The sequence below is a fragment of the Prevotella sp. oral taxon 376 genome (genome assembly GCF_003043945.1).
In the GTDB taxonomy this organism is placed as follows: domain Bacteria; phylum Bacteroidota; class Bacteroidia; order Bacteroidales; family Bacteroidaceae; genus Prevotella.
The window spans coordinates 1-57,671 of the sequence record NZ_PYXG01000001.1; the positions used below are offsets into that span (position 1 = coordinate 1).

47 protein-coding genes and 2 pseudogenes (1 of these 49 running past the window's edge) are annotated in these 57,671 nt (G+C 54.7%); 13 read left to right on the forward strand and 36 right to left on the reverse strand.

Features of this window, described 5'->3' with window-relative positions; all coding sequences use genetic code 11:
• The 7 genes and pseudogenes from C7120_RS14300 to C7120_RS00030 all read right to left on the reverse strand — a co-directional run.
• A pseudogene (locus C7120_RS14300) lies at nucleotides 1-962 on the reverse strand (DNA methylase); the annotation flags it as partial.
• Between the two features lie 53 nt (nucleotides 963-1,015).
• Nucleotides 1,016-2,395, reverse strand: a pseudogene (locus C7120_RS14305) (N-6 DNA methylase); the annotation flags it as partial.
• A complete protein-coding gene (locus tag C7120_RS00010) occupies nucleotides 2,293-2,874 on the reverse strand; it encodes a DUF1896 family protein (RefSeq protein ID WP_158267328.1) in 582 nt (193 codons plus the stop codon). The pseudogene C7120_RS14305 and the gene C7120_RS00010, both read right to left, overlap by 103 nt.
• Before the next feature lie 165 nt (nucleotides 2,875-3,039).
• Nucleotides 3,040-5,130, reverse strand: a complete 2,091-nt coding sequence (locus tag C7120_RS00015) for a type IA DNA topoisomerase (protein ID WP_004371701.1) — start codon at nucleotides 5,128-5,130, stop codon at nucleotides 3,040-3,042.
• Between the two features lie 60 nt (nucleotides 5,131-5,190).
• Nucleotides 5,191-6,750 carry a DUF3945 domain-containing protein gene (locus tag C7120_RS00020; protein WP_004371700.1) on the reverse strand — a complete coding sequence of 520 codons (1,560 nt, stop codon included), beginning with the start codon at nucleotides 6,748-6,750 and terminating at the stop codon, nucleotides 5,191-5,193.
• Nucleotides 6,751-6,770: 20 nt separating this feature from the next.
• Complete coding sequence (locus tag C7120_RS00025) at nucleotides 6,771-7,121, reverse strand: helix-turn-helix domain-containing protein (RefSeq protein ID WP_004291454.1); 351 nt, start codon at nucleotides 7,119-7,121, stop codon at nucleotides 6,771-6,773.
• A 3-nt stretch (nucleotides 7,122-7,124) separates the two neighbouring features.
• Nucleotides 7,125-7,481, reverse strand: a complete 357-nt coding sequence (locus tag C7120_RS00030) for a helix-turn-helix domain-containing protein (RefSeq protein WP_025072716.1) — start codon at nucleotides 7,479-7,481, stop codon at nucleotides 7,125-7,127.
• Nucleotides 7,482-7,683: 202 nt separating this feature from the next.
• On the opposite strand from C7120_RS00030, the gene C7120_RS00040 reads away from it, so the two are divergent.
• The gene (locus C7120_RS00040; RefSeq protein ID WP_004371698.1) at nucleotides 7,684-7,983 is read left to right on the forward strand and encodes a helix-turn-helix domain-containing protein; all 300 of its coding nucleotides are present in this window, start codon (nucleotides 7,684-7,686) and stop codon (nucleotides 7,981-7,983) included.
• A 31-nt stretch (nucleotides 7,984-8,014) separates the two neighbouring features.
• Nucleotides 8,015-8,320, forward strand: a complete 306-nt coding sequence (locus C7120_RS00045) for a helix-turn-helix domain-containing protein (RefSeq protein ID WP_025072717.1) — start codon at nucleotides 8,015-8,017, stop codon at nucleotides 8,318-8,320.
• 74 nt (nucleotides 8,321-8,394) lie between these two features.
• Here the strand turns inward: C7120_RS00045 and C7120_RS00050 are convergent, their stop codons facing one another.
• Together C7120_RS00050 and C7120_RS00055 are read right to left on the reverse strand one after the other, a co-directional pair.
• Nucleotides 8,395-8,757, reverse strand: coding sequence for a hypothetical protein (locus C7120_RS00050; protein ID WP_004371696.1), 363 nt, complete (start codon nucleotides 8,755-8,757; stop codon nucleotides 8,395-8,397).
• 12 nt (nucleotides 8,758-8,769) lie between these two features.
• Complete coding sequence (locus C7120_RS00055; protein WP_004371695.1) at nucleotides 8,770-10,005, reverse strand: site-specific integrase; 1,236 nt, start codon at nucleotides 10,003-10,005, stop codon at nucleotides 8,770-8,772.
• Between the two features lie 384 nt (nucleotides 10,006-10,389).
• On the opposite strand from C7120_RS00055, the gene C7120_RS00060 reads away from it, so the two are divergent.
• The 3 genes from C7120_RS00060 to cysK all read left to right on the forward strand — a co-directional run bounded on the left by C7120_RS00060 (nucleotide 10,390) and on the right by cysK (nucleotide 14,991).
• Nucleotides 10,390-13,221 carry an ATP-binding protein gene (locus C7120_RS00060; protein WP_107619817.1) on the forward strand — a complete coding sequence of 944 codons (2,832 nt, stop codon included), beginning with the start codon at nucleotides 10,390-10,392 and terminating at the stop codon, nucleotides 13,219-13,221.
• Nucleotides 13,218-13,856, forward strand: coding sequence for a YiiX/YebB-like N1pC/P60 family cysteine hydrolase (locus C7120_RS00065; RefSeq protein ID WP_107619818.1), 639 nt, complete (start codon nucleotides 13,218-13,220; stop codon nucleotides 13,854-13,856). The genes C7120_RS00060 and C7120_RS00065 overlap by 4 nt, the downstream gene beginning before the upstream one ends.
• Nucleotides 13,857-14,043: 187 nt before the next feature.
• On the forward strand, nucleotides 14,044-14,991 hold the full coding sequence (cysK, locus tag C7120_RS00070) for a cysteine synthase A (RefSeq protein ID WP_107621318.1): 948 nt from the start codon (nucleotides 14,044-14,046) through the stop codon (nucleotides 14,989-14,991).
• 67 nt (nucleotides 14,992-15,058) lie between these two features.
• On the opposite strand, the gene C7120_RS00075 is transcribed toward cysK, so the two are convergent.
• Nucleotides 15,059-15,943: a serine O-acetyltransferase gene (locus tag C7120_RS00075; protein ID WP_107619819.1), complete on the reverse strand. Its 885-nt coding sequence runs from the start codon at nucleotides 15,941-15,943 to the stop codon at nucleotides 15,059-15,061.
• Between the two features lie 180 nt (nucleotides 15,944-16,123).
• Nucleotides 16,124-17,686, reverse strand: coding sequence for a DASS family sodium-coupled anion symporter (locus tag C7120_RS00080; protein ID WP_107619820.1), 1,563 nt, complete (start codon nucleotides 17,684-17,686; stop codon nucleotides 16,124-16,126).
• A 277-nt stretch (nucleotides 17,687-17,963) separates the two neighbouring features.
• Here C7120_RS00080 and C7120_RS00085 point away from each other — a divergent pair, with 277 nt between their 5' ends.
• Nucleotides 17,964-18,251 carry a type III effector protein gene (locus tag C7120_RS00085; protein WP_107619821.1) on the forward strand — a complete coding sequence of 96 codons (288 nt, stop codon included), beginning with the start codon at nucleotides 17,964-17,966 and terminating at the stop codon, nucleotides 18,249-18,251.
• Nucleotides 18,252-18,685: 434 nt separating this feature from the next.
• Here C7120_RS00085 and dnaA read toward each other — a convergent pair whose 3' ends face one another.
• From dnaA to C7120_RS00110, 5 genes are all read right to left on the reverse strand, one after another.
• Nucleotides 18,686-20,095, reverse strand: a complete 1,410-nt coding sequence (dnaA, locus tag C7120_RS00090) for a chromosomal replication initiator protein DnaA (RefSeq protein WP_107619822.1) — start codon at nucleotides 20,093-20,095, stop codon at nucleotides 18,686-18,688.
• Nucleotides 20,096-20,519: 424 nt separating this feature from the next.
• Nucleotides 20,520-21,416, reverse strand: coding sequence for an MlaD family protein (locus C7120_RS00095; protein WP_107619823.1), 897 nt, complete (start codon nucleotides 21,414-21,416; stop codon nucleotides 20,520-20,522).
• A gap of 6 nt (nucleotides 21,417-21,422) precedes the next feature.
• Nucleotides 21,423-22,721, reverse strand: a complete 1,299-nt coding sequence (locus C7120_RS00100) for an N-acetylmuramoyl-L-alanine amidase (RefSeq protein ID WP_107619824.1) — start codon at nucleotides 22,719-22,721, stop codon at nucleotides 21,423-21,425.
• Between the two features lie 132 nt (nucleotides 22,722-22,853).
• A complete protein-coding gene (folB, locus tag C7120_RS00105; protein WP_107619825.1) occupies nucleotides 22,854-23,234 on the reverse strand; it encodes a dihydroneopterin aldolase in 381 nt (126 codons plus the stop codon).
• Between the two features lie 63 nt (nucleotides 23,235-23,297).
• Complete coding sequence (locus C7120_RS00110; RefSeq protein ID WP_107619826.1) at nucleotides 23,298-25,883, reverse strand: adenosylcobalamin-dependent ribonucleoside-diphosphate reductase; 2,586 nt, start codon at nucleotides 25,881-25,883, stop codon at nucleotides 23,298-23,300.
• Between the two features lie 429 nt (nucleotides 25,884-26,312).
• On the opposite strand from C7120_RS00110, the gene C7120_RS00115 reads away from it, so the two are divergent.
• A complete protein-coding gene (locus C7120_RS00115) occupies nucleotides 26,313-27,050 on the forward strand; it encodes a nitroreductase family protein (RefSeq protein ID WP_107619827.1) in 738 nt (245 codons plus the stop codon).
• 229 nt (nucleotides 27,051-27,279) lie between these two features.
• A complete protein-coding gene (locus tag C7120_RS00120; RefSeq protein ID WP_107619828.1) occupies nucleotides 27,280-28,014 on the forward strand; it encodes a hypothetical protein in 735 nt (244 codons plus the stop codon).
• 199 nt (nucleotides 28,015-28,213) lie between these two features.
• On the opposite strand, the gene crcB is transcribed toward C7120_RS00120, so the two are convergent.
• The 8 genes from crcB to C7120_RS00160 form a co-directional block, all read right to left on the reverse strand.
• The gene (gene crcB / locus C7120_RS00125) at nucleotides 28,214-28,591 is read right to left on the reverse strand and encodes a fluoride efflux transporter CrcB (RefSeq protein WP_107619829.1); all 378 of its coding nucleotides are present in this window, start codon (nucleotides 28,589-28,591) and stop codon (nucleotides 28,214-28,216) included.
• Between the two features lie 15 nt (nucleotides 28,592-28,606).
• On the reverse strand, nucleotides 28,607-30,079 hold the full coding sequence (locus C7120_RS00130) for an MFS transporter (protein WP_233246983.1): 1,473 nt from the start codon (nucleotides 30,077-30,079) through the stop codon (nucleotides 28,607-28,609).
• A gap of 82 nt (nucleotides 30,080-30,161) precedes the next feature.
• Nucleotides 30,162-32,639, reverse strand: a complete 2,478-nt coding sequence (locus tag C7120_RS00135; RefSeq protein ID WP_107619830.1) for a bifunctional UDP-N-acetylmuramoyl-tripeptide:D-alanyl-D-alanine ligase/alanine racemase — start codon at nucleotides 32,637-32,639, stop codon at nucleotides 30,162-30,164.
• An 18-nt stretch (nucleotides 32,640-32,657) separates the two neighbouring features.
• Complete coding sequence (locus C7120_RS00140; protein WP_107619831.1) at nucleotides 32,658-33,482, reverse strand: GSCFA domain-containing protein; 825 nt, start codon at nucleotides 33,480-33,482, stop codon at nucleotides 32,658-32,660.
• Nucleotides 33,461-33,898, reverse strand: coding sequence for an NUDIX hydrolase (locus tag C7120_RS00145; RefSeq protein WP_107619832.1), 438 nt, complete (start codon nucleotides 33,896-33,898; stop codon nucleotides 33,461-33,463). Before C7120_RS00145 ends, C7120_RS00140 begins: the two co-directional genes overlap by 22 nt.
• A gap of 5 nt (nucleotides 33,899-33,903) precedes the next feature.
• Nucleotides 33,904-36,744 carry a bifunctional fucokinase/fucose-1-phosphate guanylyltransferase gene (locus tag C7120_RS00150; protein WP_107619833.1) on the reverse strand — a complete coding sequence of 947 codons (2,841 nt, stop codon included), beginning with the start codon at nucleotides 36,742-36,744 and terminating at the stop codon, nucleotides 33,904-33,906.
• Nucleotides 36,741-39,236 (reverse strand): YfhO family protein, encoded by a 2,496-nt coding sequence (locus tag C7120_RS00155; RefSeq protein WP_107619834.1) that lies wholly within the window; start codon nucleotides 39,234-39,236, stop codon nucleotides 36,741-36,743. Before C7120_RS00155 ends, C7120_RS00150 begins: the two co-directional genes overlap by 4 nt.
• Nucleotides 39,237-39,318: 82 nt before the next feature.
• Entirely contained in the window at nucleotides 39,319-39,789 is a 471-nt protein-coding gene (locus C7120_RS00160) for a hypothetical protein (protein WP_107619835.1), read from the reverse strand.
• A gap of 340 nt (nucleotides 39,790-40,129) precedes the next feature.
• On the opposite strand from C7120_RS00160, the gene C7120_RS00165 reads away from it, so the two are divergent.
• Together C7120_RS00165 and C7120_RS00170 are read left to right on the forward strand one after the other, a co-directional pair.
• Entirely contained in the window at nucleotides 40,130-40,816 is a 687-nt protein-coding gene (locus tag C7120_RS00165) for a 5'-methylthioadenosine/adenosylhomocysteine nucleosidase (protein ID WP_107619836.1), read from the forward strand.
• A 34-nt stretch (nucleotides 40,817-40,850) separates the two neighbouring features.
• Nucleotides 40,851-41,330, forward strand: coding sequence for an S-ribosylhomocysteine lyase (locus C7120_RS00170; RefSeq protein ID WP_107619837.1), 480 nt, complete (start codon nucleotides 40,851-40,853; stop codon nucleotides 41,328-41,330).
• 127 nt (nucleotides 41,331-41,457) lie between these two features.
• On the opposite strand, the gene C7120_RS00175 is transcribed toward C7120_RS00170, so the two are convergent.
• From C7120_RS00175 to typA, 3 genes are all read right to left on the reverse strand, one after another.
• Nucleotides 41,458-42,555 carry an ROK family protein gene (locus tag C7120_RS00175; protein ID WP_107621320.1) on the reverse strand — a complete coding sequence of 366 codons (1,098 nt, stop codon included), beginning with the start codon at nucleotides 42,553-42,555 and terminating at the stop codon, nucleotides 41,458-41,460.
• Nucleotides 42,556-42,642: 87 nt separating this feature from the next.
• The gene (locus tag C7120_RS00180) at nucleotides 42,643-43,341 is read right to left on the reverse strand and encodes a porin family protein (protein WP_107619838.1); all 699 of its coding nucleotides are present in this window, start codon (nucleotides 43,339-43,341) and stop codon (nucleotides 42,643-42,645) included.
• Between the two features lie 26 nt (nucleotides 43,342-43,367).
• On the reverse strand, nucleotides 43,368-45,170 hold the full coding sequence (typA, locus tag C7120_RS00185; RefSeq protein WP_107619839.1) for a translational GTPase TypA: 1,803 nt from the start codon (nucleotides 45,168-45,170) through the stop codon (nucleotides 43,368-43,370).
• A gap of 193 nt (nucleotides 45,171-45,363) precedes the next feature.
• On the opposite strand from typA, the gene rpsO reads away from it, so the two are divergent.
• Nucleotides 45,364-45,633, forward strand: a complete 270-nt coding sequence (gene rpsO, locus C7120_RS00190; protein ID WP_107619840.1) for a 30S ribosomal protein S15 — start codon at nucleotides 45,364-45,366, stop codon at nucleotides 45,631-45,633.
• A gap of 336 nt (nucleotides 45,634-45,969) precedes the next feature.
• Nucleotides 45,970-47,313: a C10 family peptidase gene (locus tag C7120_RS00195; protein WP_107619841.1), complete on the forward strand. Its 1,344-nt coding sequence runs from the start codon at nucleotides 45,970-45,972 to the stop codon at nucleotides 47,311-47,313.
• A gap of 170 nt (nucleotides 47,314-47,483) precedes the next feature.
• On the opposite strand, the gene folK is transcribed toward C7120_RS00195, so the two are convergent.
• The 6 genes from folK to C7120_RS00225 are packed head-to-tail and all read right to left on the reverse strand — an operon-like array spanning nucleotide 47,484 to nucleotide 51,728.
• Nucleotides 47,484-47,912 carry a 2-amino-4-hydroxy-6-hydroxymethyldihydropteridine diphosphokinase gene (gene folK / locus C7120_RS00200; RefSeq protein ID WP_107619842.1) on the reverse strand — a complete coding sequence of 143 codons (429 nt, stop codon included), beginning with the start codon at nucleotides 47,910-47,912 and terminating at the stop codon, nucleotides 47,484-47,486.
• On the reverse strand, nucleotides 47,905-49,071 hold the full coding sequence (queA, locus tag C7120_RS00205) for a tRNA preQ1(34) S-adenosylmethionine ribosyltransferase-isomerase QueA (protein ID WP_107619843.1): 1,167 nt from the start codon (nucleotides 49,069-49,071) through the stop codon (nucleotides 47,905-47,907). The genes folK and queA overlap by 8 nt, the downstream gene beginning before the upstream one ends.
• Before the next feature lie 3 nt (nucleotides 49,072-49,074).
• Complete coding sequence (gene truB, locus C7120_RS00210) at nucleotides 49,075-49,779, reverse strand: tRNA pseudouridine(55) synthase TruB (protein WP_107619844.1); 705 nt, start codon at nucleotides 49,777-49,779, stop codon at nucleotides 49,075-49,077.
• Nucleotides 49,780-50,580: an undecaprenyl-diphosphate phosphatase gene (locus tag C7120_RS00215; protein ID WP_107619845.1), complete on the reverse strand. Its 801-nt coding sequence runs from the start codon at nucleotides 50,578-50,580 to the stop codon at nucleotides 49,780-49,782.
• Nucleotides 50,581-50,817 (reverse strand): DUF3098 domain-containing protein, encoded by a 237-nt coding sequence (locus C7120_RS00220; protein ID WP_107619846.1) that lies wholly within the window; start codon nucleotides 50,815-50,817, stop codon nucleotides 50,581-50,583.
• A 29-nt stretch (nucleotides 50,818-50,846) separates the two neighbouring features.
• On the reverse strand, nucleotides 50,847-51,728 hold the full coding sequence (locus C7120_RS00225; protein ID WP_107619847.1) for an ABC transporter permease: 882 nt from the start codon (nucleotides 51,726-51,728) through the stop codon (nucleotides 50,847-50,849).
• Between the two features lie 161 nt (nucleotides 51,729-51,889).
• Between C7120_RS00225 and C7120_RS00230 the strand changes: the two genes are divergently transcribed.
• Nucleotides 51,890-52,669 carry a radical SAM protein gene (locus tag C7120_RS00230; protein WP_107619848.1) on the forward strand — a complete coding sequence of 260 codons (780 nt, stop codon included), beginning with the start codon at nucleotides 51,890-51,892 and terminating at the stop codon, nucleotides 52,667-52,669.
• A gap of 331 nt (nucleotides 52,670-53,000) precedes the next feature.
• Here the strand turns inward: C7120_RS00230 and lpxA are convergent, their stop codons facing one another.
• The 3 genes in view from lpxA to C7120_RS00245 are tightly spaced (at most 30 nt apart) and all read right to left on the reverse strand, a layout consistent with a single transcriptional unit that may run on beyond the window.
• Nucleotides 53,001-53,783, reverse strand: a complete 783-nt coding sequence (lpxA, locus tag C7120_RS00235; RefSeq protein ID WP_107619849.1) for an acyl-ACP--UDP-N-acetylglucosamine O-acyltransferase — start codon at nucleotides 53,781-53,783, stop codon at nucleotides 53,001-53,003.
• 30 nt (nucleotides 53,784-53,813) lie between these two features.
• Entirely contained in the window at nucleotides 53,814-55,211 is a 1,398-nt protein-coding gene (locus C7120_RS00240; RefSeq protein WP_199220661.1) for an efflux transporter outer membrane subunit, read from the reverse strand.
• Nucleotides 55,198-57,671, reverse strand: partial view of an efflux RND transporter permease subunit gene (locus tag C7120_RS00245; protein ID WP_107619850.1) — the 3' portion only. Its footprint extends 811 nt past the window's final position; the window shows 2,474 of its 3,285 coding nt (coding positions 812-3,285); the start codon falls outside the window, past its right edge; it ends in the stop codon at nucleotides 55,198-55,200. Before C7120_RS00245 ends, C7120_RS00240 begins: the two co-directional genes overlap by 14 nt.

Below are 57,671 nucleotides of genomic sequence, written 5' to 3' on the forward strand. Positions count from 1 at the left end.
AATCTCGTAACCGGTTACGAGCGGATTGTAATAGATACGTTCTTGCAGGGCTGTGAGCAACTCCTCCGCCGTGCTGTCGGTTATCTCCCGCATATAGTCGAGATTGACCGTGCCATATTTGTTGAGCGACGCGGACAAGGCTTCTTCGGGAGAGCCTACGTTGGCATGGCTCTCCACGGAGAAGGAAACAGGACGATCGAAGATGTCCGCCTTGACAAACTTCCCGTTCTCCGCCCGTTCCAGCGAAAGGATGTCACGCCCTCCCGCGTCCATCATCACCAGCTTCACGTTCTGCTTGGCGTTGAGGTTGCCGTAACGCATGACGAACTCATCGTAACAGGTGTTCAGATGCTCACGCCACTGGACATTTGCTTCGTGTAGGTTCGATTCATAGCGGTACAGCCGCTCGTAGGCGTCACGGAGTAAAACATACTGTAACGCCTTCTCCTTCTGGTAGCCTTTCAGGTCGAGCGGCTGGAATGTGGCCCGTAAGGCGTGATGTCCTTCAGATAGCCGATGTTGCGGCGCGCCCTGTCAGCCACCAGCGAGCCTTCGCGCAGGTGCATCTCCGGCGTGCGGTGGTAGGCACGCGGAGAAAGGTCCACGACTTCCTCCTTCGGCTTTTCCGCTTCGATGTCGGGGAAAAGTGAAGTCGCCACCGCTTCCACTTGAGCATCGGTAGCAGCAGGCGTGGCGGCAACTTTCGGCTGTGTTTCCTCCTGTCGTGGTTGCTCTCGGGAAGTTTCCGGCACAGCTTTCACTTCCGTCTTTTCCGCCGCCACTTGTTTCTCGTTATGCTGTCTTGCCAGCTCCCGAAGTTCCTTCCTGCGTTCCGGCGTCAAACCCATCATCATTTCATAGAAGCCGTTGATGGGAGGATTGGTATCCCAGTCCAACGTGGCATAGATGTCGTCAGGGTCGGCAGGCTTGGCGGCATTGTCCGTTTTCGCCTCCTTGTTTTCCGTAACATTCTGTGTGGTCTGCGGCTTGGACGGAATGCGCCTTGTCGGGCTTTCCTTTTTCGCCGCCTTTTTCTTTTTGGCGGTTTTCGGTTGTTGACTGACTTCTTCCGTCATCCCCCAGAGGTCGAGCAAGGATAGCTGCACACCGTCAGAATATTTCGGACGTGGCTCTATCTCCGGTTTTTCCTCAACGGGTTGCGGTTTTTCTGTCGGAGTTTCCACCGTCTGCGCCGAAGATACCGTTTCCAATTTTATAGCAGGACGCTCTACTCCTTTTGAACGGTAACTTTTTTTCCGTTCCCGACTGCCGGATTGTTCCCGAATACAGACGCATGGCGAGCCTGTAATGGAAATCCTCGTCAAGCATACGGCGCAAGTCCCCGGATATGCCTGCGGTCTTGCCCTCGTGCAGATAGACCATAGCGGGTTTCCCGTAGGGGTCGGTGTCAAGTTTCGCCGTCGTATGCACGATGCGTTCCGGGTGGTGGATGAAATAGGCGTTGTCCGTCAGGTCGGTTTTCGTATCCGTCTGTATCACGGTCATCAGCCGTTCGTCCTGCGACATTTCCTTCTTGTTCAGGTGCTTTTGCAGGACAATCAGGTCGCTGCCCACCTCCGTGCCCGCGTTGTCCGTGAACAGGTTGTTGGGCAGGCGTACCGCGGATACCAGATTAGCCTGCCGGAAAAGTTCGTTACGCACGGAGGTCTTGGTGCTGTTCAATACCCCTGCGAGGTGATAAACGCCACGATACCGCCGTCACGCACGGTATCAAGCCCTTTGAGGAAAAAATAGTTGTGTATGGCGTTCTGGGCGGAGCGTCTGCCGAAGGAATCGCTACGCTGAAACTCCGCGTCGAACACGGCGATGTCACCGAACGGGATGTTAGATACCGCCAAGTCGAAATAATTGTTGAAAGGCTTTTCAATTTTCTCAAAACCGCAGGTGCGCATTTTATGGTCTGGATATAGATGCCGCAGGATTGTCCCCGTGAGCAGATCCTTCTCGAAAGCCATCACATCCGCATCGGGGCTGTGCCGCAGCACGGAATCCACGAACACGCCTACACCTGCCGACGGTTCGAGCATACGGGCGGGGCGGACGCTGTAATCCGCCAGCATGTCCGCGAGGTGTCAGTTATCTCTTTTGGGGTGTAGAAAGCGGTCAGCACGGATGCTTTCAGCGAATCCACAAACCGCTTGTATTCCGTTTCGTCCTTGCTGTTCTCACGGATGAGCCTGTGCAACTCCACCGTCGGGGCGAACAGTTCGAGGTCGGATTTCGCCCACCGGACGGCATCCGTCAGTTCCTTGGCAGGGTTCAGGATACATTTCAGACCGCCGAAACCGCAGTACCTTTGAAGTATGGCACGCTCTTCGGTTGTCGCCGCTCTCTGTTCCCTGTCAAGGATGAATGCCGTCCGTATCGCCTCGATGTTGTCCCGTAGTTTCTGTTTGCGGTTAAACGCCATATTCCCCGATGTAAAGGACGGTTGCCCCCCGTCAGCTCCGTATAGAGCAGGTCGTAATCGGAAGACAGGGCGAAGTTGTCGTCCGAAAGGTCATAGACGGAGAACACGTTGCCGACAAGCGGCAGGAGTTTATGGATAAAGGCTTCTTGTTTCTCTTCCGGCACTTCGTTGGGCAAACTCGTTCTCCACGACTTCGTGGAGCATGGCGTACCGGAATAGTGCAACCCGCGCAGCAGTGTTTCCATCGCCAGTTCCTGCGCACCGTCGGTGGGATAGCCTTCAATCCGCGCCTTTTCATACGTTTCGGCGGCACGATCGGCGCGTTCCCGTATGAAAGCGGTGTCGGTAGCCTGTTCAAACTTGTTCGTGCGGAGGTAGTCCATCAGGTACAGACCGTAATAGGAAAAGTCGGACTGCCCTTCGTTGTTCTTCTTGTTGTTCATTACTTTGGAGTTTAGTGGATTGATATTTAAACGGGATAATCGGTTGGAAAAAAGGAAGAAAAAGGCACTCGGTATCCCTCCGAGTGCCGCCACTAAATCCAAAGTATGAGTGTAATCCGGTAATCGAAAACAATTCATTACTCTGAACAAGTGGCAAAGTTAATACTATTTCTTCCGTCCTGAAAATTTCTTGCCCTTTTTAGCCTCCGGGAACACGAACGTCGTGTTATATTCCCCGTCAAAGGCGACGACGGCATCGAAGCTCTTGCCCTGTTTGCTCTTGAAGCCTTTGAGCAGCTGGGTATGCCCTTCGGTGAGCAGGTCTTTGATTTCATCGTCGGACAGGGTGCGTCCCGCTTTCAGCCGGAACACGGGAAGCCCGCACTCCGTGTTGTCGCAGCGTACCACCTTGCCGTAGAACCGCATCCTGCCCGTGCCGCACTTGGGACACGCGCAACCGGAATCGCGGCTGCCGAAGAGTTTGTCGCATGAGAGCAGTTCGGAGGTAATCTCCCGCGTGTACGCCTCTATCTTTTTGCGGAAGGTATCGGCGGACAGCTCCCCACGCTCGATGCGTGCCAGTTCCTTCTCCCATTCGCCTGTCATGGCGACATCGGCGATGCGCATCGTCTTCACCACGGAATTGAGTGCAAGCCCCTTTTCGGTGGGGACAAGCAATTTCTTGCAGCGTTCCATGTAACCGCGCTTGAAGAGCGTTTCGATGATGGAGGCGCGTGTGGCGGGAGTACCGATGCCGCAGTCCTTCATCGCCTGCCGCAGTGCGTCATCCTCGATTTCCTTGCCCGCCGTTTCCATTGCGGACAGCAGGGTGGCTTCGGTATGTAGCGGCTTGGGCTTGGTCTTCCCTTCTGTGATGGAAGAGGCTTTCAGTGTCAGCGTGTCGCCTTCCTGCCAGCCGGGAATGGTGGTTTCCTCCTTGTTTTCCTCGCCATAGACAGCACGCCATCCGGCTTGCCTGATGACGCTGCCTTTCACGGTAAACTCCACTCCGGCACATTCCGCCATGACAGCGGTCACGTCCTTGACGCATTTTTCAGAGAATGCCTCGACCATGCGCCCGGCAATCATCTGATAGATGGTATTGTCCTCTTTGGAGAGGAAGAGCGGTTTCTCACCCGTGACGAGTAGGGCATGGTGGTCTGTCACCTTGCCGCCGTCTACGCTGCGGCGTGTCGGGATGGCTTTTGCCCGCACCTTGTCTTTCCATTCGTGCTGTGTGCCGATGAAAGCGAGCAGTTTGGGAATTTCGGCAAACACGTCTTCGGGGATGTAGCGGCTACCCGTTCTCGGATAGGTTATCAGCTTCTTCTCGTAGAGCTTCTGCGCGATTTCAAGCGTCTGCTCCGCCGTGAAGCCGTGCTTGGCGTTGGCTTCTTTCTGAAGCGTGGTCAGGTCGTACAGCAACGGGGTATCCTCCGTTTTCTCCTTGCGCTCGGCTTTCGTTACCGTTGCGAAGCCTGCCGCCTTTACCTTATTATATAGCTCCGTTGCCGGTTCTTTCGACTTCCATTTTTCAGAGGATGAGAATTTCACGACCTTGCCGTCGCAACCGTCCGTTGCGATATGGAGTTGCCAGAAGGCTTCGGGCGTGAAGCGGCGGTTCTCCCAGTAGCGTTCACATACCATAGCCAACGTTGGTGTCTGCACCCGCCCCACGGAGTATGTGCCGTGTCCGGCGGCGATGGAGAGAGCCTGCGTGCCGTTGATGCCCACGAGCCAGTCGGATTCGCTTCGCGCTTTGGCGGCGAGGTATAGGTTGTCATACTTGCCGCCGTCTTCGAGGTTGCGCAATCCCTCGCGGATAGCCTTGTCGGTGAGCGAGCTTATCCACAGGCGCACGAAAGGAGTGGTACTGCCCGTGTAGTGGTAGAGGTAGCGGAAGATAAGTTCACCCTCGCGTCCGGCATCGGTTGCCACGATGATTTGGTCGCTGGTGCCGAACAGCCTTTTGATTGTTTTTATCTGCGACACCACGCCGCTATCGGGCTTGTAGCCTTTCTCCGTCCTGACCTGACGGGGGACGAGCGTGAAGGTGTCGGGGATAATCGGGAGGTTGTCACGGACGAAACCGCGCACGCCGTAGCCATCGGGCATGGCGAGCTGGACAAGGTGTCCGAATGCCCATGTCACGGCATAGCCGCCTCCCTCGAAATATCCTTCCTCTCTCTTTGTCGCGCCCACGATGCGGGCGATTTCACGTGCCACGGAGGGCTTTTCTGCAATGATTGTCTTCATGTCTTCTTCTTTTTTGTTGATACTTTGGATTTTATTTTGGATTCAGTGGCGGACATCGGTCTATACTTTCATGCCCTTGCCCGTTTTCTTCTGCGGCTTGTCCTGCTGCTGTTGCTGGCGGGCGTCCTTCGGAGTGGTCTGACCTTTCTGCAAAGGCTCTTTCAGGTTCTTTGTCGCCTCGTTGGTCTTGCCCTCGTTGTTCACCGCCACCTGCGTGCGGCTCTCGTTGGACGGGGCGACCTGCTGCCCGATGTCGGGATTTGTTTCGTAGCGGTACGGGCGACCCTTCTCCGGGTTGAACTTGATATACATCGTGGCATGGAAGCCCTGCTTGTCGGTCACGTTCTCCAGTTTCACGGCTTTGCCCGCCACATAGTCGGCTTTCTGCTGTTCGGTGAAGTTCACGTCGCTCCATTTGCTGATGGGGCGGATGCTGCCGTCCTCGTTCGTCCACGTGTTGCGGCGTTGCTCCTTCTTGGTCTGTGTGGCATTTTCCCCGCCTTGCGCCTGACTTTTCGACGTGTCGCCTTTGGTTTCCTGCGTCTGTACGGTACGGGGCGACCTTCCGGTTCCCGGCACGAACTCCACGCCGCGCTGCTCCACGTTCACTTGCAGAGTGGTGACGAACTTCCTGCCGTCGTTGCGCTCGATGAGCTTGTCGCGCACGGGCAGTCCGGCGCGGAGCATATCCTGCTCCTGCTTGGTGATTTCCGTCTTGCCGATGCGCTCCGGGATGCGTACCTTGCTCGCCGGAATGTCCGTGATCTCATTCGTCTTGCGGTCGATGCTGATGTAGGAGGGGATAATCTCGCCCGTTTCCTTCTCCACGATGTCCACGACCCTGCCGAGGTTGCCCGTCTCGCGCAGGTTCTTCCGGTCGTCGTCGGAGAATTTGTGTTCCTTGTATTCATCCAGTTTCTGCTCCTTGCGGATGAAGTGCGGCACGAGGCTGATGTTTCCCTCGCCGTCCTTCTTGAAGGAAAGGCGGGCGTCCAGCTCGAATGCTTCGCCGCCGAAGGTGGGCTTGACCTTCACCAAGTCGGACTTGCCGTAGTGGAGCATCTTCGTAAGGTCGCCGGACTTTTCAAGGTCGTCACGCTTCACGCCCCATCTGTCCTCCAGCTCCTGCCAGTTGATTTTGCTCTCGTCGATGGGCTGGTAGCCCCGTTTGCCCTGCGTCTGTTCGGGATCTTCCTGTTGTTCTTTTTGTTGCTCCATGTTTTCCTGTTTTTGAGGTTCTTGTTTTTCGGTTGCCAGTTCTTCCTGCACCTTTTTCTCGTAGTCGGAGGTGTCCACCTTGTGAGGGGCAAGCAGCTCCTTGTTCGCTTCGGGGTCTTTCAGCAGTTGCTTCATCACCTCCAAGAGATTTTCGGCTTGGTCTGCCGCGATGCGGTAAAAACCGAAGCGGCTGGGTTCCTTGCACTGCCGGAAGAAGTTCTTGAAGAAGTTGTCCAGCACGTCGCCGTGTCGGTCGAATTGCAGGAAACTCTGCGCGTTTTCCGCTTTCGCGGGGGTGCGCTTGGGTGTGCCGTCCGCGTTCAGCCCGGCAACCACGCTGATCTCGCCCGTCTTCTCGTCACGGACCACCAGCACGTCCTTTTCGTCTTTTTTCTTTGCCATCTGAAAAATGTTTTAATGGGTTATTTATGAAAGAAATTATGGATACGAGCCTTGTAGAAGGCTATATCTTCCTTTTTGAAGTCCTTGATATGGTTGGAAAGGAATGTCAGCACGTCCTCCTCGCTGTAATAGGTTTTCTTGCCCAGTGTCTTGTAGGGCAATGCGCCGACACTGCGGTAGCGTTGCAGGGTGCGCTTGCTTATCTGAAGCAGCATGCACAAGTCCTGATTGTCGAAAAGGCGGATGCTTTCCGTGATAGTAGGCTGTTTCCCCTCAGCCTTCATCGCCAGCAGCAGTTCGTCCTGACGGTCGAGCCGTTCCATCAACTTCTGCATCCAGCCTTCGAAGTTGTTTCGTGTGAGCAGTTCCATGACCTATGTCCTCCTTCCTTTGGGGTTGCCGCCCGTGCGCAACGTGTGGTTGCGTTTCAGTTCCTGCGGTGTCGCCGCGTCCTCGTTGACGGTACTCTCATCAAGCAGGCGGTCGATTTCCGACTGCCGGTAGCGGCATTTGCCGCGAAGCACGACATAGCCGATGCGTTGCTCGCTGCGCATACGCTGGAGGGTGCGGGTACTCACGTTAAGCAGGTGCGCCGCCTCGCGTGTGGTGAGCAACCTGTCGGGCGATGCCGCTCTCTTGTCACCGGAGACGGCACGGACGTGTGCCGCAATCTCCGCTATCTGTTCCGTCAATGACCGGAAGACGGAACTTTCCATTGTTATCACTTTCATATTCAGTCCTTTCTTTTTGTATCTGCGGCAAAATTCGGCAATAAACAAAAGGGGCTTTAACAACTCACTACGTGACTCACGTAAGATTTTTACGGAAGATGGCTCCGTAACCCGGTCAAACGGCGCAACAGGCAGCCTTTCAGTGGAAAACGGCACGTGTCCGGGAGTGTATCGTTACCTTTGCGGGCAAACCGATAATTGCATGAATATGGAAATAGTATCAATTGAGAAAAAGACTTTCGAGATGATGGTGGCGACATTCGGCGCACTCTCGGAGAAGGTCGCCGCACTGAGGCGCAAAAGCGACACGGGGCGCATGGAAAGATGGCTCACGGGCGAGGAGGTCTGCGGGCAGTTGAGAATAAGCCCGCGTACGTTGCAGACGCTGCGTGACAGGCGGCTTATCGGCTACTCGCAGATAAACCGCAGGTTTTATTACAAGCCGGAGGAGGTAAAGCGGTTGATACCGCTTATCGGTACACTCTATCCGCACGGCAGATGATTTGATTTATTTACCCACTGAATCCGAAGTTATGATAAACGAGAACAACGATGTTTTTACGATGGAAGACGAGCCGATAGCCTCTGTGATGCAGGATATGCGCAAAGGCTCAAAATGGCTGTCCGCATTTCTGGAGAATTACCGTCCTCCGCTGGACGGGGAGCGTTACCTGACGGACGGCGAGGTGGCGGAACTGCTCCGTGTAAGCCGACGCACCTTGCAGGAATACCGCAACAACCGCGTGTTGCCCTTCATACTTTTGGGAGGGAAGGTGCTTTACCCGGAAACGGGGTTGCGCGAGGTACTGGAAGCGAACTACCGCAAGCCGCTGGAGTGACGCTGGCATGAAAAAGGAAACGGGCGACACCTTTTGTGGTGCTGCCCGTTTCTTGTCTTATGGGGTATGCGCAATCAGCAATACCCAGTTTTTCCGTTCTGTATGAACATCACGTATGCCTGCCGTTTCTCTTGTGAGAGTGCCTTTCCCACCAGCCATGTGCGAAACAGGTGGGTGTTGTAGGTGTTCAGCCGGAAGGCGACGGGTATGATGATTTCAAGCGCGTACACGTCCGCGTACAGCCCGTTTTCAAGTTGCATGTAACGGCATACCTTGTAGTCGTTCAGCACGTCCGACTTGCGGACAGCTTTGATGGCGGCGTTCACTGCCGGGACGGTCGTATGGAACAGTCCGGCGATTTCGGTGGCGGCCATCCATACGTCGTTACCGGTTACGCTGACCGCCTTGTTATCTATGATGATTATGTCACGTTTCATGGCTCCTCTTTTTTAGATGGTGCAACCTGCAAATTCCTCAATGCCGCTCAATCTTGCCACAAGGTTCTCCATGTCCTGATTGAGTTTCTCTTTCGTTATCTTAGCGTAAATCTGCGTCGTCTTTATGCTCTTGTGTCCGAGCATGGAACTGACGGTTTCGATGGGTACGCCGTTGGAGAGGAATACCGTCGTGGCTGCCGTGTGGCGGCTCTGATGCCACGTGATATGCTTGGTGATGCCGCAACGCTTGGCGACGGCACGGATACCGGCAAGGCACGTGTTATAATGCGGTACGGGGAATATCCTGCCGTCCTCGCACAGCCCCCGGTATTTGCCGATTATGCGGTTGGCGATGTCGAGCAGGCGGATGTTGGACACCACGCCCGTTTTCTGGCGGTTGATGTTTATCCACTCGTGTTCGTCGAAGTAGGTGCGGATATTCTCTTCTGTGAGGCTGCGCATATCCGAAAACGATAACCCGGTGAAGGCGCAGAACAGGTAGAGGTCACGGTACAGTTCTTGTTTGGCGTTTTTCAGTTTCCCGTCCATCAGCAGGCGTATTTCCTCTTTGGTCAGGAAACTGCGTGTCGTTTCCTCCTTCTTGATTTCATACTCGCGGAACGGGTCGCGTGTCAGCCACTCGTTGTTGATGGCGATGAAAACCATCGTCCGTAGCGGGCAGACATACAGCCACACGGTATTGGTGCAGCAGTGCTTGTCCGTGCGCAGGAACATCTCGAAATCGGAGATGAAAGCCGGGGTAAGCTCTTTCAGGGCGATGTCCTTCACATGGTAGCGGATGTCGAGGAACTCTTGCAGGTGCTTGTAAACGGTGCGGTACTTCAACAGCGTGCCTTTGGCTTTCATGCCTGCCTCCACCTGTTTCTCGTAGTCCTCGTTGTGCTGGCGGAACACCTGCATAAGTGTATGATGGCGGTGTTCCAGTCCAAGAAATGCGTTCTTGACTTTCTCCGCTGTGACGAAATTATCACGCTCCATGATTTCCTGATAGTGCCTGTTGATGCGTACCCGCATCTTGTCAAGCATACGGTTCGTTTCGAGTGCCGCCGTGCTTCTGCCCGTGACACGTCCACCTTTGGTGTCCCACAATTTCGGATCGACAGTCAGCTTGCAGCTGAACTGCGTTTGGCTGCCGTCAACTGTGATGCGTCCCATGACGGGAACTGTCCCGTCCTTTTTCACTACCTGACGCTTGAGGTAGTAGATTACTGAAAATGTACTCTTCATTGTCCTTAATTTTTTGGTTTCAAAATTAGTTGGTGAAGAGTCCGGTGTCGGTACGCAAAACGGAGAGGAACGGCGCAATCTTTTTCCGTAACCGGATTTTTCGCGTGAGTTGTCGGTAACTCACTATTCCTTAGTGTCTTGTTTCGCCCTCCGTGCCCGTTTGTCGCATTTTCGGGCATGGTTACGAACAAGTAACGTTGCGGCGTCAGGATTTGGCTTCGGCAGGGATTGTAATGGCTTCACGAATTATCGCCACTTCAACTAAAACCCTTGTAACTCAATTCTATCACTATATCTTTCCGCATTTCACTTTTTTGTAGTAACTTTGTGCCGACATACTGACCAGAAGGATGCAGAAAGGGAAACAAGAAATCGAATTCGACAATGAAAACCGAGCACAAGATCCATATCCATGACGACAGCTGCAAGAGTCGGAGGCTAAGACCGACAGCCGCTGCCGCTTTCCTGATGATGCTGATCATGGCTGCCTGCGGCCACAGCCGCAAGACAGAGCCTGCCTACACCGATGCGCAACGCCTGCAGCTCGACACCACCGTACACACGAAGAACATCGACTCGCTCCTCAGATGTGTCAACCGATGGCACAAGGCCGGAAACCGTGGCCGCGAGATGGGTGCGTTGGCTGAGTTGGGACACGGCTATCAGACCGCAAGCCAATATTCCGATGCCGTAAAAGTCCACCAGAAACAACTCGCCATCGCACAAAGCATGAACGACACGCTCATGGAAGCCAGCGCCCTCAACGACCTCGGCATCAACTACCGACGGCTCGGGCTCTACTACGACGGACTGGACTATCACCTGAGAGCCGTAGAGAAGACCCTCACCCCACAAGGCAACAACAATCGCAAGCTACTCAAGTGCCGCGCCATCGGATACAATGGAGCCGGTAATGTATATCTCAGCATCGGCAGTTTCCAGAAAGCCGACCAGATGCTGCGCAAGGCTCTCGCCGTGGAAATGAGGCTCAACAGCCACCTCGGCATGAATGTAGACCTGTCGAACATCGGCCTTGTCTTCGAGCGCAGGGGGATGACCGACTCGGCATGGGTCTACTTTCGCAAGGCCATGCGGCAGAGCAAACTTGTCGGCAGCACCACCGGACAAGCCTACGGACACCTGAACTACGGACGACTCTACACACGGCAGAACGACTATGACAAGGCCGTGAGAGAATACAGGCACTCCATGGACATCGTCTACAAGGACCGCGACCTGTGGCTCTGGCTGCAACCCTGCATAGGGCTCGCAGGAGCCTACATCCAAGTGGGCAGCCTGGACAGCGCACGCCACTACCTCGACCTGGCCCTGCAAACGGCCCAGAGCATCGGAGCCCGGGAATACATCCCGCAGATCTACCACCTCTACGCCGACTACCACGAGCAGCAGGGCGACCCCCGCAAGGCACTCGAAGCCTATCGCACGGCCGACGAGCGACAGGACAGTCTGCTTGGAGCACGCAACCTGTTTGAGATAGAGACCCTACAGAACAACCTCTATGACCGCCGGCAACAACAGCAGGAACAGGAACTGCAACGCGAGCGATGGGGTAAGCGCCTCGCCGTGATGGGCGCATTGCTGCTGGCCGTGCTGCTGGCCGCCATGTACTATGTGCTCAGGACCCGCGCCCGCAGCCACCGGCAGCTGAAGCAGACAAGTGCTATGCGCGAGCACTTCATCACCAACATCACGCACGAATTCCGAACGCCACTCACCATCATACTCGGACTGAGCCACGACCTCAGGCAGGACAAGAACGCCACGCCACGAGCGGCAGAGAAGGCCGGCGTGATAGAACGGCAGGGCAACAATCTGCTGCAACTCATCAATCAGCTACTCGACATATCGAAAATCAAGTCGGCCGTAGGCCACCCCGACCGGTATAGCGGGAACATCACCCTCCACATAGCCATGATCGTAGACACTTACCGCGACTATGCCCGCAGCCGCAACATCGACCTGCAACTCTTTGGCAATGAGCCCATCGAAATGGACTTCGTGCCCGACTATATAAGTAAGGTGATGAACAACCTGCTCTCCAATGCCCTGAAGTTCACCCCCGAATACGGACGCATCAATGTTTCCATACACCGCAAAGACGGACTGCTGCATCTCGAAATAGCCGACACCGGCCAAGGCGTCCCACAGGAGAGCATCCCCCACTTGTTTGAACCGTTCTATCAAACGAAAACCGGCGCACAGCACATGGGCTCCGGCGTGGGACTGGCTCTCGTCAAGCAAATCGTAGATGCCATGCAGGGTAGCATCAAGGTGAAAAGCGCCCTCGGCCGAGGTACCACCTTCAGCCTCACCCTTCCCATCCGACATGAGAGCTGCCGACAAGCTGAACTCCGGGCCAACACCCCGATGCTGCCCGACAAAGAAGCAGAGCCCGACAAATACAGCAAGGAGGACGGCGAGGATCGTGAATACCAGCTGCTCATCGTAGAGGACAACAAGGACATCGCCGCCTACATCGGGTCGCAGCTCGGCGCCCGATACGCACTCTCCTATGCCACCAACGGCGACGACGGACTGCGGAAAGCCCTCGACACCGTGCCCGACCTCATCATCACCGATGTGATGATGCCCGGCATCGACGGTCTGGAACTTTGCCGGCAAATCCGGAAGAACGAGGCGGTGAGCCACATTCCCGTCATCGTCATCACGGCCAAAGTCGGCGAAGAGGAGCGCATCAAGAGACTACAGGTCGGAGCGGACGCCTATCTCGCGAAGCCTTTCAACAGCGACGAACTGCGCACAAGGGTGGAAAAACTGCTCGAGAAAATGCAGCGGATTAGAGAGAAAGAGAAAGACACACTGCTGAATGAGACGGAGGAAGAAAACATCTCCCCGAAAGAAATGGCATTCATCACCAAGGTCGTCGACTGCGTATATCTGATGATAGACGATCAGAAAACGGATACGGCCACAGTGGCGGCGACGCTCTGCATGAGCACCCGCCAGTTCCACCGCAAGCTTCTGGCGCTTACGGGAGAGACACCCGCCAACTTTATCCAGAAAATCAAGATAAAACGAGCCTGCCAACTGCTGGAGAACACCTCTGAAATCAGCATTGCGGAAATAGCCCTGAAATGCGGATTCGACGACAGCTCGAATTTCACGCGCACTTTCAAGAGAGTTATGGGCGTTACTCCCAGCCAATATCAAAAGGAAAAAACACAAGAATCATGACGGGAAAGCAACTGAAATCACTCCTTTTGCTCCTATGCCTCACACAGGGACTGGCGGCACAGACCCCTATCAAGGGCGACTGCTCGCTGCTCCGGGATGCCGACCTAATCTTCTTCTCGCCGGCCGACGGAAACGCCATCACGGAGGTAACAGAGGGATTCCAGGGGCGCGCGATAGACCATGTAGCCATCTTCCTAAGGATAGCCGGCATGCCCTACACGCTCGAGGCCACGCACCGAGGCGTGGTCGTGCAACCCATCGACAGCACCCTGACACGCCACTCGCGCCACGGCAGACAAGTGTTCGCCGGCAGGATAACCGACGGTCTGGACATAAAGGCATCGCTCCGCAATGCCCTGCGGCACTTAGGCAAGCCTTACGACTTTTTCTTCGAGCCTGACGACAGCGCGCTCTACTGTAGCGAACTCGTGCAGAAGGCTTACCAGGACACCGCCGGCAGGCCTATCTTCGAGCCGATTCCCATGAGCTTCCACAACGCCCGAGGCGAGATAACCGACTACTGGAAAGACTACTACCGTAAGGCCGGGAAGACAGTGCCTGAGGCCACCCCGGGCTCTAATCCCGGCCAGCTCTCACGGAGCAAGCGGCTAAGCATTCTCTATCGCCTTTTCTAAGCTCTTGCCACGGGCTATCGAAAGGCCCGACAAGCCCCTCCGCCCACAACGCCACCCACAACTATTTATAAAGGTTAAACCCGCAAAACATCATGTTCGAGATTTTGCGCGATCCAGATTTTTGTCCTACTTTTGCAAACAAGAAATGATTCTAACAAACAATAGGTATAAAGAAAGGAAACATGCGATGACAAAAATTGCAAGGAAATTGACAGATTTGATAGGAAACACTCCCCTCGTGGAGCTGAGTGTTTTTTCACAGGAAAAGGGCCTCAACACCCCCATCATGGTCAAGGTGGAGTCGTTCAACCCCGGCGGAAGCGTGAAAGACCGCATCGCACTGGCCATGATCGAGGATGCCGAGAAGCAGGGGCGCTTGCAGCCGGGGGCCACGATCATCGAGCCCACGAGCGGAAACACCGGTGTGGGACTGGCCTGGGTGGCAGCCGTGAAGGGGTATAAACTCATTCTCACCATGCCCGAGACCATGAGCGTGGAACGCCGCAACCTCGTGAAGGCGTATGGAGCCGAGGTGAGGCTCACCGACGGCAAGGCGGGAATGGCCGGCGCCATCAAGGCGGCGGAAGAACTGCGCGGTTCCATTCTAGGCAGCATCATCCTGCAACAATTTGAGAATCCGGCCAACCCGCAGCGGCACTATGAGACCACGGCCGACGAGATTTGGGAACAAACCGACGGCAAGATTGACATCTTCGTGGCCGGCGTGGGCACGGGCGGCACCATCTCCGGTGTGGGCAAGCGCCTCAAGGAGAAAAACCCGGACATCCGCGTCGTGGCCGTGGAACCCGCCGCATCGGCCGTGCTAAACGGCAAGCCGGCCGGCCCCCACAAAATTCAAGGCATCGGAGCGGGATTCATCCCCAAGACCTATCATGCCGAGGTGGTGGACGAAGTGCTGGACATCGAGAACGACGACGCCATCCGCACGGGTCGACAACTGGCCCGACAAGAAGGCTTGCTGGTAGGAATCTCGTCGGGAGCAGCCGCCTTCGGCGCGGCCGTAGTAGCCGGCCGGCCGGAAAACAAGGGCAAGCGCATAGTGGCCTTGCTGCCTGACACCGGCGAGCGCTATCTCTCCACCGTGCTCTTCGATTTCGAGGAGTATCCTCTTTAAATAGCCCGACGGCAGCCCGTCCAGGACTGCCGTCGGGCATACGGTTTCCAGCAAACAGTGTGGAGGCCTACCCTTTCATCACCCTCGACCGCGGACCGACATCCTCGGTAATCCACATGTTGGCCCCGATGACCGAGTCGTGGCCGATGGTAACGCGCCCCAGAATCGTCGCGTTGGAATAAACCACCACATTATCCTCCAGGATCGGATGACGGGGAATACCCTTGATGGGATTGCCGTTGTCGTCGAGCGGAAAGCTGCGCGCGCCAAGGGTTACGCCCTGATAGAGCTTCACATGGTTTCCGATGATACAGGTAGCACCCACGACGACGCCCGTGCCATGGTCTATCGTGAAGTGATGGCCTATCTCGGCGGCCGGATGGATGTCTATTCCGGTCTCGGAATGCGCCATCTCGGTGATGACACGGGGAATGAGCGGCACTCCGTGGCGCACCAACTCATGGGCCAGACGATAACAGGTGAGTGCCTTGAGGGCGGGATAGCAGGCAATGATCTCGCTGTAGCTAGTAGCGGCGGGATCGCCGTCGTAGGCCGCCTCCACATCCGTGGCCAGCAACTTGCGAAGCGTGGGCAGCGTGGCGACGATTTCCGTGGCAATGTCGGCTGCCTTCGAGGTCGACGACTGAAGCATCTCCCCCTCCTCGCGCTCCTGAAAGCAGAGGCCCGCCAAGATCTGGCGAGACAGCAGGTGATGAAGCCGCTCCACGGAGACTCCGATGTGATAGCTGATGGTCTGCGTGTTGATGGCCGAGTTGCCGTAGTAACCCGGGAAGAGAATCGACCTCGCGCAGTCGATGATTTCCTGAAGGGCTTCTTGCGACGGCAACGGGTTTCCGTCGCAATGTTCATGGCAAAGGCCTTTGAGGGAGTCTGGGCAGGACAGCTCGTCGATGGCCTGCTGGATCACGCCCGAATCTTCCATATTCGTCATATGCATGTTTATTAGTAGCTGCAAAGATACTGCAAAATTGTTTTCCGGCAAAGCCCTGGCAGATAAAATCTCTGGCTTCGCGCCCATCGGGCCGGAAAAACCGATGCCCCCCATAGTGAACGTACAAACGGAAAGGGCCGCCGCCAATGGACAGCCCTCCTTGCCTTTCCGAATTCAACCTTACAGGATGCCCATCACCATCTTGACGATGAACAGCGCCACAGGAATGGTAACGCAGATAATACCGATGAAGTCGATATACACCCCAGACTTTATCATCTTCGTGATAGGGACATAGCCGCTCGCATAGACGATGGCATTCGGGGGTGTGGACACCGGGAGCATGAACCCCAGCGATGCCGAGAGGGCTACGCCGACGGCCACGGGAACCGGGCTGAAACCTGCCGAAAGAGCCGCGCCGATGGCCAGCGGACCGATCATGTTGGTGGCCGCGGTATGCGATGTAAGTTCCGAGAGCAGCAACGACATGACGCAGAACACGGCGACGAGCAGGAGCTCGGACGGTTTTCCGCCCATGCCATTCACGATCTGCTCGCCTATCCAGCCCGACAAACCGGTGGTGTACATCATTCCGCCCATGGCCAGACCTCCTCCGAAGAGCAACAGCGTGCCCCACTCCACACCCCCCACGGCCTGTTTCCAGGTAATGGTCATCTTGTTATGCTTCAAGTCTACGGGAAGGAAGAAGAGCAACAACGCACCTACCATGGCGACGGCACCTTCCGGAAGAACGCGGTTGTAAACCTTCAGGATCTCGCTGTCCGAACCAAACGCGATGTTCAGAAATCCCGGGGTAACCCACAGAACCACAGCCACGAGGAACGCGAACATCGTGTTTTTCTGAGCCCGCGTCCATTTCCCAAGCTCCTTGATCTTGGTGCCTATGAACTCATTGGCCCCCTCGATATGCTTTACATCTGCCGGAAACATGCGGCTGAGGATGAGATAGGCAATCACGAAGTAGATGACCATGGCCACAAAACCCCACACCATCCACTGGAAGAAGCCGATGTGGATGTCGCACATCTCGTTGAGAAAGCCGAGCATGATGATGTTCGGGGGCGTGCCGATGGGCGTGAAAACACCACCGATGGAGCATGCGTAGGCCGTCATCAGCATCAGCCCGGTGGCATATTTATAAGTGGCCAGGTTAATGATTTTGCCCTTGGTAGCCATCATATCCTTGATGGCGTCGAGCAGGCCGATGGCGATAGGGAACATCATGGCCGCCGTGGCAGTGTTGCTGATCCACCCCGAGCAGAGCATGCAGGCCAGACCGATGGCCAGGAAGATGCGGCGCGGGTTGTCGCCCACCCACTTCATCGACATGATGCCATAGGCGATGCGCTTGTCGATGCCGTTCACCATCATGCCCTTTGCGATGATGAAGCCGCCCATGAAGAGGAATATCGTGGGATTGGCAAAGGCCGCAAAGGCCTCCTTCATCTTCACCACATCGAGCAATACACACAGAGTGGGGCCAACCAGGGAAGTTACCGGAATGGGAACCGGCTCGCAAATCCACCAGAGGCACACCAAGGTCATGATGGCCAGAAGCTTATGCGCCTCCGGCGACAGGGCCTCGATGGGAGTAAACCACACCAAAAGAGCACAGACAGGGCCGCTAACGGCACCGATAAGCCTGCGCCTGCGATCGAAAACAGAGTCCTGGGATGCCTGCGCCTCAGTTCCTTCTACGGGTTCATTTCTCGCGTCGTTCATTTTCAAAGGTCAATCAAAGATTTTTAGTTAATGGTTGGTATCTGCCCGCTAAGTTAGGAAAAAATATCATTCGAACGACAAAAAAAACGATAAAAAAATACTTTTTCCTGTTTTTTTCTTCACAGATTCCTTTGTTTTACAATAAAAAATGTATATTTGCAAGGTAAGAGTCCCGGTCCGGGAAGTCGCCTTGAGGCGCAAATCGCCGCTCCGCGAATCCCGGCGTCCGCCGACCGGGCGACAACCGGCCTCTGCGCCTGATCTAATTTTATCACATATGAATACGATCCTAATCGCCGCCGGCATCATACTTGTATGCATGGCCATCGCTTACTTCGCCTATCGGCACCGCCACTACATCCAGTTCAGCAAGGAAAACCTCAAGGCCAACATCGGCAAGGTCTTCGACGAGGCCGGGGAAAAGGCCATGCCGAGGCAGGACTTCCTCATGAAGCTGAAAGATGTCTGCGGATGCACGCAGAAACAAGCCGTGATGCTCCTTGGCGAAGCCCGCAAGGCCGGTCTCATCGCCGTTGAGGGCAAGGATGTGAGACTGCCTGAATAAGCAGCACGCGACTTAGCTGAAACTCCCGGCAGGCGTTCGCCCGAGAGTTTCTTTTTCCGTTCATCCATCCCGAAACCATCCAGGGAGGGCGCCAATCGCCACCTCCCCTCCTGTCGGAGGCCGCAGGAAGGATTGTTACAAGCGGCGTGTAATCGTGTTACAAGCTGTGTGTAATCGTGTTACAAGCCGCTTGTAATACCACGCCGAGCAGCCTATTCCATCCCTCGCCCACATAGGGACGGCGGAAAGTCCTATCTCCCCGCGAAGAAGCTGGCCGCAGACAGAAAGATAATTGGAAACCGACAAAAAGAAAGATAGGAGCCGACAGAAAGATTATCAGGGGCAGAAAGAAAGGTTTTATCGGGCAGGAAGAAAGAAGGCCGGGAGCCGTCGGAGCTCCCGGCCTTGCGTGTTTAAGGTTATTATAGCTTGTATTATCGTTTCAACTTGAACGAGTTTTCAATACTCATGATCTCCTCCTGAAAGGCCTTGTCCACTTTCAGTCGGTCGGCAACGCGGTTGCAGCTGTGGATGACGGTGGCGTGGTCGCGCCCTCCCACCAGCTTTCCGATACGGCTGGTGGGCATCTTGGTGTATTTCTGGGCGAAGTACATGGCCAGCTGGCGCACCTCCACCACCTCATGCTTGCGGCTCTTCCCGTTTACGGCAGCCTGGGTTACATTGAAATGATTGCACACTTTCTCCAGGATATCGTCGACCGTGAGGGGGGCGTCGTCCACCTTGACGGCACGCTTGATGACCCGCTCGGCCAGCCGCATGTCGATGTTGCAATTGTAGACCACGCTGTAGGCAAGCAGCGAGTTGACCACTCCCTCGAGGTCGCGCACGCTCCCGTTGGCCGTCTCGGCGATGAAGAGGATCACCTCCGCGGGAATCTTGAGCCCGTCGCGGCGACACTTGCTGTTCAGGATGTCAATGCAGAGCTGGGTGTTGGGCTTCTCCAGCTCCGCTATCAGCCCACAGGAGAATCGCGTGAGCATGCGCTCGTTCATGCCCTGAAGGTCTACCGGTGGGCGGTCGCTTGCCAGAATGATTCGCTTGCCGTTGCGGAACAGGTGGTTGAAGATGTGGAAGAAAGTGTCCTGGGTCTTCTCCGCCGTCATCCATTCCTGCACATCGTCGACAATGAGCACATCGATGGTCTGGTAGAAACTGATGAAATCGGGCACCGTATTCTGCAAGGTGGCGTTGACAAACTGCACCTTGAAAAGGTTGGCACTGATGTAAAGCACACGCTTCTGCGGATACAGCTGCTTGATCTTGACGCCTATCGCATTGATCAGATGGGTCTTTCCACAGCCCGAAGGCCCATAGATGAACATCGGGTTGAACTGTGCCGTCTGCGGATGCTCGGCTATGGAGAGTCCTACGGAGCGCGGCAGCTTGTTGCTGTCGCCCTCGATGAAATTCTCAAAGGTTTGGTGCGGGTTCAGGTGCGGGTCCAATTGCTGCGGCTGGGCGGCATCGAGCAGCGAGGGGGCCGCGTTCCCCTTCGTCTGGGCGTGCGGCTTCAGGTTGGAGTCGGTGGGGGCAGCCTCAATGTCCTGCGACAGCTTGTGCTCCTTGTCCGTAACCACGCGGTAGGTGAGTCTCACCCCTTCCCCGAAGGTGCGGACCAGCACTTTGCACAGCAAGTCCACATAGTTTTCCTCCAAATATTCATATACATAGGTACTGGATACCTGCAGCAGGATGGTCTTCGAAGCGTCGTCGAACTTCTCGAAAACTATCGGCTTGAACCATGTATTATATGGTTGCAGGGATACATTCTCACGGATGAGTGCAAGAGACTTCTCCCAACGAGCGTCAGGACTTACTTTCATCTATATACTTAATTAATATACCTTTCGATGGTAATTGGTTCTTTAACTTTTAGACTGCAAATATCGCATTTTTTTTTAGAACTTGCAAATTTTGTTTTTTTTCTTTTTTTGTATAGAAATTGGAAACTCCCATAGACAAAGCGATTGACCGCAATTGGGCTTTCTGATTGCAAAACAGGGCTTGCAAAAATGTAATATTCTGATATATAGGTTTTTCCGGATGATTGCTTAAAGTGTAATGGTTTAAGAGTGAAACAGAAAGCCTTGACGGCGCAACTCATCACGAAATGAGAACCTTACCTATCCGGTGCGGCGCATGAAACATCAAAGCCTGTTATTTAGACAAAATCTATTTTAAAAAAAGTTTTTTCCTCAAGCCCGTTTTTCTGCTCATTTGCATCGGTGAGGGGCAACAACACGGAGATTATCGCTTGTCTTTCCTGCCGAACAAGGAGAAGTGGACATAGCGTTTCGGATGCTCCCGGAGATTGTTGAGCAGGGAGTCGGCACTATTGACCGTAGCTGTCAGCTCGTAGTAGAGGCGGCTGTCGTTCATCAGCAGGCCGAGCGAGCCTTCCTTGCTATTGATTTTCTCCGTTATGGCTTTCACATTCGCCAGCGTCTGGTTTACCTCATCCATGGTCTTCTGGATATCGACGGCCGCAAGGTTAGCCGTCAGCAGTGTCGTATTGTCCAGCACCCCGTTCGCCTTGTTGACCAGTCCGGGCACATTGCTGTTCAATGTCGCCATGAGGGTGTTCAGCTCCCGGGTCGAGGTGGTCAGGTTGTCGGTGGTGGTCCGGATGTGATGGAGCGACTGCGCGATGGCCGGATCGGCCAGCAAGGTGTTCACGCTAACCAAGATAGAATCCAGCTTGGGCAGCATCTGTCCGATAACGGGAACGAGCGCCGAGACCCTTCCCATGAGACCCGCATTCAGCTCGCCGATGATGGTGTCGCCGGGTTCCACGCACTCACGGGGGTTGTCTGCCAACAGGAGATTCATCCTCACATTGCCCATCAAGTCGCTCTCGATGGAGGCCGAGGAGCCCTTGGGGATGCGGAGGTGGTTGTCTACATCAAAAGCGACGACCACGCCGTCGTTGCCTTTATAGTCGTAATTGATAGACCTCACCACGCCCACCTGATAGCCGTTGGCATAGATAGGATTAGACTCTGCCAGTCCGCTGATGTTCCTGAACTTGATGTAATAGGCGTGATCCGTGGAGAACAATGACTTTCCTTTCAGGAAATTCATTCCGGAATAGAGAATCACGACTCCCAATATTGCCACAATGGCTATCTTGATTTCTTTTGTCATAATCGATTACTTGTTACTTTTAAATTCGCGTATTGCCTCTTGAATATTCACCTTCCGCCCTCCCTTGAAGGCTATGATGAAAGCTTGCGGGAACTCCGAGACAATTTGCTTGCGGAGGCGGGCTATCTCATCATAGTCGTTGGAGGCGCCATAAGTATACTTGAACATATTGTCCTCCTCGTAACACTCACATCCTTTGAGACTCTTGAAACGGGCATCTTCTTCCCTGAGTCTCTTGCTCGTGGCCATAACCTGAATCTTAAAGACCGGCTTAGAGGCATCTGCCTGCGTGCCGGAGGAGGAATTCCCGCCTGTGGACAGCGGATGGCCGACCGGCTTTTGGCCCTCTGCAGACGAATCACCGACAGCCTCCGGACGAGCTTCGGCCTTGGAGACCGCCTGCTCCCTGGGCTTAGCGGACGGGCCGCTTCCTGCCGTCTCTGCCTTCTTATAAGTGTCCGGCACCACCTGCGGGATGACAGGAGTGGTCTCGATGGCCTTGAACGGCACGGTAACGGTCTTGTCGTGCTTGGACCGATACTTCATGAAGGCATTATAGAACCCATTGCTATAGGCTGCCAAGGCAGCATCGGAATTCAAGAACCGCTCTTCGTCGGGCGTAGAGATGAATCCCAGCTCCATCAGACAGCCGGGCATGGAGGTGAGCCGGAGCACCGCAAGGTTGTCCTGGTGGGCACCGCCGTTGGCGCGACCCGTTGCCGCGCATATATGCTGCTGCAGGTTCTTGGCCAGATCGGTACTGCTCACACGGTTCTGGTCTTGAATAAACTCGAACATTATATCGCCCTCCGCACTGTTCAGGTCGAGCCCGTCGTAAGTCTTCTTGTAGTCTTTCTCAAGGAAGATCACGGAGTTTTCACGCCTGGCCACTTCCAGGTTCTCGTCGATGCCCTTGCTGTTTCCGTTGCGGAGACTGCGCCCCAATGTATAGGTTTGATATCCTCGAGCCTGCCGGCCGCCGGCGACAGCATTGACATGGACGGAGACAAAGAGGTCGGCCTTCTTCATGTTGGCAAAGGCCGCACGCCCCGAAAGCGTAACGAAGACATCGGCCGTGCGGGTATAATACACCTTCACATCCGGGCACTTAGACTCTATCAGACGGCCGAAAGCCAGCGCATACTTCAGCGTCAAGTCCTTCTCCTTGGAAATGGAGCCTACGGCACCAGTGTCATGACCTCCGTGTCCGGCATCCAACACCAGCGTGAACTTGTGGCTGGCGGCCGTCGCCACCATCGCAAAAGCCATCAGTGCCACTAAAGAGAAAAACTTCTTTCTGCTCATGCTATACCGAAGAGTAAACGGAGAACACGGAGGATATGGCCATATTGACGCCCTCTGTCCATCCCGTTTCGTGAATTTATTGCTTTATCTGCGTGCAAAGGTAACTATTTACGGCGAGAAAACCGAGAACGGCTACTTCGTTTTATCATTTATTAAGTGTACTTCCACCCCGGTTCCTTCACAATCCGCCCCCATCGGGGGATTTTTCTTGGTAAGCCAGAGGTCTATGGAGCGTATCTCTGGAAACTGGCGGAGCAGTCGGTCGGAGATGCGGCGGGCCACGCGTTCCATGAGATTGCACGGGAGCCGCATTTCTTCTTTCACGAGCTGATAAACCTCGGCATAGTTAAGGGTTTCTGCCACCGCATCGGAGAGCATTGCCCCCTCCATCGGATAGCCGATGCGAAGGGTAAGCTCGTAGTCGTTTCCCGTAACGCGTTCCTGCGGTAACACGCCGTGCAAGGCATGAAACCGCAGGTTGCGCAAATATATGTAAGTTGATTGTATTTCCATATATCCTTATTGATTTTAGAAGCCGGCGGCCGTCTCGCTTATCCCTGGAGGAATCACGCGAGACTATCCACAACGACTCGCCCCGCAGTTTGTGCAGATCAGGCAGCCCTCCTGATAGACGAGCGACTCATGCCCGCAGACAGGGCAGTTCTGCCCCTTGGCCTGGGTGCCGTCGGCCACATATTTCTTCAGGGCGCGCTCCACGCCGTTCTTCCAAGTGTTGATGCTCTGGTCCTTCAGCTGCAACGAGCCCACGAGCTTGATCACATGAGCGATGGGCATGCGGTAGCGGAGCACTCCGGAGATGAGTTTGGCATAGTTCCAATACTCCGGATTAAACTTTTCGGAAAGCCCTTCGACGGTGGTCTTATAACCCCGCTTGTTCTCGAATTGGAAGTCGTAGCGATGAGAGCCGTCCTCATTGGTCTGCTTGATAATCTTGCCTTTTACAACGGTTTTCGGCAATACGATGCCCTCGTCGTCGTCCTGAAGCCCCGTGAAGATTTCGTAAGGATAACCGTCAAGTAATCCCACGAAGGCCACCCACTTCTCCTTGTTGTTCTGGAAACGGACTACATCGCACTCTAATTCCTTGGGACGGGTCTCGGTAACGACCGGAGCCTCACGCGGAGAATTGAACTTTGTCTCCATGTTGCTGTCCTTCAGCTGTTCCTTTTCGGCAGTCTTCTTTTCTTTCTTTGACATGGGGATCATCACGCCCGACCGACTGCCGTCGCGGTAGATGGTGCATCCCTTGCAGCCGCTCCTCCACGCTTCGACATAAAGCTTGTTGACCTGCGCCTCATCGACATCGTTCGGCAGGTTTATGGTTACGGAAATGCTGTGGTCCACCCACTTTTGGATGGCTCCCTGCATGCGCACTTTCATCAGCCAGTCTACATCATTGGCCGTAGCCTTGTAATAGGGAGACTTGCCCACAAGCTCGTCAATCTCCTCCTGGGTATATTGTTTCGTGGCGTCATAACCGTTTATCTTCATCCACTCCAAGAATTTCCGATGGTAAACGATATATTCCTCGAAGCTGTCGCCCACCTCGTCGACATAGTCCACATGCACATCGGTATCGTTCGGGTTTACCTTGCGGCGACGCTTATAGACCGGCATGAACACCGGCTCTATGCCCGAGGTGGTCTGGGTCATGAGGGAGGTGGTGCCCATGGGGGCTATCGTCAGGCAAGCTATATTCCTGCGGCCATACTTCACCATGTCGGCATACAATTCGGGATCTGCCTCCTTGATGCGCAGGATGAACGGATTCTTGGCCTCGCGACCAGCGTCGTAGATGGCAAAGGCGCCCCGCTCCTGAGCCATTGTTACCGAAGAGCGGTAAGCATTCAAGGCCAGTTCCCTGTGAACGGATACGGAGAAGTCGGTTGCCTCCTGCGTCCCATAGCGCAGACCCATGGCCGCTATCATGTCGCCCTCGGCCGTGATACCCACACCCGTGCGGCGTCCCTTTCCGCTCTTGTCCTTGATTTTCTCCCACAGATGATACTCGGTTTGCTTCACTTCCTCATCCTGCGGATCGACCTTTATTTTCTCCATGATAAGTTCTATCTTCTCCATCTCCAGATCCACGATGTCATCCATGATTCTCTGGGCAAGCTGGACATGCTTCCTGAACTTGTCGAAGTCGAAGTAGGCGTCCTTGGTGAACGGGTTTACGACATAGCTATACAGATTCAGGCTTATCAACCGGCAACTGTCGTAAGGACAAAGGGGTATCTCGCCGCAGGGGTTCATACCGACGGTGCGGAAGCCCTGGTCGGCATAGCAGTCGGGTATGCTCTCCCGGATGATGGTATCCCAGAAGAGCACGCCCGGCTCGGCGCTTTTCCAGACATTGTGGACAATCTTCTCCCAAAGGTTCTTGGCCGAGATTTCCTGCCGCACCTTGGGATTCTTCGCGTCAACGGGGAACTGCTGGGTGTAAGGCTTTCCTTCGATGGCAGACTCCATAAACTCGTCGTCAATCTTCACGCTCACATTGGCTCCCGTAACCTTTCCCTCGGTCATCTTCGCGTCGATGAACGCCTCGCAGTCAGGATGCTTGACGCTGACAGAAAGCATCAGGGCTCCACGACATCCGTCCTGGGCCACCTCGCGATTGGAATTGCTGTAGCGCTCCATAAAGGCAACCAGGCCTGTGGAAGCAAGCGCCGAGTTGCTCACCGGGCTTCCGGCAGGCCGAATGTGGGTCAGGTCGTGGCCCACGCCGCCGCGCCGCTTCATCAGCTGCACCTGCTCCTCGTCGGTCTTCATGATGGCACCGTAGGAATCAGCGTTCCCGTCAAAACCTATCACAAAGCAATTGCCCAGCGAAGCGACCTGAAACTTATTGCCGATGCCGGTCATCAGGCTTCCGGCAGGTATGACATAGCGGAAATGGTCGATAAGGTCGAAGACTTCCTGGGCACTCAGCGGATTCTCATACTTCCGCTCGACGCGGGCAATCTCGTTCGCGATACGCCAATGCATATTCTCCGGCGACTTCTCATAAATATTGCCGAAACCGTCTTTCATGGCATACTTGTTCACCCAGACTCCGGCTGCCAGCTCATCGCCATCAAAATACTTCAAAGAGGTCTCATAGGCTTCCTCGAAAGAATAGGTCGTTAAATTTTCCATCGTAGTTCGTTAGCAATGGGTGAAAGTCCGCAGAATCCTTAAATGGGAAAGAATTACCGAAAAGTCCCGAAGATGTCGGCAACCGTGGAAAAAAACTGTCAGGCCGGGCGATAATGCCGAAAGGACTCCCGCCGACCTTCAGACTTCACTCATCAACCATTATTGTTTTATTATTATTAACATTAGCACTCATCAGTCCATCCTGCGCACCGAGGATCCACACGAATGATTTCTCCAAGCGAAACCAATCATCATCTTGTCCACGGAGAAGGATTCGGAGATTATCCGTTATCTTCCTACTCGTTACAAAACTACAATATATTTCCGAGAAAAAAGACTATTTTGGGAACTTTTTTACTAAAAACTTACTGCAAAGTTTTCCGTTTTGGAAAACTTAAAGTATATTTGCAACAAAGAAAATTTACGATTATGAAAACTATAAACATGCGTAGAAGCATCCGAAAATACTCATCCCGAGAGGTTGGGGACCCATTGCTAAAGACGCTCTTGAGGGATTCGGAGCGCACCCAGACCATGGGAAACCTGCAATTATACTCCGTCGTCATCACGCGCGATGCCGGCAAGAAAGCCGAACTGGCACCAGCTCATTTCCACCAGCCGATGGTCGGCGAAGCACCCGTGGTACTCACTTTCTGCGCGGATTTCCGGCGCACATCGCTCTGGGCGGAGAACCGAAAGGCCACCCCGGGCTACGGCAACATCCTCAGTTTCCTGAACGCGGCCACCGACACCTTATTATATTGTCAGACTTTCTGCAACCTCGCCGAGGAAGAAGGGCTGGGATTGTGTTTTCTGGGAACCACCGTCTATATGCCCAAGGAGATTATCCGCGTGCTGCGTCTGCCGAAACTTGTGTTTCCCGTCGCGACCATCACGCTCGGCTGGCCCGATGAGTTGCCCGAACTGAGCGACCGGCTTCCCTTGGAGGCCATCGTCCATGAGGAAACCTACGAGGACTACACGCCCGACAGAATCGACCGATTCTATCAACCGAAGGAAGCTCTGCCGGAAAACAAGCACTTCGTGGAAATCAACCGCAAGGAGACCCTGGCACAGGTTTTCACGGATATCCGCTACACGAGAAAAGACAACGAGGCCATGAGCGAGGGGCTGCTGGAAGCCCTCCGGCAGCAAGGATTCCTGTAAAAAAGCGAATTCCAAGACGACAAGGCATGCCCATATCATCCAAGACGCAACCTTTTTTGCGCACCTTTTGTGAGTTTTCGTAATTAAAATCAGCAAAAATCCCCCAAAATGTTTGTTTTATATTGGTATATTATATATATTTGCGGATGTATAATTAACCATTAAAACAATAATTTGGAAGACGCTGTTTTCAGCAAAGATAAACATTAACCCATAAAACTACAGGAACATGAAATCCTTCATAAAAATTCTGTCAATCATAGCATGTGTCGTTCTCTTTAATGCATGTGATAGTGATAATGAAAAAGGAAACGATGGAAGTGCGATTTTCGGTGATCACTTTCAAATAGCCTTCTACAGTCCAAGCGGCACCAATATAATAGATTCCCTACAACTGGTAAAAGGTGTTAACAGTAAGGTCTTCCGCATTTCAGGAGACATTCTTGCGGCTTCTCTCACGCGAGAGAGCGACGGAACAACGACCGGACCTGAAGGCAGCCAGACTGAAAACCATTCAGAATCACATCTATGGCTTCCTTCCTCAATGACTTTTATCAATGGCTCCTCGTGGCAGAAGAATTCGCCTTTCAAAGAAGACTTGGATGTCGTACCGGAAATAAAGACCATCTTAGAGAAAAGAGGGTCGTTCCTGTCCATCCAGTTTGGGGACATGAACTATTCCAGTTCATACGGAAGCAGAGGTAAAGAGCAGGACGAAACCTATACTTTCAGGCTCGTCTCCAAGACTCTATTCGGTGATGAGAACACGCATATATTCAAATTGTATTACCATATAGAAGGTGCCTCAGGCGATTTTTACAAATGTGAGCATGACGGGAAAGACATGGAAATCCAGTCAGACAGGCTTTATAGTTTTATAAAGGAATACAATTCCAAGGCATATCCTATAAGTCGTAAAGTAGCCGCAATCAACTATATCTTAAGCGTTCATGTGGGAAGATAGCGCCATCGGCCGACATCTGTTGCCACCCGATTGACAAGGGTTTCTTCCGATGATATTTCCCCGTAAAGTAAAAGGCGGCTAAAAGGTCGCCTTTTAGCCGTTAGAAGGCAGGCTTTTAGCCGTTAAAAGGAAGGCTTTTAACGGCCTTTTACTTTCAGGGTGGCAACAGCCTGTTTTTCAGTCCGTTCTCTCCGTCCGCTCAGAACAGTTTCGCCAGTTGGCTTCCCAGCAGCAGGGCGAGGAACCCGGCGGCAAGGCTCGCGGAGACATAGAGCATGAGATACAGATGGTTTCCATCTTTTAGCAGGGCGGAATTCTCGTTCATGAAAGTAGAAAAGGTGGTGAATCCGCCGCAGAATCCCGTGGTAAGGACGAGCCGCGTGTTGGCGCTCATCAGATGGCCTGCCGACGGAAGCCCGGAGAGCAGCCCTATGAGCAGACAGCCGAGGATGTTGACGGCGAAGGTGCCCCACGGGAACGCCATCACCGCCAGCGACTGCACCCACCTCGAAACGAGCAAACGCACGCCGCCTCCGACGAAGCTGCCCATGCCGACCAATAGGAAGTCTTTTATCATATACCTTATGATATATCAGCACTTGACGGGCGCGTATTTCGGAACGAGCCCCTTCATGACGAGCCACCCGGCCAGATAGGCCACCGAGCAATAGCAGAACAGAATCATATAGGCTGCCTCCTTACCCTCAAAGCCCAGGAATACGGACCGCGCCATGTCGCAATGGTCGATGAGGCGACCGCTCAGGAAGTTGATCAGGAACGAGCTCAGACCGCCCGCCATTCCGTTGATGCCCGTGATGGTGGCCACCGCACTCTTCGGGAAGAGGTCGCTCCCCACGGAGAACAAGTTGGCACTCCAGCTCTGGTGGGCCGCCCCGATGATGCCGATGAGTATAATCGTTATCCAGCAGCTATAGCGCCCGAGAGGCTGTGCCATCAATCCGAGCAAAGGGAAGAGCGCGAAGATGAGCATGGCGCGCATGCGGCAGGTATAGGGATCCTTGCCCGTGCGATCGATGAGAATCGTCGGCAGCTTGCCCCCGTAAAGAGAAAGCATGGTGATGGCATAGAGCACGAAGATGAGCATCTGCGCCATCGGGGTGTCGGAAGCGTGTCCGTAGACATCGCTGATGTAGGCCGGCGTCCAGAAAAGAAAGAACCACCACACCCCGTCAGTGAGGAACTTCCCTGCCAGGATAGCCCAGGTCTGCCGCAACTTCAGGCAGTGCCCTATCGACATCCTATGCTCCTGATTCTGGGCGTCGCCCTCCACCTTTGCGTCCTGAAGGATGTATTCCCGTTCCGCGGCGTTGACATGCCTGTTAGCTTTCAGCGGCTGATAGACGAAGATCCAGAAGCCCATCCAGACAAAGCCGAGCGCGCCGATCAGCACAAAGGCCATCTCCCAGCCGTTACCCACGCCGATATTCCTGAAATAGCGGGCCAGGGTGGGGATGCTCAGCGGGGCTATCAAGGCTCCCACCGTGGCACCGGCATTGAAGATGGAGGTGGCGAAAGCCCGGTCTTTCTTCGGGAAATACTCTGCCGTAACCTTGACGGCCGCAGGGAAGTTGCCCGACTCTCCGGCTGCCAATATCACCCGGGCGACAAGGAAGAAATAGACACTCACCATCGAGATCGCCGCCGCCAGATCGCCCGCGGCTCCCACCAGCTGGGCGGCATCCGCCACTCCCACGACCTGCTCCGTGGCCCATCCGCACGCGGCATGCAGACAGGCACCCGCCGACCAGACGCCGATGGCCCACAGATAGCCCCGCTTCGTGCCCAGAAAGTCGATGATTCTGCCGCTGAAGAAGTTGGCTATCGCATACATCACGGCGAATGCCGCGGCTATGTTCCCATAGTCGGTATTCGTCCAATGGAATTCGGGAGCGATAAAGTCCTTCCATGTCAGCGACAGGACTTGCCGGTCCAGATAGTTCACGGTGGTAGCAAAAAAGAGCATCGCGCAGATTATCCAGCGGAAGTTTGTCATCCTCGGGCGCGTGCCCTGCACGATGTTTGGCGTGTCATTATTCATCTTCATGGTATGTTTTAAGTTATTGTTTTCATCATGACGGAACCTGTCCGCGGCTTTTCCTTTTCAGGAAAGGCCCGCGAAGGCAGGTTTAATCTTGGAAATATACGCGCTTCACACGGTTGGATATGCCGGTGAGAACCTCGTAGGGGATGGTGTCGAGCACATCCGAAAGCACCGTTACGGGCAGGCGGTCGCCGAAGATTTCCACGCTGTCGCCCTCTTTGCAGGGGATATCCGTTACATCAATCATACAGACATCCATGCAGATATTTCCCACATACTCGGCCTTCTGCCCGTTTACCAGACAATAGCAGCGGCGGTTTCCAAGGTGGCGGTTCAAGCCGTCGGCATATCCTATCGGGATGGCAGCTATCACTGAGTCGCGGTCGATGGTGCCCTTGCGGCTGTATCCTACCGTCTCCCCCGCCTTCACAGGACGCAACTGGAGGATGGTGGTCTTCAGGGTAGAGACATTATTGATGATCTCGTTGCCGCGGGGATTGATGCCGTAGAGGCCCAGCCCCAGCCTGCACATGTCCAACTGGCGGTCGGGGAAATGCTCGATGCCCGCGGAATTGTCGATATGGCGCAGTATCTTGTGGTCGAAGGCGGCCTGAAGCCGCTTGCTTCCCGCGTCAAAGAGCGCGAACTGCCGTGCGCTGAAGTCATCGAAGCCGTCGCTGTCAGAGCCCACAAAATGAGAGAACACCGACCTTGGGATGATGGCATTCTGGAGCTTCAGCCGCCCGATGAGCCGCTCCATGTCCTCCTCGGGGTTGAAGCCAAGGCGGTGCATGCCCGTGTCAAGCTTGATATGGACGGGATAACCCGTGATTCCCTCTTTCTCAGCAACCTTTATGAGGGCTTCGAGCAGACGGAAGGAGTAGACCTCCGGCTCAAGGTCGTAGTCGAACATGGTCTTGAACGCTGTCATCTCGGGATTCATAATCATGATGTTGGAGGTGATGCCGTTCTTGCGGAGGGTAACCCCCTCGTCGGCTACGGCCACCGCCAGATAGTCCACCCGATGGTCCTGCAAGGTCTTGGCAACCTCCGCGCTGCCGGCGCCATAGGCATCCGCCTTGATCATACACACCAGTTTGGTCTCTGGCTTCATGAAAGAACGATACCAGTTGAGATTGTTCACCAAGGCCGATAGGTTCACCTCCAGAATCGTCTCATGCACTTTCTGCACGAGGAGCTCAGTCAACTGGTCGAATCCGAACTGACGGGCACCCTTCAGCAGGATGACTTCATCGTGCAAGGAAGAGAACACCTCGCTGTGAATGAACTGCTCCACGCTCTTGAAGAAACACTTCTCGCCGATGCGTATCTCATCGGATTGCGCGCTAATTTGCGGTCCGATACCGATAAACTTCTCCACGCCACGCTTCTCACAGAGGGCAGACACCTCCCGATAAAGCTGTTTCGGGGGCTCCCCGCTCTGCTCTATATCGCTCAGGATCAATGTGCGGCGGCGTCCCTTATGATCTGGTCGGCGCGCCATGAAGTCGAGAGCGATGTCGAGGGAATTGATATCTGAGTTATAAGAATCATTGATCAGCGTACAGCCATGCTGACCTTGTTTCACCTCCAGGCGCATGGCCACGGGCTCCAGATGTTGCATCCGCTCATCCAAATCCTCGGCGCTTACTCCAAGATGGAGGGCCACCACGGCACAAATAATTGAGTTGATGACGGAGGCATTGTCGATGAACGGCAACGAATAGCACCTCTCCTCGCCACCCTGATAGCTATAAGTGATGGTCGTGGTCGTTTCCTTTTTCTCCACCGACTTTACATACATGGCGGCACGCCTGTCGTTCATCGACCAGCAAAGGCTGTCCCCTTTATAGCCATTTTCTCTCACCACCCTTCCTACCATGTCGTCGTCAGCATTGTAGACGAGCGTCTTGGCATCATGGAAGAGCTGTGCCTTCTCGCGGCATTTGGCCTCCAATGACTCGAAATTCTCCTGATGCGCCGCGCCGATACCTGTCAACACGGAGATCGTGGGCTGAATGATGTTACGCAACGGAGCCATTTCCGTAGGCTCGCTGATGCCTGCCTCGAAGAGCCCTACTTGTGTATTTTCACTCAAAAGCCATACGGAAAGCGGAACGCCTATCTGCGAATTGTAGCTCCGCGGGCTGCGTGTTACCGCCATCTGGGGCGACAGCAACTGGTAAAGCCATTCCTTCACCATGGTCTTTCCGTTGCTCCCCGTAATACCGACAACGGGAATATCGAATTTCTCGCGATGGCGTTCCGCAAGACGCTGGAGGGCTTCGAGCGGACTTTCCACCTTCAGGAAGTTGGCCGTAGGATAGTCTTTCTCATAGTTCGCCGGTACAGTTTCCACAACAAAGTTATGCACCCCGCGGCGATAGAGGTCAGGAATATAGTGATGGCCGTCGTTTCGCTCCGACTTGAGCGCAAAGAACAATGTCTCTTCGGGGAAACAAAGCGAACGACTGTCGGTAAGCAGGAAGCCGACATTGGCTTTCTGATCGCCATAGCGACGGGCACCGATCAATGCTGTTACCTTTTCTATAGTATATGTCATTTGTATATTGGTGTTTCCTTATTCCAATGCAAAGTTAGGATATTTTTTCGAAAGAGCTTGAACTCTTAACATTGTTTTATCCATAAATCGGCGGTATTCTTCCGAGTCGGGATGGAACGGCCGATGTGCCAAAGCTTCTTTCAGAGGCTTCCATTCCTTGAGGAATTCAAGGGTCTCAGCTCCAAAATAGGCTTCCGAAAACTTATCCCAGATGTAGGCAACTGCCTGCTCCGAGGGGTGCAACATATCCTCCTTGTAGAACCGATAGTCGCGAAGCTCGTCGTTCACGATTTCATAGGCGGGGAAATAGGTGAGGCTCGAGTCAGGCCTGTCGGCGGTTTTGACCACCCTGTCAACAGCCAACAGGAGGGTCGCCTTCGACAGCAGGCTCTCATGGAATCCATATTTGCGATAGCGAATAGGACTCACCGTAAAGATAATCTTCACCTGCGGATTGGCTTTCCGCAAGTCCTCAACGGCCTGAAGAAGATAAACGGCACACTCATCCACGGTGAGCAAGCGCTCGCTGAACAAAGCCGAGGGACGCTTCTGGCAATTGTCTACGATCTCACCCGTTTCCTTCAACACATAAACATGGTTGGTGCCCAAGGTGAAGACTGCGACATTAGGCTTCCTGCCCACTTCCAAGGCGCGGGAAACGGTGTGCAAGACGGAGGCAGGGTTATACATTACGCCATAGGGATTCACCGTGGCCCGGAACCTCTCTTCTTGAAATCGGCGACCCATATTGTCGGCAAAACAACTGCCGACAAAGAGCATTTCCTCACAGGGAGGAATCTCAAACGGAGCCTTGCGAATCTCTACTTGCGTTCTGAATTCCATCTTTCGACAGCCTTTCGTAATATCATTTCATGGTCGAATGCCAACTTTGGCAAGTCCTCCAGCGAAAACCATCGGGCTCTTCTGGCATCATCCGAACCCCTCACCGCCTCCGCGGCCGGAAGCTCTACATAATAGGCAATGGACACGACACGCTCACGAGGATCGCGATCAACAGCCGTAAAGGCTCCTAACTGACGGACTTCCCCGACCTTTAACCCTGTTTCTTCCTCCAACTCGCGGCATGCGGCCTCCTCCGCGGTCTCGTCGATATTCATGAAACCTCCCGGGAAAGCCCACTCACCCTTACAGGGATCATTCTTTCTTTCTACAAGAAGCACCTTCATGTCTCCCCCGTCGTGCGCAAAGACCACGCAGTCGGCGGCAACGGCAGGATGAGGATATTTATAAGTATACATATGCTTTAGCTTCTTGAAACCTGCAGTCCTGTCTCGCTCAGCGACATCTCCACAAAACGCGCGTTATCATTCGACCGATTCTCTCCAAGTATCCGCATGATACGAGCCGCTGCCTCCGGGTCTTTGGCTATCATATAGAGATAGCCGCCACCGCCCGCGCCGGGAAGCTTGTAACCTGCACAAAGGTCATCGACCCTTCGGATGATTTCCGCCACCGACTCCGGGTTAGTGCCGCGGTCGAGCCTCTGATTCTGGTTCCAGGTTTTCCGCACCAACCGGCCTATCTCGCTGAAGTTGCCACGCTGAATGGTTTCATACATATCCATCGTGTGCGCTTTCATCTCACGCAACACCGCAAGCTCATCGTGCTGATTGAGAAACATGCGGCGGACGATTTCCGAAAGAATGCTCTTTGCCGTACGGGTAATGCCCGTATAGTAAAGCAGGTGGCACGCACGGTATTCCGGCTGCGTAAAGATTGACGAAGACAGCCAACGGGCTATCGGTTTCTGGTCGAATCCCTTGTCGCTCTGAAGAAGTTTCACACCCGGGAGGATTCCTCCGAACTGATCCTGCCAGCCTCCGCCGGTCGTAAGAAGCTGCTCGAGAACAAGCGTCCTGCGCCCAATCTCGTTCTTATCCCACATCAACCCGCAGAAATCATTCAGCGCACCCAGCACCGTCGAGGCCAGAATACTACTTGTGCCGAGCCCCGAACCGGCAGGAATAGCCGAGAGCATGGTAACCTCTATCCCGCAACCGAACTCCCGAAGTTGCTCCTCCAGCGTGCTGAACTTCTCCACGGAAAAACCGGGCTGGAACCCTGCCAATACCAAGGCGGCCTTGGGAATGGAGAAAGGACTCCCCACATGGTTGAAGTCGGACAGCTCTTCATAGGTCCTCACCTCTTCCGAGGCACCAAGGTCGATACTGCGGAGCACGATGCGGTATTCCTTGCTCGGGCGTATATAGGCCTGCAAAGGAGGCTGCCCGTTCAGCTCAATGGCAAAGTTGATGACATTTCCGCCTTCCATCAAGCAGTAAGGCGGGGTATCGGTCCAGCCGCCGGCAATATCAATACGCACAGGACTCCGCCCCCAGACTATCTGGTCAGGATGGACGGTCATCCGTGGATTCTGCCTCGATGCCAAGGCCGTTTCCGTCAACCCTTCACGAAGAAGGGAAAAAGCTTTATCTTCGTTCGAAGCATACTCCTGACCGCGCAGACGCTCCAATTCCGAACGAAACATGGCGTCGTGAATGCGGGTGAGCAGCTGCTCGCCCTCCGGAAGCGGCGAAGGCTCTGCCACATGATGGACGGCAAACTCACGGGCAGCATCCTCCAAGTCTACCTGATAGAACACGCTGTGGGCATAGTTCTTAGCCAAAAACGGCCAATTCTTGCCTCGAAACTCTTTCCTCTGCTCCGAGAGGCGCAATAGATTGGCCTCCGCGGAAATCTCATCGGCGCTTATCTTACGACAGTGCTGCCACAGGAACAATCCCCCCTGTTGGTAAGATTCATTCAGCATCCAGCGCAATACGAGACCTGCGTCATGCTTGTTGTCGACGACGGGGAAGATACGCGCCGACTGCAAGTCGTCTGCTTCCTCAATGGTAGCCATATCTATCCTGCGCTCTTCCGCCCACTCCTTAAACGGCTGACCTATGAAAGTTGTCGCGGGATCAGTCAGACTGCCACGAAATTGATCGTTGAAGCCGTAAGGGCGTACCGCAAACTGGCTCTCGCCAACTGGTACTATGTCTACGCACTGCCCCGCTCTCAATCCTATCTGCCAATCATTTTCCGGAACTCCGGTAATGATGTGGTCGTGTGCGATTGTCCAACGCTCGCTGACACAGCTGTTTTCTATCCACAGATTCTTGTTTTCCTCGGTAATCTTAATCCACACTTCGGAGTTCTGCTGGAAGATAGAAGGATGCGGTTTGCGTGAATGATGCATGATTTCACGCTGGTCGTTCACAAGATTCTGTATGTCAAGAGTCGACGAAATGATTTCATGCGAGGTACCGTAATGATAAAATTCTCCTCCCGACAGGGGCACGACGGCCACCTTCAGGTCGCGCACCTCCGGATCATCAAAGGTTGGATTTGTGCCCAGGCAACATCCGAACTCGCCATACAGGTCGTAGTTCACCACCTCGCCCTCCTTCATGGAATGCTTCATGAGCACCTTGACGGCCCTGTCAGAGAGCAGCCAGACGCCGATGTCCGTAAGATAATAATTGTCTTGCCGCACCTGTGCCAGCGTCTCGACGGAAGGTTTCTGGAGCATGCATTTCAATACCGAGGGGGTCGCACGCGACGAGACAAAGACCCCATGGTCTTTCGCGATCTCGGCATCAAGCCACAACCCGTAGCAGACCACATCGGCTTCCGGTATCGGCTGAAAAGGTTGCGTGGCCCGAATGTAGACATCTCCACTCACGATGAGCGTGTGGAGACGCTCCGGAGCATTGTCCATGATCCTCTGGTAAAGGGGTATCTGTAACGACAGCAGATCTTGCGAGAGACGCTGACCGCGCTCCCAGCGGAAAACGGGAATCGGGGTGAGTATCTTGCCCGACGGCGCATAGGCCGGCAAGCGACGGCTCTGTCCGCCGGCATGGAGTAACAGCCGTTTTTCCGAAGACAGCCATTCCTCGAACGAGAGGTCTCCTCCTTGTGCCTCGAAAGCGGCTTTCAGCAACCACGCAGAGCCTCCTCCCGAGCCCAGCTTACGGCCTATGGGGTCGTTCGTGCAGAACCACTCGGCACGGTCATAGCCGGTTATTTTATGAAAATGCCTTACCAGATTCGGCGGCAGCGATAATAGTTTTCTCATTTCACGACTTTCTTTTTCCTACGATATTCAGAATAAACACCCAGCAAAATGACAAGCAGCAGAACGCCATAGGCAATATAGGCAATGGCCTCCGTCGTGCTCACGCTCCTCGGGAAGAAACTGAGCACCACCTTGTATGTACCCGCGTTGATGTGAATGGCACGCAGGATATAGTCCACACGGCCCACTTCCACGGCTTCGCCGTCCACCGTTGCCGTCCATCCGGGATAATAAATCTCTGAAAAGACGAGCACGCCCCCTTTGTCCGACTCCACCTGATAGGATACCTGATTGGGCTTATAGTCCTCAATGGTTACGACGGACTTCGCGTCCTGCGCTACCGCCTCACCCAACTGCTTCTTGAATTTGGCATCAGCAACGGCTTCATGGCGGAGGTCTATCTGCCCTATCCGGTCTATTTCCTCATTGGCATTGTTCACATAGGAAATCCGGTCTACAAACCAAGCGTTGCCATAAGCGTAGGGGTTCTGTATCGGAACGGTCTGCCCGGCCTGAAGAGGAACGATGATATACTTTGTGTTCAGCATATTCAGAACCGGATAGAGCGAGTCGCCGTCAATCTTGGTCATGTCGCCGTTGGCCTCCGCCACGGCCGGCATCAGCTTCGACATTTCCGGATTGATATAGGCCTCTATCATCTCCTGATAGCGCCGGAGCTTGGCCGCATGATAGCCCCCGATGCTCTTGTGGTAGTAAGAGGTCTCGTTCTCGTTGAAAGTATTCGTCGCGAGATTCAGCACCCGATAGTCAAGGGCCTTGTCCTGAAGTATCTGCTTGTCGGTCGGCGTCATTTGCTGAGGCGTGTCTCGGACACTCTTCTCCACGAACATGTCGTCGTTGAGATAGCGTTTGTTCACCTGCCACATGTCGATCAGGCAGAGCAGGGCCAGCGCCCCGACCATCCATTCGGCCTTCAGCTTCCTTGCCTTGAAGAGCAGGAGGCAGAATGTTCCTATCAGGATGATCCAGAACGAGCGCCAGCAGTCGGCCGTGAAGACGGCCTTGCGCATCTCGGTGAGATTGCTCACCACGGGGCTATAGTATTCCGCGGGCAGCTGCTTCAGGGCCTCCAGCTCTGCCGGCGACACGAAGTCGGAGAAGAAAACGCCCGGAGCCAAGGCGAAGAGGAGGGCCAGGCCCCCTGTAAGGGCAAAGCTCACATACACCCACTTGATTTTCTTCGTCAGGATTTCAGGCTCCTCCACGATTCGTTTCAGCGCCATCATGGCGAGCAGGGGAATGGTGAATTCCGCGATGACCAGTATGGATGCCACCGTGCGGAACTTGGAATAGAGCGGCACATAGTCGAGGAAGAAGTCGGTGAACGGCATGAAGTTGCGTCCCCACGACAGCAGAATCGACAACACCGTGGCGCAAAGCAAGGCCCATTTCATGGGGCCCTTCACGATGAAAAGCCCCAGGATGAAGAGCATGAGCACGAAGGCTCCCACATAGACCGGTCCGCTGGTGCCCGGCTGAGTGCCCCAGTACTGTCCCAGTTGCTGGTAGATCTGATAGAAATTGGGGTCGGCCTTCTCCATCGCCGTCGGGTTAGCGGTCAACGGGACGCTGGCCCCGCCCTTGGCGTTAGGCATCAGGAGCGTCCAGATTTCATCGACACCGTAGCTCCATTGGGTGATATAGTCGCGATCGAGACCGCTGTTGGTCTGGTTGGCGGAGTTCTTCTTCATGAGCTCGCTCTTGCCACGCATGCTCTCCTTGCCATACTCCCAGGTGTGATAAAGATTGCTCAGGTTGATGCTGATGCCGATGGCCGCGCCCACCATGCAGGCCAGCGTGGCCTTGCCGAACCGCGCGAGCTGCTTCTCCCTGACGGCCTCCACGAGGAAGGCCACGACCATGAAGAGGATGATGAACAGGTAGTAGTAGGTCATCTGCACATGGTTGGCCTTCACCTCAAAGGCCGAGAACACGGCCGTGAGGATGAGTCCCCACAGGAACTTGCCCCGATAGGCCAGCACCACGCCCGCTATCATCGGCGGCAGATAGGCCAGCGCCATCACCTTCCAGATGTGCCCCGCAGCGATGATGATGAAGAAATACGACGAGAAAGCCCACAGGATGGAGCCCAGGATGGCGAGTTCCTTGCGGAAGTCGAAGGCCCGGAGCAGGATGTAGAAGCCCAGCAGGTAGGCGAATACATACCAGACATTGTCCGGAAGCCACAGGTGATAGGCGTCCATCACCTTCTGCAAGCCGTTGGTGCTCGTGTAAGACGGCGAGGTCTGATAGGTCGGCATGCCGCTGAAAGTGGCGTTCGTCCAGCGCGAAACCTTACCGGTCTTCTGATAATACTCAGCAGCCTCCTGCCCCGCTCCCCGTCCGGCGGAGGAGTCGTGGCGGAAGAGGATGCGCCCGTCGATGTCGGCCGGCATGAAGTAAACAAACGAAATGGCTGCAAACAAGGCCACGGCGGCAAGGTCGAGCCAGTATTTCTTCAAAGTGTTCATCTTATTATTACTTTCCTTTTAATCGTGTCCCCCGCATCGAGAAGCCTGATTCGACGCTCCCGGCAAGCCTCTCTTCCAAACACTAATGCGACGGGGCCAGATCCGTTACTTTATGTATTTTATGATTTCTCATTTCAACTTTCAAGACTACAGTCCTGACTTTTCTCTGCATACGGTCGTCCATGTCATTGAAATCATAGGTTACGATGTAGGCGTCTTTTTCCGTTTCCACTTGCAAAGTCCGCGATGACAACTCGTCGATGCCGTAATTGCAGGCAACAAACTCATAGGCAACTCCGTGCAGGCGGTCTTCCTTGGTGTCCCTACACAGTTCCGCGGAACAATAGACAGCCATCAGCGAATCGCATTTGGCAAAACTCTGCCGCATGTCCTTCATGCTGAAAGCCTTGCCATATTGCCGATAGAAAGAGAGAATCTTATTGCCATCTCCCTCCTCATTGTTCCCTGTCAAGGGGTTGGCAGAGGGGCTCCCACCTTTAGAGCAGGCCATTAAGGCCATGATACATGCAATGACCCAGAATCCCTTTTTCATACTGTCTCATCCGTTTTCAATTCCAAAATGATATGGTTTTAAGCCCTGTGAAAAGCAAGATGGATATCTCTTCTGCTATTTCACAGGCAAAGTTAAGACATTTAAAGGTAAAAAACAAGAAAACGGAGATATAAAAGCATAAAAAAGCAAGCACAAGCCCTCTATCATTCCCTTTGCCGCATAAATCTGGCTTCACGACCAGAAAAACGGCCTCGACTCGCAGCGAGGCAGGAGCAAAGCAGCCATACGAACAGGCCGAGGAGAGAAAAAGAACAAGTTTTAGAGGAATCTTTCGTTTTAATCGGCAGTTTGATGTAACTTTGCCCACAAAACATCGGAAATGAAGAGAATAGGGATTATCGTGGCGATGGACAAGGAATTCCGCCAGCTCAGCGGCCTCCTCGAGGAGAGCACGACCGAGCGCCGCCGCCACAAGGACTTCACCCTGGGCCGCATAGGCGGCAACGAGGTGATTCTGCAACAGTGCGGCATCGGCAAGGTGAACGCCGCCGTGGGAGCCGTGGAGATGATAGACGGCTATCGGCCCGACCTCGTGCTGTCCACGGGCGTGGCCGGCGGCGCAAGCGTCAGCCTCAATCCGCTGGATGTGGTGGTGGCAACAGAGTGTGCCTACCACGATTTCTACTGCGGCAGCGAGGTGGAATACGGCCAGGTGATGGGGCTCCCCCCACGGTTCACCGCCCCAGGAGACCTCGTGGAGAAGGCACTCGCCATCAACACAGAGGGAAAAGTGGTGGCCGGACTGACCGTCTCGGGCGACTGGTTCGTGGACTCGAAAGAGAAGATGCGCTCGATTCTCGACCACTTCCCGGAGGCCATGGCCGTCGACATGGAGAGCTGCTCCATCGCCCAGACCTGCCATCTCTACGGCGTGCCGTTCGTCTCGCTGCGCATCATCAGCGATGTGCCGCTGAAAGACCACAAGGCCGCGCAGTACTTCGACTTCTGGGACAGGATGGCCGAGGGCAGCTTCCGCGTAACCCGACAGTTCCTCGAGGCACTTTAACCCGTCGTGTCAGGACAATCAAAAAACTACAGATATGAACAAGATTCCCAGCTTTACCATCAATCACGAGAAACTCCTGAGAGGCATCTATGTTTCCCGCAAGGATGCCGTGGGCGGCGAAACGGTTACCACCTTCGACATCCGCATGAAAGAGCCTAACCGCGAACCGACCCTGCATCCGGGAGCCATCCACACCATCGAGCACCTTGCCGCCACCTATCTGCGCAACGACGAGGAGTGGAAAGACCGCGTCATCTACTGGGGGCCGATGGGCTGCCTGACCGGCAACTACCTCCTGCTGCGGGGCGACTATCAGAGCCGCGACATCGTAGAGCTCATGAAGCGCACCTTCAGCTATGTGGCCGGCTTCGAGGGCGAGATACCCGGAGCGGCGCCCAGAGACTGCGGCAACTGGCTGCTCCACGACCTGCCCATGGCGCGGTGGGAAGCGCGCAAGTATCTGACAGAAGTGCTTGGACCTATCACGGACGAGAACCTCGCTTACCCGGAATAACCTCCCCTAAAGAATGCGGCAAGAGGCATTTCTGCTTCCTGCCGCATTCCAAAGTGTTACAAGCTGTGTGTAACGACATTACACGCTGTGTGTAATCATATTACAAGCAGCGTGTAATCGTGTCGCCTTATTTATCCAACTCGTTGAGGGCAAACATATAGGCCCCCAGAGAGATGGCCGAAGAGGCCCCGATCCTCGTGCGGAGCACGCCCACACGCTTCAACGGATCGTAGTCTATCTGCTCGTTAGTGCCGGGAACGGCCACCTTCACGGCGCCGCCCTTCAGAAACTCGGCCAGCTGGGCGGGGTCTTCCAGATTGTATACCTTCATCTGCGTGTGTCCCACTTGCTCTCCGTTCATCATCTTGAGCTTGCTGTTCATCTCGTCGACCAGCGACGGGAAGATGAGGTCGGAACTATGAGCCATGCCGCCGCCGATAACCACAAGGCCGTCTACGATGGTGTCGGCCATGGCAATGGCATCGCCGGCCATCTCGCCCAGCTCGGCAAAACTGTGCCGGGCAGCCTCCATGTCGCCCGGCCGCTTGCCCTCGGCGATCTCGCTGATGTCCTTCGGCGTGAGGTCGGCGGCATCGCCCGAGAGCTCCTTATAGACCCGCTTCACGGCACGGATGGCCACGCTTTCCTCCGCGATACACTCAGGATACTTCTTGTTACGGAAACACCAGATGTCGCCGCCCATACCATTGTCGCCCAGAAGGAGCTCGCCGTTGATGACCACGCCCGCGCCAAAGCCCGTGCCGAGGGTGATGCCCAGCAGATGGCTGAACCGCTTCGGGCTGCCCGCCTGCCTAAGGAGACGGTTGACTTCGGGCAGTGCTCCGCCCATGGCCTCACCATAGGCGAAGAGGCTTCCGTCGTTGTTGATGAACACGGGCACGCCGAATTTCCGCTCGAGAAACGGACCCAAGGCGATGCCGCCTCGGAAGGAGGGGAAGTTGGGAAGGTCGCCGATGATGCCCTTTTTATAGTCGGCCGGGCCAGGGAAAGCAAAGCTGATGGCGGACGGCGCGGCAGGCACCTGCTCTTTGATGTGCTCAAATCCCTTGACGAGCTGGTTCAGACAGTCGCCGAGGCTGGCCGCCATGGAAGGCAGCGTATATGCCTCTACGATTTCCCTACCGCCCCGCATGGCGGAGAACACGAAGTTCGTGCCACCGGCATCCAGCGTAAGGATAACTCTTTTATCGTTCTTATAGTCCATAATAGTTAGTTGTTGGTTTCTGATTTTCGGTTTCTCTTGTCGCAAGAGGCATGCTCCCCTCCACCCTGCCAGTATGGCAAAGAATGCTCACAGATTGAACTTATAGGCCACGGAGAAAGTGAAGAAGCTGTTCTTCGCGCTGCTGGTTGTGCTCACCTTCAGCAAGCCGAGGTTGTAACGGGCATCGAGCACCACATTCATATATTCGTAGGACAGGCCGAAAGGTATCGAGAGATCGAACTGGTGGTAGCCCTCGATCGAACTGTTCTTCAGGGTTAGCGGTTCGCCATACACCCCTACGCCGGTCGATTTCTCATAGGTTACATCCGAGACCTTCACCTCGCTCTTCGCGTTCACGAGGAAGCCTGCCTGCAGACCGGCCTTGACGGCAAAGTCCTTGACCACATACATGTTCAGCATCACGGGCACGAGCACATAGTCCAGACGGGTGTAAGCGCCCTGATAAGCCGAATAGACGGCCCGCTCCTCCGTCTGGCTCTGCAGTATCTCCGTATTGCCGGTCCTGTATCCGAGGGCGGCATAATAGGCCCCCAGCGTCAGGCTCAGCTCATTGGAGCACTGATATTCCCCCTCAAGTCCTGCCATGAAGTCGGCTCGGAACTTGGGTTTCATGGAGTGCCCGCCGCCATAGTAAATGTCCTGTTTGGTTATCTTGGCGATGCTCACCCCCACCTTCGGAGCCAGGGAGAATGTGCCCGGGCGGCTCTGGGCATTCATCGCGAGGGCTGCCGACAAGAAGAGTGCCGCCAAAAACATCTTTTTCATAATCCTCCTATTTATAATCGTGTCTCTTATTCCTTGTTTGCGCGCTTGCGATCCAGATGGTCGAGGATGATCTTACGCATGCGCATGCTCTTCGGGGTAACCTCCACATACTCGTCGGCCTTGATGTATTCGAGGCATTCCTCCAGGCTCATCTCGGTCTTGGGGATGATGCGGGCCTTGTCGTCGGACCCCGACGCACGCACATTGGTAAGCTGCTTGGCCTTGGTTACATTGATGACGAGGTCGTTATCATGGACATGCTCGCCTACCACCTGTCCGCAATAGACCTCCTCGCCCGGGTCGATGAAGAACTTGCCACGGTCCTGAAGCTTGTCAATGGAATAGGCATAGGCCGTCCCGGTCTCAAGAGCTACCATGGAGCCGTTTACTCTTCGCACGATATCTCCCTTGTAGGGCTGGTACTCCTTGTAGCGATGCGCCATGATGGCTTCGCCCTGACTGGCCGTAAGCACATTGGTGCGGAGGCCGATGATGCCGCGCGAAGGGATGTCGAAGGTTATGTTCACGCGGTCGCCCTCTGTCTCCATACCTGTCAACTCACCTTTGCGACGGGTAACCATGTCGACCATTTTGGAACTGTATTCCGTCGGCACATTGATGTCGAGGTCCTCGATGGGCTCGCATTTCACGCCGTCTATCTCCTTATAGATTACCTGCGGCTGCCCCACCTGCAGTTCGAAGCCCTCGCGACGCATGGTTTCCACGAGCACGGAGAGGTGGAGCACGCCGCGCCCACTTACGATCCACTTGTCGGTAGAGTCCTCCATCGGGGTTACGCGGAGGGCAAGGTTCTTCTCCAACTCCTTGCTCAGGCGGTCGCCGATCTGGCGACTGGTGCAGTATTTGCCCTCCTTTCCGAAGAAGGGAGAATCGTTGATGGTGAAGAGCATGCTCATCGTAGGCTCGTCGACGGCAATGGGCGGCAATGCCTCCGGATTCTCGAGGTCGGCAATGGTGTCGCCGATCTCGAAACGCTCCAGGCCTATCACGGCACAGATATCGCCCGAATCCACATGGTCGGCGCGCTTGTGGGTGATGCCCTCGAAAGTGTGCAGCTCCTTGATCTTGGTCTTTTCCTTGGAGCCGTCGCGGTGGCAGATGGTGATGTTCATGCCGTCGCGCAATGTGCCGCGATGCACACGACCCACCGCGATGCGGCCCGTGTAGTTGCTATAGTCAAGCGAGGTGATCAACATCTGCGGCGTTCCCTCAAGCTGCCTGGGGGCAGGGATGGCCTCGAGAATCTTGTCGAGCAGATAGTCTATGTTGCCGGTGGGCGTCTTCCAGTCTTCCCCCATCCAGCCATTCTTGGCCGATCCGTAGACTACGGGGAAGTCCAGCTGGTCCTCGGAGGCATTCAAGTCGAACATCAAGTCGAACACCATCTCGTAGACTTGCTCCGGGCGGCAGTTGGGCTTGTCGACTTTGTTCACCACCACTATCGGCTTCAGGCCCAGCTGAAGGGCCTTCTGAAGCACGAAGCGGGTCTGCGGCATGGGTCCTTCGAACGCGTCCACGAGGAGCAGACAGCCGTCGGCCATGTTGAGCACGCGCTCCACCTCGCCCCCGAAATCCGAGTGTCCGGGCGTGTCGAGGATGTTTATCTTGACACCTTTCCATGTAATCGATACATTCTTCGAGAGGATGGTGATGCCTCTCTCACGCTCGAGATCATTGGAGTCGAGCACCTCACCACTGTTATCCTGACCCTCACGGAAGAGCTTTCCGGCGAGCATCATCTTGTCGACCAGCGTGGTTTTTCCATGGTCGACATGTGCAATCACTGCAATATTCCTGATATCTTGCATTTGTATAGCTAATAAATTCGAGCGCAAAGTTACAAAAAAAGCGATAAATATTTGCCTGTTTCGCCAAAAAGTTGTACCTTTGCGGCGCAATTTCGGAGAATCCGATGCATTCAAGGGCGTTGCCGGTTGTGATTAAGGCCGCCGTACGCCCGCGGGATGTAATGTTGCAACAACCATTAATCAAACCACAGCTATGTATTTAGACAAGACCAAGAAGGAAGAAATCTTCACGGAGTATGGCCAGGGCACGACCGATACCGGTTCGGCAGAGAGCCAGATCGCACTGTTCACCTATCGCATCAAGCACCTCACGGAGCATGTAAAGAAGCACCACAAAGACTTCGTTACCACCCGCTCGCTGACCATGTTGGTAGGTAAGCGCCGCGCCTTGCTCAACTATCTCTACGACCGCGACATCGAGCGTTACCGTGCTATCACCAAGAAGCTCGGCCTTCGCAGATAATAAAGACAAAGAGAATTGTTCTGTCCCCGTTTGTTGTCAAGACGAGCGGGGATTTTTTGTCTGTAACGCATCTGCGGTATTCTACATCGGCCCCGGCCGACTTCTCTCTGCACGCAGATGGCCATCCTGAAAACAGGAAGCCGCTATCCAGGTTACAATCTCGGCGATTTCGTCCCACGATTTCGCCGATTTTGTCATACAACTTCGCCGATTTTACTTTTCCGCCAACGACCCAAAGGAAAAAAGGACAGTGCCCCGCCTCATTCAGGAAACCATTCTCGTGATTTCAGAAAAATATATTTATCTTTGCAGAAAAGAACCTAAAGACTCCAACGGATGAAACATCTAATCGCATCGTTACTGCTCGGACTGCTGCCGCTCGCCGTGCCCGCCCAAGAGAACATCAAGCCCCTTGTGAAGACGCAGTGGGGACAAGGCGCTCCGTTCAACCTGCTCTGCCCGGTAAAGACAGACTCTACGACCTTGAAGAAAGTGCATGCCAAGGCAGGATGCGTCGCCGTGGCCGTGGCCCAGGTGGTGCGCAACAGGGAGTATCCGTCGGTAAGTCCCGACGGAAAGACCCCCTACGAATGGCAGAAAATGTTCAACATCTACTATCAGGGCATCGAGAAAGAAAGTCTCGTGGCCGTGGCGAAGCTCATCAGCGACTGCGGCGTACAGAGCCGCGCACAGTACGGGCCCGACGCATCGGGCGCCTACACGAAGACAGCCGTGGACAACATGAAGCGCCTGATGCGCTTCAGCAAGTATATGATGCCGCTCCGCCGCGACGAATATGCGGGCGAGGAGGGGCTCAAACGATGGAAAGACATCATCTACGGAGAGCTTGCCGCAGGAAGACCCGTCATCTTCTCGGGCACGCAGAAGCAGAAAAACGGCAAGAGAGACCGTTCCCACGCCTTCATCGTCGACGGCTACAAGAACGGCAAGTTTCATGTCAACTTCGGATGGGACGGCCTTGAAGACGGGTACTACGACATCGAGGACCTGAACGGATACAGTGAGCGACAGGTGGCCGTGGTAAACATCGCCGACTCCACCTACATCCCTGAGACGCGGCAAGTGAAGCTCTCTGCCGCCGGAACGCTGAAAGACCATTTCGCGCCCGAGGACCTCAAGCAGGTGTATTCGCTGAAAATCACCGGAAAGATGAATGCCGACGACTATGCCTTCCTGCGCTCGCTGAGCACCTACTCGACGAAGACCGGGAAGGGAGGAGTGCTCGCGGCCATCGACCTGAGCGACCTCGAGACGACGGAACTGCCCGACACGGCCTTCAAGAACTGCAACAAACTGGTGTATGTGAAACTGCCCCGAGGCATCAAGACCATCCCCGCAGCCACCTTCTACAACTGCCATCTGTTGAACTTCGCGGACATTCCGGAGGGGACGGAGACCATTGGCAAGGGTGCTTTTGCCGGCTGCCGCTCGCTCATCAAGGCTGATCTGCCCGAGAGCGTAACTACCATCGGCCGCAAGGCCTATCGCTATTGCAGCTCGCTCATCGCGGTGAACCTGCCCCGGAATATCGCCTTTGTGGGCGACGAGGCCTTCAGCGACTGCGAGCAACTGCGATGGATCAACCTGCCGGAAAAGGCACAGACAGGCAAGGGGCTCACCCTCCGCTCCAAAGATTTCAAGGAGCTCACAAGATACTGAAACGCCCTGTCGCGTCTCGCGGAGAACTTATATACAGCGCCTTGGCGAGCCCCGGCCTCACCTCCAGCCCGGGGGTTGATGCCGGTAAGCGGATTGGCAAGATGGGAAAAGGGAACAAGGAGAGAACTGTGGCCGGCAGGAAGATGCCCAGAACAGGAACAGAAGGAATGTTATCGATCGCCGCCCGTCAGGATTTCATGGAGCGGCCGCATCACGAACTCTCTCTCCCGCATCAGCGGATGAGGTATCCGCAGACCGGGCTTGTCTACCGTGAGGTCGTCGTAGAGCAGGATATCGATGTCGATGGGGCGGTCGTGATACTGGCCATCGCTTGTCTTCAGGCTTCTTCCGAGGTGGCGCTCTATCTCCTGCGTGGCCTCCAGAACCTGCTGCGGACTATCGGGCGTGGTGCAGCAGGCACAGGCATTGAGGAACTTGTGCGGCGACGAGAAGCCCCAGGGGTCGGTCTCGTAGAAGGAGGAGACGCGCTCCAGGGGTCCTACCCTTGTATCGAGCAACCGGAGCGCGTCGTCCATGGTCTTGCGCCTGTCGCCCAGATTGGAGCCCAAACTGAAGTAGACGGTGTGCGATTTAGTCATTCACGATCAGCATAGCATCGCCATAACAGCCGAACATATAGCCGTTTTTCACCGCAAGGTCATAGCCTTCCATCACCAGATCATAGCCTCCGAAGGCCGCGGCCTCCATCAGGAGCGTGGAATAAGGCTGATAGAAGTTAACGATCATGCAGTCGGCCATGCCGAAATCATAGGGCGGAAAGATGAACTTATTGGTCCAGCCGTCATACTCCTTGAGCAGTCCGTCGGTGCCGACGGCGGTCTCCGTGGCCTTTACGACACTCGTTCCCACGGCCACGACATGATGTCCCGTGGTCTTGGCCTGGTTCACGATGTCGCAGGCTTCCCGTGTGATCACCATCTGTTCGGAGTCCATCTTGTGCTTCGTGAGGTCTTCCACCTCGATTTCATGGAAGTTTCCGAGTCCGCAATGGAGGGTAACAAAGGCGGATTCGATGCCCTTGATCTCCATACGCTTCATCAACTCACGGGAGAAATGAAGCCCCGTGGCCGGAGCGGTAACGGCTCCCTCGTTCTTGGCGAAGATGCACTGGAAGTCGTCCATATCCTCCTTGGTAGCGTGGGGAACCTCACGGTTGTCGATGATATATCGCGGCAGCGGAGCCTCGCCGAGGGCAAAAAGCTCACGCTTGAACTCGTCGTGCGGACAGTCGTACAGGAAACGGAGGGTGCGCCCGCGACTGGTAGTATTGTCGATGACCTCGGCCACCATCGTACTGGTATCGTCGAAGAAGAGCTTGTTGCCGATGCGAATCTTGCGGGCGGGCTCTACGAGGACATCCCAGAGGCGCATCTCCTCGTTCAGCTCACGGAGCAGGAACACCTCGATCTTGGCATCCGTCTTCTCCTTTGTGCCGTACAGGCGTGCCGGGAAGACCTTGGTATCGTTGAAGAGGAAGGCGTCTCCCTCGTCGAAATAGTCCAGCACATTGCGGAAATCGAGGTAGTCGCCCTCAACGGGATTGCCCTCCGCGTCTTTCTTGAACATTTCTATGGTCTGCGACTGACGGTGAAGCACCATCAGCCTGCACTCGTCCCGACGGGTAATGCGGAAAGAACCCTTCGTCCCGTCATCGTTCTTGAACTCATGAACGACGCTATGCGGATATAACGCCACCTGCTCCTTGGGCAGATTAAACTTAAATTGTGATAGTTTCATAAGCTATATAGTCCTTTCTGTTTCTTGATTGTCCAGCCATTCCTGGAAGTTGTCGAAGTCGACGCAGTTGTCTACGGTATAGTCGCCGACCCGCGTGCGGCGAAGCGAAGTGAGGTAAGCACCGCTGCCGAGAGCCCTTCCGATGTCGCGGGCCAACGCCCGTATATAGGTGCCCTTGCCACAGACCACGCGGAGGCTCATCTGCATCGTCTCCGCGTCAAAGTCCCGCAGCTCTATCTCGTCGATGCGAACCGTCTTCGGTTTCAGCTCTACGCTTTCTCCGGCCCTCCGTATGTCATAGGCCCGCTTGCCCCCCACCTTGACGGCGCTGAAGGTCGGCGGAACCTGCCGGACAACGCCTATAAACTGCGGGAGCACCTCCTCGACACGCTCACGGGTGATGTGCCCGGTGGGATATGTGGCGTTCACCTCGTGCTCCTTGTCGTAGCTCGCCGTGGTGGCCCCCAACTGCAGGGTGGCCAGATACTCCTTGGTGTGGTTCTGGAGCTCCTCTATCCGCTTGGTGCACTTGCCCGTGCAGAGAATCAGAACACCCGTTGCCAACGGATCGAGAGTGCCCGCGTGGCCTATTTTCACCTTATGCCCTAAGGTGTGAGAGAGGATATACCTCACATGAGCCAAAGCTCCGAAGCTCGTCATCTTATAGGGCTTGTCTATCGCAAATATCTCTCCTGCCTGAAAATTCATTTAAAGACTGCAGATTATGGTAATCGCACCGACAACGGCACAGTAGACAGCGAAATAGATGAGCTTGCCTCTCTTTACGATATTAATCATCCACTTGCAGGCAAAACATCCTGAGACGAAAGCCGCAAGAAACCCGACGATCAACGCAGGGAAAGAGATTCCGCCCGCAACTGCCGCCAGCCCCTCTTGCGAGGCTTTCAGGACATCAAGCAGGGCCTCGCCTAAAATAGGGGGAATGACCATCAGGAACGAGAACTGCGCCAGCTTCTCCTTCTTGTCGCCGAGGAGAATGCCGGTGGCGATGGTACTTCCCGAACGAGACAGACCCGGCATCACGGCCACCGCCTGGGCAAGGCCGATGATGAAGGCGTCTCTCTTCGTTATCTTCTCCCGCTGCCTCGGGCGGGCAAAATAGGAAAAAGCCAGCAAGGTCGCAGTCAGCAGCAACATGCATCCCACTATGAGGAGACCCGAGGAAAAGACCTCTTCCACATAGTCTTTCAGGAACAATCCTACGATGCCTATAGGTATCATAGAGATGAGAATGTTAACGACATACTGCGTTTCCTCGTTCCACCGGAACTTGAAAAGTCCCTTGAACATCCATGAGATTTCCTTCCAGAGGACAACCAGAGTGCTAAGCACGGTGGCGATATGTACCGCTACCGTAAAAGTCAGGTTGTCATCCCCGTTCACGCCGAATAATGCGGAGACAATCGTCAGGTGTCCGCTGCTACTCACGGGAAGGTATTCCGTCAGCCCCTGGACCAATCCCAGGATCAATGCTTGTAACCAGTCCATTTATTCCTCCGTATTGTCCTTTGGCTTGCGAACGATTGCGTAAATCATAGAGACGAACCCTATGAAGCACACGACGGGAGCAACCTTGATATGCAGGGCACTGAAAATCTCGGGGTTATACTGTGTTTCGGTAGACTCACCGCCAGCCATCAGGACAAAGCCGATAAGCACTATCACCATGCCCACCGCCAGCAAGATGAAGTTGACCTTGTCGAATGCCAGATTCTTCTTATCCATCGCTTTATAGTTTTCTTTATGTTTGATTATCAGATTTTATATAACTCACCGGCCTTCATCCTCAGAAACTTGTTCACGGAGATGCGGGCACACAGAGCCGTAATGACAATTCCGAACAGGAATACCGATGTCGCCGTGATGGCCATGACCTCCCAAGTAACCACCGCGAGGGTGTCCGGCTCGTTCAGATACAGCGCATAGACAAGTCCGCCAAGCACCAGGCAGGCCAGGACGGCCGCAAGGATGCCCGTCCACACGGCACGCTTCAGGAACGGCCTGCGAATGAATCCCCACGAGGCACCCACCAACTTCATCGTGTGAATGGAGAAACGGCGGGCGTAAATGCCCAGCCTGACAGTATTGCTGATCAGCGTGAACGACACGAAAGTGAGCAAAACGGCCAGCACCAAGAGGCCGATGCTGATCTTGCCAAGCGTCTCGTTCACGCTGTCTATCAAGTCTTTCTGATAAGTGATGTCGCTCACCTTCGGGTACTTTTTCAACTCCTTCACGATCCATTTCAGGGAATCGTTGTTGGCATAGTCGGCATTCAGCGTGAGCTCAATGGACCCGAGGAACGGGTTCTCGCCGCCCGTGAACTCGGAGGGATCCACTCCCATCTCACGCGTCTGCTCCCTGAGCGCGGCCTCCTTGCTGATGAACTTCTGCGCGTGGATATAGGGACGAGCCTCTAAATTCCTGCATAGCTTCTGGGCCTCGGGGTTGGTCATGTCCTGTTCGAGCATCATCGTGATCACAAGGTTTTCCCTCACATAGGAAGAAAGGTTCCGCGCCGTGAGCACGGAGAAGACCACCATTCCCAATAAAATCAGCACCATAGCCGTGCTTATGCAAAGAGTTACAGCCTGCAACCCCTGTCGGTTGCCGGCCTTTGTTCGTTTCTTTCCCATTCCTTAATAAGGTATAATACGCCAAATTCTCTGCAAAGATAATGCAAATTGCACGGAAATCGCCATCTTTAACTCCTATTAACGCATTTGGAAGAAGATTTTTAGTTAACTTTGCAGGAACCACACGGAGACCGGTCTCCCGAAAACAGCATGCCAAGAAGATGAGTACAAGAATCTATCCTGCCCCCATATACGGCCCCGTACATAGCCGCCGCCTGGGGCTCTCATTGGGAATCAACCTGCTTCCGCCCGACGGAAAGAGCTGTACATTCGACTGCATCTACTGCGAATGCGGCTTCAACAAGGACTTCCCGCCCCGGCAGCCTCGCCCCACAAGGGCTGAAGTGGCTGCCGCGCTTGAAGCCCAGCTCCGGAAGATGCGGGAGGAGGGGGCGGTGCCGGATGTGCTCACCTTTGCCGGAAACGGCGAGCCCACCTCGCATCCGGACTTCGCGGGAATCATAGACGACACCGTCGGCCTGCGCAATGAATACTGTCCGGAGGCGAAAATCTCGGTGCTCAGCAATTCCACCTTCATCCACCGGCCGGCCGTTCATGACGCCCTGATGAAGGTAGACAATAATATCCTGAAGCTCGACACGGTGTCCCCTGAATACATCCGCCTCGTAGACCGTCCCGTGAGCCCGCACTATGAGGTCGGTAAAATCATTGCCGGCATGAAGGCCTTCGGCGGACATGTCATCGTGCAGACCCTGTTCATGAAAGGGAAGACGGGCAACGGGGATGTCGACAACACCGGCGACGAGTTCGTCCGACCGTGGCTCGAGGCCCTGAAGGAGATTGCCCCGCAAGAGGTGATGATCTATACCATCGACCGAGAGACCCCCGACCACGGACTGGAGAAGGCCACTCCCGAGGAGCTCGACCGCATCAAGGCTAGCGTAGAGCAAGCCGGAATCGCGTGCCAGGCGAGCTATTGACGCCGGACGGTCATCACGGAGCAGCCCATACCCCACTCCATTCTCGAAGACCCGGCAGGCAAGGATATTCCTTTCTGCTGTCAGCGGCATGACAAAATCGGCGATTTCGTGCGACGATTTCGGCGATTTCGTCGGACAATCTCGGCGAAATCGTAACACAGAAAACCGCAAAAACGAAAACGGAAGGGGTTCTCCGACTTTGCCGTCCGCCATTTTCCGCAAATACCGACCCCGTTTCCGGCAGACACTCATACGGCCTCCCGAAACCATTGATGGGCCGGCCCTCCGGCCAGCCCATCTCTGCATACAACGCAAAATGTATAGGTATGAACTACATTTTGCCGATGATACCTTTCTTCGTAGTGTTGATGAACGCTATGATCTTCTGGATTTCAGGACCGTCAGGCACCTGATCCCTGATCTGGAGGACGGCGTCGAACACGCTGTTCTGCCCGTGGAACACCAGTCGATAGGCGTTGGCCACATGTTTCTGCACCTTTTCCTCCACCTTGGCCGTGGTCATCATGGTGTTGTTAGGGCCGCCGTAGCCTACGGGTTTCCCACCTGCCACGATGTAAGGAGGCACATCCTTGGAGAAGGTGGTGCCCGCCTGAATCATCGCGAGGTCGCCGACACGCGTGCCCGCATTCTCTATTACCGAAGACGAGAATATCACGCCGGTGCCGATCTCGCAGTCGCCGGCTATCTTAGTGCCGTATCCGAACACATTCTTATCTCCCACCTTGGTGTCGTGGCTGATATGAACGCCCTCCATGAGGAAGTTGTCGTTGCCGATAACCGTGCGCCCTCCCTCGTGCGTGGCGCGGTTTACCACCACATTCTCACGGATGATATTATTGTCTCCGATGAAGAGTTCGGTGCGCTCGCCGGTAAAGTCGAAGTCCTGGGGCAGCGCTCCGAGCACGGTTCCCTGGTGCACCTTGTTGTCATTGCCCATCCTCGTGCCGTTGAGAATACTCACGAACGGCATGATGATACAATTGTCGCCGATCTCCACCTCGTCCTCAATATACACGAAAGGGAATATCCTGCAGCCGTCTCCTATCTTCGCCTTGGGAGAGACAACGGCCTTTTCACTGATTTGATTTGCCATGTTCCTTGAATTTCTATGTTGGATGAAGAATTATTTAGCACCGCCTCCGAGAGCCTGATAGAGGTTCACGACGGCCTGCATCTTATAGAAGTCGTCGGCCACCTGCGACAATTGAGCGTTGAGCAGGTTGCTCTCTGCGGTGATAATCTCCAGGTAATTGCTGTTAGACTTGTGCATGAGGGCATTCGTATCATCAACCACCATCTTCAAAGCTGCTATCTGCTTAGCCTCGGCGGCTGATTTCTCGGCCGAGGAATTATAGAGCACCAGGGCGTTGCTGACCTCCGATCCTGCGGAGAGAATGCTGTGCTGCCAGGTGTTATAGGCCTGCTGATACTGATCCTTGGCCACACGCAAGGCCGCCGTAAGCTGCCCGTTCATGAATATCGGCTGGGTGAGCGAGCCGACCGCGGAGAGCAGCCACTTGCCCGGATTCACCATGCCCGAGCCGTTGCTGAAGCCTCCCGTACCCGCAATGGTGATGTTCGGATAGAAAGCACTGCGGGCTCTTTCCACATCATAGAAGCATGCGGCAAGCGCCATCTCGTTCGCATGCACATCCGCACGATTGCGAAGCAACTGGATGCCGACGCCTGCAGAGAAGTTCTCCGGCAGGCTCTGATCGGCCAGCTTGCCGCGGGCGACGGTCTGGGCGGGCTCTCCGAGAAGCAGACTCAGGGAGTTTTCCGCCTCACGAACCTGGCGTTTCAGGTCGGCCTTTCTCGCCTGTACCGAATAATAATTCGCCTCAGCGGAGCTCTCAGCGGGACGACGATAGCCCAGACGGCCGTCCTTCATCTTCTTCATTGTTTCCCAAGTGTCCTTCGTGAGGTTCTCCATGTCGCCGATGAGCTCCATCTGGCGGTCGAGCATCAGCAGCGAATAATAGAGATTGGCAACGCCTGAGATCAGCGAGGTCTTCACGCTCACCTGATAATCCTGCATCTGGATGAGCTTCATCTGGGCAGAACGCTTGGCCGCGGTGAGCCCTCCGAAGAGGGATACATTCCAGCTCGCGTTTACCGGGAGGGTGTAAGACTTGGTCGTGGCCTCGTTGAAACGCGTGATGGTTCCCTGCGGGGTGAAGACAAACTGGGGGATGAAGGCCAGCTTGGCAGCCTTCAGCTGTGCCTCGGCCATATCCACATTCAGGGCCGCATTCAGGAGATTCGGATTATTGTCCAGGGCTTTCTGGATGAGGGTCTGCAGCTGGGGGTCGGTAAACAGGCTTCTCCAAGGGATATTGGCAAAGCTCGCGGTATCCGTTGCGACGAGTGTATCGTTGAGCGAGACGCTGTCGCGAAACAGGCCGCTTGTGTTCACCGCCGGACGCTCATACTTCCCGTAGAGGCTCTTGCAGCCTGTCAGAGACAGCACGGCAAGCGCACCTACTAATAGTTTTCCTATTTTCATATTATTCTTCATCATACTGGTTCTTATATGTTACAGCCTTCTTGGTATGTGCATACTGCTGCAGTTCGGCGGCAGCCTCGGGGTTCTCCTCGTCCTCAAATGTGAGCGGAGTGAACTTCTCCTGCAGCCACTGGAAGATCACGAAGAGTGCCGGAACCACGAAGATCTGTATCAGCGTGCCGATAAACATACCGCCCACGGCGGCCGCGCCCAGCGTCTGGTTGCCGTTCTTTCCCACTCCTGAGGCGAACATCAAGGGCAGAAGACCGATAACCATGGCAAGCGATGTCATCAGGATAGGACGCAGACGGGCTGCCGCGCCGAGGATGGCGGAATAGCGGATGGCCATACCCGTCTGGCGGCGCTCCAGCGCAAACTGCACTATCAGGATGGCATTCTTGGCCAGCAGACCTATCAGCATAATCAGCGAAATCTGCATGTAGATGTTGTTGGAGTGCCCGAAGATCTGCGTAAAGATAAACGCTCCGGCCAGGCCAAACGGTATCGAGAGAATCACGGCGAGAGGCAGAAGATAGCTCTCATACTGTGCGCTCAGGATCAAATATACGAAGACGAAACACAGCACGAAGATAAGAGCCGTGGAATTGCTCGACTCCGCTTCCGAGCGGGTCAGCCCCGAATATTCATAACCATAGCCGTCTGGCAGATTATCGGCCGCCACCTCTTCGCAGGCCTTCAAGGCATCTCCCGTGGAATAGTTACTATTAGGGGTAATATTCAGGTTGATAGAGGTGAAAAGGTTGAATCGGTTGATGTTAGACGGACCATAGACACGACGGAGCTTCACGAACTCCGATACGGGAGCCATCGACCCGTTGTTCAGGCGAACATAGATGTTACTCAACCCGTCAGGACGCATGCGGCTTGCGACTTCACCTTGAATCATGACGCGGAAGAGCTTGCCATAAGCGTTGAAATTCGACGAATAGAGACCTCCATAGTATCCCTGAAGCGTTCCGAGCACGGAAGCCGGCGTCGTGCCGGCCTGCATGCACCTCGCCACATCTACATCCACCATATACTGCGGGTAATTCGGATTATAGGAGGTCATCGCGTTCTGAATCTCAGGACGCTTGTTGAGCTCTTTCAGATAATTCCTCGCAATCTCAAAAAACTTGTCCAAATCGCCTCCCGTCTTGTCCTGAAGTGTCATAGACACACCATTGTTGACCGAGAAGCCGGGAATCATCGGCGGACCGAAAGCCAGTATCTGGGCATCCTTGATGGACGCGGTCTGCTTGTAAATCATGCCGAGCACCATGTTGGCCTCTTTCGGATTCACGAAAAGGGCGGCAAGGCCTTGTCCGGAAATGGCATCCCATATCCTCCCGAAAATGTTCTTGGAGGCACGCTCCTCAAAACTCTTCAGCTTGATGATGAAGGTAGCTTGGTCGGATCCTTGCCCCGCAATGAAGTTATAACCCACAATCTGTTCACGACGGGCAATAGCCGGATTAGAGGCCAACATTCGGTCTACATGGTCGGCAATCTCCTGCGTACGGGTCATACTCGTGCCCGGCTTAGCGGAAATGGTAACGAACAGCGTGCCCGTATCTTCATCCGGGACGAGTCCGGTGGATGTCGTAGCCATTGAAATAACCAGTGCCACGATGCCCATTGCCACAATGAGGCCGGTGATGAGGCGATGGTTTATCAGATGTTCTACACCTTTCTTATATTTATTCGTCATCTTTTCGAAGACACGATTGAAGCCTGCATGGAACCGGCTGATGAAGGTCGACTTCCGTCCTTCTTCCTGTTCTTCGTCCTTAGGCTTCAAGAAGATGGCACACAGGGCCGGTGAAAGGGTCAGCGCATTGATGGCTGAAATGACGATAGACACAGCCATCGTTACCCCGAACTCGCGATAGAATGTACCGGAAGTGCCGCCGATGAAGGACACCGGGACGAACACCGCCGACATCACAAGCGTTATGGAGATGATGGCGCCCGATATCTCGTTCATCGCATCGATGGCTGCCGTGAGCGCGCTCTCATATCCCTGGTCGAGCTTTGCATGTACGGCCTCGACCACCACGATGGCATCATCGACCACAATCGCGATTGCAAGCAGCAACGCCGACAGCGTCAGCAGGTTGATGGAGAAGCCGAAGATCCACAGGAAGAGGAATGTTCCGATCAAGGCCACCGGTACGGCTATCATCGGGATCAGTGTCGAGCGGAAGTCCTGCAAGAAGATGTATACTACGAAGAATACCAGCACCAAGGTGATAATCAGGGTGCGCACCACCTCTCCGATAGAAGCGAAGAGGAATTCGGTAACATCCTGCTCGATACTATATTTCATACCGGGAGGCATAGACTTCTGAGCCGCCTCCAGAGTCGCCTTCACATCGGTGGCAATCTGCGTGGCATTGGATCCCGCAATCTGCTGTACCATACCCATCGCGGCAGGTTGCCCGTTGTTCTTCAGGTCTACGACATAGGTCAGTG

Bases quoted from the DNA above. Each gene is read 5' to 3' on its own strand.
- C7120_RS00010 (WP_158267328.1), bottom strand. From the start codon at position 2,874: ATGAACAACAAGAAGAACAACGAAGGGCAGTCCGACTTTTCCTATTAC.
- C7120_RS00015 (WP_004371701.1), bottom strand. From the start codon at position 5,130: ATGAAGACAATCATTGCAGAAAAGCCCTCCGTGGCACGTGAAATCGCC.
- C7120_RS00020 (WP_004371700.1), bottom strand. From the start codon at position 6,750: ATGGCAAAGAAAAAAGACGAAAAGGACGTGCTGGTGGTCCGTGACGAG.
- C7120_RS00025 (WP_004291454.1), bottom strand. From the start codon at position 7,121: ATGGAACTGCTCACACGAAACAACTTCGAAGGCTGGATGCAGAAGTTG.
- C7120_RS00030 (WP_025072716.1), bottom strand. From the start codon at position 7,481: ATGAAAGTGATAACAATGGAAAGTTCCGTCTTCCGGTCATTGACGGAA.
- C7120_RS00040 (WP_004371698.1), top strand. From the start codon at position 7,684: ATGAATATGGAAATAGTATCAATTGAGAAAAAGACTTTCGAGATGATG.
- C7120_RS00045 (WP_025072717.1), top strand. From the start codon at position 8,015: ATGATAAACGAGAACAACGATGTTTTTACGATGGAAGACGAGCCGATA.
- C7120_RS00050 (WP_004371696.1), bottom strand. From the start codon at position 8,757: ATGAAACGTGACATAATCATCATAGATAACAAGGCGGTCAGCGTAACC.
- C7120_RS00055 (WP_004371695.1), bottom strand. From the start codon at position 10,005: ATGAAGAGTACATTTTCAGTAATCTACTACCTCAAGCGTCAGGTAGTG.
- C7120_RS00060 (WP_107619817.1), top strand. From the start codon at position 10,390: ATGAAAACCGAGCACAAGATCCATATCCATGACGACAGCTGCAAGAGT.
- C7120_RS00065 (WP_107619818.1), top strand. From the start codon at position 13,218: ATGACGGGAAAGCAACTGAAATCACTCCTTTTGCTCCTATGCCTCACA.
- cysK (WP_107621318.1), top strand. From the start codon at position 14,044: ATGACAAAAATTGCAAGGAAATTGACAGATTTGATAGGAAACACTCCC.
- C7120_RS00075 (WP_107619819.1), bottom strand. From the start codon at position 15,943: ATGACGAATATGGAAGATTCGGGCGTGATCCAGCAGGCCATCGACGAG.
- C7120_RS00080 (WP_107619820.1), bottom strand. From the start codon at position 17,686: ATGAACGACGCGAGAAATGAACCCGTAGAAGGAACTGAGGCGCAGGCA.
- C7120_RS00085 (WP_107619821.1), top strand. From the start codon at position 17,964: ATGAATACGATCCTAATCGCCGCCGGCATCATACTTGTATGCATGGCC.
- dnaA (WP_107619822.1), bottom strand. From the start codon at position 20,095: ATGAAAGTAAGTCCTGACGCTCGTTGGGAGAAGTCTCTTGCACTCATC.
- C7120_RS00095 (WP_107619823.1), bottom strand. From the start codon at position 21,416: ATGACAAAAGAAATCAAGATAGCCATTGTGGCAATATTGGGAGTCGTG.
- C7120_RS00100 (WP_107619824.1), bottom strand. From the start codon at position 22,721: ATGAGCAGAAAGAAGTTTTTCTCTTTAGTGGCACTGATGGCTTTTGCG.
- folB (WP_107619825.1), bottom strand. From the start codon at position 23,234: ATGGAAATACAATCAACTTACATATATTTGCGCAACCTGCGGTTTCAT.
- C7120_RS00110 (WP_107619826.1), bottom strand. From the start codon at position 25,883: ATGGAAAATTTAACGACCTATTCTTTCGAGGAAGCCTATGAGACCTCT.
- C7120_RS00115 (WP_107619827.1), top strand. From the start codon at position 26,313: ATGAAAACTATAAACATGCGTAGAAGCATCCGAAAATACTCATCCCGA.
- C7120_RS00120 (WP_107619828.1), top strand. From the start codon at position 27,280: ATGAAATCCTTCATAAAAATTCTGTCAATCATAGCATGTGTCGTTCTC.
- crcB (WP_107619829.1), bottom strand. From the start codon at position 28,591: ATGATAAAAGACTTCCTATTGGTCGGCATGGGCAGCTTCGTCGGAGGC.
- C7120_RS00130 (WP_233246983.1), bottom strand. From the start codon at position 30,079: ATGAAGATGAATAATGACACGCCAAACATCGTGCAGGGCACGCGCCCG.
- C7120_RS00135 (WP_107619830.1), bottom strand. From the start codon at position 32,639: ATGACATATACTATAGAAAAGGTAACAGCATTGATCGGTGCCCGTCGC.
- C7120_RS00140 (WP_107619831.1), bottom strand. From the start codon at position 33,482: ATGGAATTCAGAACGCAAGTAGAGATTCGCAAGGCTCCGTTTGAGATT.
- C7120_RS00145 (WP_107619832.1), bottom strand. From the start codon at position 33,898: ATGTATACTTATAAATATCCTCATCCTGCCGTTGCCGCCGACTGCGTG.
- C7120_RS00150 (WP_107619833.1), bottom strand. From the start codon at position 36,744: ATGAGAAAACTATTATCGCTGCCGCCGAATCTGGTAAGGCATTTTCAT.
- C7120_RS00155 (WP_107619834.1), bottom strand. From the start codon at position 39,236: ATGAACACTTTGAAGAAATACTGGCTCGACCTTGCCGCCGTGGCCTTG.
- C7120_RS00160 (WP_107619835.1), bottom strand. From the start codon at position 39,789: ATGAAAAAGGGATTCTGGGTCATTGCATGTATCATGGCCTTAATGGCC.
- C7120_RS00165 (WP_107619836.1), top strand. From the start codon at position 40,130: ATGAAGAGAATAGGGATTATCGTGGCGATGGACAAGGAATTCCGCCAG.
- C7120_RS00170 (WP_107619837.1), top strand. From the start codon at position 40,851: ATGAACAAGATTCCCAGCTTTACCATCAATCACGAGAAACTCCTGAGA.
- C7120_RS00175 (WP_107621320.1), bottom strand. From the start codon at position 42,555: ATGGACTATAAGAACGATAAAAGAGTTATCCTTACGCTGGATGCCGGT.
- C7120_RS00180 (WP_107619838.1), bottom strand. From the start codon at position 43,341: ATGAAAAAGATGTTTTTGGCGGCACTCTTCTTGTCGGCAGCCCTCGCG.
- typA (WP_107619839.1), bottom strand. From the start codon at position 45,170: ATGCAAGATATCAGGAATATTGCAGTGATTGCACATGTCGACCATGGA.
- rpsO (WP_107619840.1), top strand. From the start codon at position 45,364: ATGTATTTAGACAAGACCAAGAAGGAAGAAATCTTCACGGAGTATGGC.
- C7120_RS00195 (WP_107619841.1), top strand. From the start codon at position 45,970: ATGAAACATCTAATCGCATCGTTACTGCTCGGACTGCTGCCGCTCGCC.
- folK (WP_107619842.1), bottom strand. From the start codon at position 47,912: ATGACTAAATCGCACACCGTCTACTTCAGTTTGGGCTCCAATCTGGGC.
- queA (WP_107619843.1), bottom strand. From the start codon at position 49,071: ATGAAACTATCACAATTTAAGTTTAATCTGCCCAAGGAGCAGGTGGCG.
- truB (WP_107619844.1), bottom strand. From the start codon at position 49,779: ATGAATTTTCAGGCAGGAGAGATATTTGCGATAGACAAGCCCTATAAG.
- C7120_RS00215 (WP_107619845.1), bottom strand. From the start codon at position 50,580: ATGGACTGGTTACAAGCATTGATCCTGGGATTGGTCCAGGGGCTGACG.
- C7120_RS00220 (WP_107619846.1), bottom strand. From the start codon at position 50,817: ATGGATAAGAAGAATCTGGCATTCGACAAGGTCAACTTCATCTTGCTG.
- C7120_RS00225 (WP_107619847.1), bottom strand. From the start codon at position 51,728: ATGGGAAAGAAACGAACAAAGGCCGGCAACCGACAGGGGTTGCAGGCT.
- C7120_RS00230 (WP_107619848.1), top strand. From the start codon at position 51,890: ATGAGTACAAGAATCTATCCTGCCCCCATATACGGCCCCGTACATAGC.
- lpxA (WP_107619849.1), bottom strand. From the start codon at position 53,783: ATGGCAAATCAAATCAGTGAAAAGGCCGTTGTCTCTCCCAAGGCGAAG.
- C7120_RS00240 (WP_199220661.1), bottom strand. From the start codon at position 55,211: ATGATGAAGAATAATATGAAAATAGGAAAACTATTAGTAGGTGCGCTT.